Here is a 57,671-nt window from a genome sequence, read left to right as displayed (position 1 = left end):
AGGCTCTAGTATTTGACTAAAGCGCTCAAAAAACTGCCCATCAATTTGATTATGATCGATGGAGAGCGACAAACCACGCGCGTATTTTTCTCGCGCTGATCCAAGATCCATGACTTCACGGGCCGACATTTTAAGTCCCCCATTGAAATCATCAAAGCTGACCTGTCCAGAAACCACCAGAATTCGATCTTTTTCAAGCAATTCGGCGTAACGATCAAGCGCATCGGAGAACAACATCACTTCCATGCGGCCACTGCGATCGTCCAAGGTCATAATGCCAATACGTGAGCCTCGCTTGGTGGTCATCACGCGTGCTGCAACCACTAACCCCGCGACCGTGACACTTTGGTCGCGCCGAGTCGGCGTTGCATCGGCCAAGCGGCAACTGGTGTATTTATCTAACTCTTTAAGGTACGCGTTGATCGGATGCCCCGTCAAATAGAGACCTAAGGTATCACGCTCCCCTTCTAGCCACACTTTCTCTGGCCAAGGTGGCACCTTGGTGTATTTGTGCTCAACTTCCTCAGGCGCTTCGGTCAATACGCCAAACAGATCCGTTTGACCAAAGGCTTCGGCTTGGTGATGCTGGCTGGCCGCTTTGACTGCATCATTGAGTGACGCCATCATCGCCGCTCGATGTGGTCCCAATCTATCAAGCGCACCGGCGTAAATCAGTTTTTCAATCACCCGTTTATTGACCTTTTTCAGATCGATTCGTGCGCAGAAATCAAACAGGTCTTTAAAGTGACCGCCCTCTTGTCTCGCTTGCAAGATGGCATCAATCGGCCCCTCACCGACACCTTTTATCGCACCAATACCGTATACAATGGCGCCATCTTCATCGACATTGAAACGATACAAACCAGAGTTGATGTCTGGTGGTAGCACCTTGAGCTTCATGCGCAAGCATTCGTCCACCAGCCCAACCACTTTCTCAGTGTTGTCCATATCGGCGGTCATCACCGCGGCCATGAACTCCGCAGGATAGTGTGTTTTTAACCACAGCGTCTGGTACGACACCAAGGCATAGGCAGCGGAGTGCGATTTGTTAAAGCCATAACCGGCGAATTTTTCCACCAAGTCAAAAATCTTCATCGCCAACTCGCCGTCGACGCCGTTTTTAATCGCCCCCTCTTCGAAAATGGCGCGCTGCTTGGCCATTTCCTCAGGTTTTTTCTTACCCATAGCTCGGCGCAGCATATCCGCGCCACCGAGCGTATAGCCCGCAAGGATCTGGGCAATCTGCATCACCTGCTCTTGGTAGAGAATGATGCCGTAGGTCGGGTCGAGGGTCTCTTTGAGCGATTCGTGTTGCCAGGTTTCATCTGGGTAGGAAATCGCTTCGCGGCCGTGCTTACGGTCGATGAAGTTGTCCACCATCCCCGATTGCAGCGGGCCCGGTCGAAATAAGGCCACCAGTGCGATGATGTCTTCAAAACAGTCTGGCTGAAGTCGTTTGATCAGCTCTTTCATTCCGCGAGATTCGAGCTGGAATACCGCTGTGGTCTCTGAGTTTTGCAGTAAGCGGAATGATGGCGCGTCATCGAGTGGGATCGATTCGATTCTCACCGGCGCTTTGCCCTCGCGCTCAAGGCGAGGGTTAATCAGCCCCAAAGCCCAATCGATAATGGTCAGGGTACGCAGACCCAAGAAGTCGAACTTCACCAGGCCGGCGGTTTCCACATCGTTCTTATCAAACTGAGTGACAGGGAAGTGTCCTTCCGCATCGGCATAAATCGGAGCAAAGTCGGTGATGGTCGTGGGTGAGATAACCACGCCCCCCGCATGCTTACCGGCGTTTCGTGTACACCCTTCAAGGATGCGACACATGTCGATCAGCTCTTTGACATCTTCGTCGGCTTCATACAGCTCAGGTAATGCAGGTTCGGCCTTGAACGCTTTTTCGAGCGTCATACCCGGATCGGGTGGCACCAATTTAGAGATGCGGTCAACAAATCCAAACGGATGGCCCAGCACTCGGCCGACATCTCGGATAACCGCTTTGGCCGCCATGGTACCGAAGGTAATGATCTGCGATACCGCATCACGACCATACATTTCCGCCACGTGATCGATCACCTGATCACGCTTGTCCATACAAAAGTCGACGTCAAAATCGGGCATCGAAACACGTTCTGGGTTCAAGAATCGCTCGAACAGCAAATCGTACTCAAGCGGATCCAGATCGGTGATCTTTAGCGCGTACGCCACTAAGGAGCCGGCACCCGAACCTCGGCCAGGGCCTACAGGAATATCATTGTCTTTGGACCACTGGATAAACTCCATTACGATCAAGAAGTACCCCGGGAAGCCCATGTTGTTGATCACTTCCAACTCGACTTGCAAGCGCTCATCGTATTCTGGTCGTCTTTCGGCACGCACTTGCGGGTCAGGGAACAGGAACTCCAGTCGCTCTTCGAGACCTTCTTGTGACTTTTTCACTAGGAACTCGGTTTCCAACATGCCATCGGTTGGGAAGGCCGGCAGGAAGTACTCACCCAGTCTCACCGTCACGTTACAACGCTTAGCAATTTCTACACTGTTCTCGAGGGCCTCAGGGATGTCGGCGAAAAGCTCGCACATCTCTTCTTCGGTGCGCAAATATTGCTGAGGGCTGTAATTTTTTGGGCGGCGCGGGTCTTCTAAGGTGTAGCCATCATGAATCGCGACGCGAATTTCATGAGCATCAAACAGCGAGGGCTCGAGAAACACCACCTCATTGGTCGCCACCACCGGCAGTTGCTGCTGCTCGGCAAATTCGAGCGCGAAGTGTAGGTAGCTCTCTTCGTCGTTACGCCCGGTTCGAGTCAGTTCGAGGTAGAAACGGTCGGCAAAATGTTGCTGATAAAACTCGGCGCACTGCTCGGCAATCCCTTGGCTTCCTTTCAGTAGGGCTCGGCCGATTTCACCGCTTCGACCACCGGACAACACAATCAAGCCTTCAGAAAGCTCAGCCAACCACGCTTTGTCAATCACGGGCTGGTGTTGAACATGGCCTCTCAAGTAGGCTTTAGAAATCAATAAGGTGAGATTGTTGTAACCGGTGTTGTCTGCCGCAAGTACGGTTAGCTTCGTCAACTCGTCGCCAAACTCCGGCGATTGCATGACAAAATCCGCTCCTATGATGGGTTTTACGCCACAGTTGTGCGCAGTGCTGTAAAACTTCACCAAGCCACACAGGTTGGTAAAATCGGTGAGCGCAACGGCAGGCATACCTAGTTCAGCCACTTTCTTCACCAAGGGCGGCACTTTCGACAGACCGTCAATCATGGAGAAATCACTGTGAACTCGAAGGTGGATAAACTTAGGGTCGTTCATAGGTTGTGAATCACTTAGGTACAAATAGGTAACATCAGTTGGGGGCTATTCTACGTTATCGCCCCCACTCGCTCAATTCGCAAGGCTACTCGATGCCGAGCGCGCGTTTCACCGGCTTAAAGCTTTTGCGATGCTCATCAATCACGCCGTGCGCTTCAATCGCCGCAAAATGGGCTTTGGTCGGGTAACCTTTGTGTTGCGCAAAACCAAATTGCGGATGTCGCTTATCAAGCGCTTCCATCTCTTGATCGCGCACCACTTTTGCGATGATTGACGCAGCGCTGATTTGCGCGACACGCAAATCACCTTTGACGACCGCCATCGCATCCATAGGCAGATCAGGGACTCGGTTGCCATCAATCAGAGCAAGATCGGGCGTTAGCGATAAACCCGCAATCGCGCGCTGCATCGCAACCATTGTCGCTTGAAGAATATTCCACTCGTCAATTTCAGCGGGGGAGCATCGACCGACAGACCAGGCCAACGCTTTCTCTTTGATTTCCGGTAGCAAGGCTAAGCGCTTTTTCTCAGAGAGTTTTTTTGAATCATTGAGCCCTTCGATCGGATTGTTCGGATCGAGGATCACCGCTGCGGTCACGACATCGCCGACTAAAGGGCCACGCCCCACTTCATCGACACCGGCAATCCATTGATAGCCTGTTGGATACTCAAACGGGGCTAAGGGGGTAGCTTGTTTTGCCATTTATGCTTTACCTATTAATGATAATACGGCGTTGGCCGCTTGTTCATCGGCGCCTTTACGAATCCAATGATGCATCTCGGTGAATTTCTCGACCATCGTCTCCCCTTCACCAGCCAAGAGCCTTTCTATCTCCGCACTGAGATTTTCTGGTGTGCACGCTTCGAGTAAGTACTCTTTAACGATCTCTTTGTCCGCCAAAATATTAGGTAAAGAGACAAACGGCGTTTTGACTAAGCGACGCGCGATAAACGCAGTAATGGCGTTCACTTTATACCCCACCACCATAGGACGCTTAATGAGCATGCACTCTAACGCCACGGTGCCAGAGGCCAGCAGGACCACATCAGACGCCGTAATGACGTTACGCGCGGTATCATCCACCAAGGTGAACTCAAGTTCTGGTGCATAAGTTTGCCAAGCATGCTCAAATTGCTCACGACGCTTAGGGTTAACCAAGGCCACCACAAAGCCTAAATCGGGATGGGTTTGATGCAGGCGTTGGCAGGTTTCAAGGAAAGGTTGGGAGAGCATGTTAAGCTCACTGCCGCGACTGCCTGGCAGCACCGCTAACCAGCGTTTATTCGGGTCCAAACCGAGCAACTCACGCGCGGGCGCTTTGTCGGAGACCATAGGAATTGCATCGGCAAGGGTGTGGCCAATAAACTCACACGGCACTTGGTGGCGATCATAGAAGGCTTTTTCAAACGGCAAGAATGCAAGCACCAGATTCGTCGCTGCTTCAATCTTGACGATACGTTTTTGTCGCCACGCCCAAACCGACGGGCTGACATAATGGACGGTTTTAATGCCCGCTTGCTTTAAACTGAGCTCAAGCCGTAAGTTGAAATCAGGCGCGTCGATACCGACAAACACATCGGGCGGATTGTGAGTAAAGTAATCGACCAAAGAGGCTTTGACTTTGAGCAGTCTCGGCAGTCGACCCAGCACTTCGACCAGCCCCATCACGGCCAGTTCTTCCATATCGAACAGAGATTCGCAGCCCTGAGCGATCATCTTAGGGCCACCAATACCGACAAATTCCGCATTGGGGTAGCGTGCTTTTATCGCTTTGATAAAGCCCTCGCCTAAGGTATCACCAGAGAGTTCTCCCGCGACGATACCAATTCTCAGTGGCTTTTCCATTGTCATGATGTATCGGTCCAATTAAATGCAAAATAAAAAAGGCCGTCTGATTTCCTAGACAGCCTTTTAGACATCGAGCGCAGGCCGCGATTAACGAATAATGCCGCGTTCTGTATTTTCCAGCATGTGCGAGAAGCGTCCGACAGAGGCAAACTCTTTCGCCATTTCCGCCAAGATAGGTTTCACTTCTTCCATGGTTTTACCTGAGCGGTAGATTTCTTTGTACGCTTTTTGTAGGGCGCGAATCTCTGCTTTTTCAAACCCATTGCGCTTAAGGCCAACCAAGTTCAAACCAAATGGAGTGGCGTGGTTACCTTGCGCTAAGACATAGGCAGGCACGTCTTGGACGACAGCAGAACAGCCACCGATATACGCGTAAGCCCCCACCGTACAGAAAGGGTGAATCGCTGACAGTGCCATCACACCCGCGTAATCTTCCAAGGTGACATGACCACCTAAAATCGCGTTGTTTCCGATGTGTGTATGGTCACCAACAATCACGTCGTGTGCGATGTGTGCGTTAACACACAATAGGTTGTCGTTACCAATGACCGTCGTCGCTTTGTCTTGCACCGTGCCACGGTGGATCTGCACCGCTTCACGAATGACGTTGCGATCGCCAATCACCACCGTTGTCTCTTCGCCGCCGTATTTCTTATCTTGGTTCTCTTCACCAATGACCGCGTGCGGGAAGATGCGGTTCTCTTTACCTATCGTCGTATGACCTTTGATCACGACATGGGACATGATTTCTGTGCCCTCACCAATCTCCACTTGGCCGGAGATGTAAGTGAAAGGCCCAACGGTCACATTCGCAGCGATGGATACGTCACCTTCGATGACCGCAGAAGGGTGAATTTGAGCCGTCTCATGAATCATATTAGAACTCTCGACGAGCACATTTAAGCTCTGCTGAACAAACCACTTCGCCATCAACCGTTGCTACACCATTGAATGCAGCAATGCCGCGGCGCTCTTTCAAAAATTCTACTTTGATCACCAGTTGATCACCTGGAGTGACCGGTTTACGGAACTTGGCTCCGTCGACACTGGCAAAGTAGTACAACTCGTTCTCAGAAGGCGCACCAAACGATTTAAACGCCAGAAGACCGGTCGCTTGTGCCATCGCTTCCAAAATCAGTACACCAGGGAACACTGGGAGTTGCGGAAAATGACCCGTAAACTGAGGTTCATTGACTGAAACATTTTTGATCGCCGTGAGGTACTGCGCTTCTTGGAAATCCGTCACACGGTCAATGAGCAAGAATGGGTAGCGATGAGGCAACAATTCCTGAATTTCAGTAATGTTCATCGTTTTATTTTCAGTAGTCAAAGTCATATTCCTATGTTGAATGCTAAATTCTTTTAAGTTGTGGCGCATTATAGACGAAAAAGGCTCGCAAATCGCGAGCCTTCGCTGACAAAAACGCATGAGCCGCCAGATAGACATAGCAGCGCTCAACGCGCGAGTGCCTGTGGCACACCCTGTTAGTCAGGCTGTTGGTTTTCCAACTGCTTTTCGACCGCTTTCAAACGCTTGTTCATCTCATCAATGCGATGAACACGAGCGGCGGTTTTACGCCATTCACGATTGGTCTGCAGAGGAATACCTGACGAATACATGCCTTTCTCTTCAATACCACGCATCACCATGCCCATACCGGTAATGGTAACGCCATCGGCAATCTCAATATGACCATTGATCACGCTGCCGCCACCAATGATACAGTACTTGCCAATGGTGGTACTGCCAGCAACAATCGTACCACCCGCCATCGCGGTACCATATCCGATGTGTACGTTGTGCGCGATTTGCAGTTGGTTATCAAGAATGACGTTATCTTCAATCACCGTATCGTCAAGCGCGCCACGGTCAATCGTGGTACATGAACCGATTTCAACTCGGTTACCAATACGAACGCTACCAAGCTGAGGAATTTTAACCCACTCACCTTTCTCATTGGCATAGCCAAAGCCGTCTGAGCCAATCACAGTGTTGGCTTGCACTAGACAGTCTTCACCAAGAGAGACTTGATGATAAATGCTCACATTCGGCCATAGCTTGGTGCCTGCACCAATTGAGGCGTTTTTGCCAATAAAGCAGCCCGCGCCAATCGAGACATTATCACCCAGTGTTGCGCCTGACTCGACCACCGCATTCGCGCCAATCGAAACATTGCTGCCCAGTGTCGCATCCGCAGCGATAACGGCACTTGGCGCGATTTCAGCCGCCGGCATAGGCGTAGTGTCTAGCGCTTGCGCCACTTTGGCGAACGCCACGTAAGGGTCGTTGACAACAAGCACGTTGCCGTGGCATTGCTCTCGCTGGGCCTCTTTGACCATCACCACAGTGGCTTGGCACTGTTCTAAGTGCTTGGCGTACTTTGGGTTAGAAAGAAAAGTGACGTGGCCCGTTTGGGCCTTGTCCATCGGGGCAACCATAGTGACGGTCGCCGTTGCGTCGCCATACAATTGACCCGAGGTAATCGTTGCCAGTTCGGCAAGAGTCAGAGTTTTCATAAACGATTATTTAAGTGCTTTGATCACATCTTCAGAAATATCGAATTCAGGCTTACCGTATTGCAATGCAGTAATATCGATCACGAGATCGTAGCCTTCTTTTTCAGCGATTTTGTTCACCGCGTCTTGAATTACTTTAAACAGTTTCTGCTTCTCTTGTGCTTCACGACGAGCAGACGCTTGCTCAAGAGATTGACCTTTAATGCGGAATTCATTTTCGAGCTGCGCAATTTCGATACGCGCTTTTTCGACATCTTCTTGGCTCATCAGCTCAGCGTCACGCTTAAGTTTTTCCACTTTGGTACGCGCTTTCGCTTCAATCGCTTTTAGCTCGTCCGCTTTGTCTTTAAAGTCTTCCTGCATTTTCTGCAGAGCAACTTCACGTTGGGGCAGAGCCTGAAACACCATGGCGGTATTGATGTAACCAATTTTTTGCGCCGCTTCTGCTGCATGAGCAAAAAGAGAAGACGTCATAATAACAAGGCCAAGGCCCGCCGCTTTGATAGTTTTGTTCACTGTAAAATTCCCCTTTAGAAGGTTCTGCCGATTGTGAAAGTGAAGAATTCTTCGTCATCACCTTCGTATTTCTTAATAGGTTTCGCTACCGAGAAGACCAATGGTCCCATCGGAGACATCCATTGCAACGCCGCACCGTATGATGCGCGGTAGTTGGTTGGATCTGAGTAATCCTCATAGTATTGAGTGCCCGCATAACTCGCATCGTAGTTAAACTCGGTATCCCACACACTTGCCGCGTCGACGAACACACTGGTTCGGATTTGGCTGCGCACTTCATCAGACGCAAATGGCGTCGGTACAATCAGCTCCATACTGGCCAGCGCGATGGCATTACCACCAACCGAGTCGTCCGTTGCCACCACACAGCCGTCGTTTTCACTGCTTGGAGGACAGACGCTCGAGTTGCTGGAGTTGTAAACCGCCCTTGGACCTGCTGAGTTAGAACCAAAGCCACGTAATGTGGTGAAGCCACCCGCGTAGTAGTTCTCATAGAATGGGAACAGGTTATCGTTGCCATCCGTTTGACCGTAACCGTTACCGTAACCCAAGCGACCACGCATCAACAAGGTAAACTCGTGCTTTTTGGTCAATGGCACATACTGTCTCACGTCGTACTGCAGCTTAAAGTACTGCGCGTCTGAGCTAGGCACGGTGGCCTTGGCGAAAGCGCGTTGGTAGTTGCCTGCCGTTGGGAAGTAGCCCCTGTTGAGGTTGTTGCGCGTCCAAGAGACATTCACGTCAAAATCTTGAGTGATAATATTATCGCTTTCGCCTTGACCAATACTGGCAGCAAACTGCTGCGCCTGATCGTAGGTGGGCACGTTACCGATGTTGTTATGGGTGTAGCCTAACCCGAATTCGAAACGGTTGAGTTCATCAAACGGGAACCCCCAAGTCACACTAGTACCATAACTTTCGTTGGTGTAGTCGATGATCCCCGCTTCTGAGGCTTCAAATTCGTTGTAGAAAATCTTACCGCCCATACTGACACCATCGAGGTTCCAGTACGGATCGCGATACTCAAGGCTGACGTTCTTCTGGTAGTCGTTCATCATTGCACTGATACCGACGCGATCTCCAGAGCCCGCGAAGTTATCTTGTTGCAAACCGACCTGGAAACTGACCCCCGACTCAGTGCCGTAGCCAACACCAAAGTTAATGCTGCCTGAGTTGGCTTCTTTGACGTTGTAGACTAGGTCTACCTGATCATCACTGCCCGGAACTCGTACCGTCTGGACATCAACGGTTTCGAAGAAGCCCAAACGGCTCAAACGGTTTTTACCCGTTTCTATCGCGCGCGAGTTAAGCCAACTGCCTTCCATCTGACGCATTTCACGGCGCAGCACTTCGTCTTTGGTGGCATTGTTGCCGACAAAGCGAATATCACGGACGTAGATACGATTGCCCGCCTCTACATTGACAATCAGAGAGACCTGCTGATTTTCATCATCAAATTCAGGAATGGTGGTCACTTGTGGATAGGCATAACCGGCTTCACCCAGTACGCGCTTGATGTTCTCTTCAAGAGAGGTCACGGCAGAGCCATTGTAGATTTCGCCGTTTTCGAACGTGACCAAATCTTGCAGCTCTTGCTCTTTACCGATCAGTTCACCACGGAACTGGACATCTTTAACGGTGTACGGCAAGCCCTCTGATAGCCCCAGCGTGATGTACACCCCTTTTTTATCGGGTGAAATCGCGACTTGCGTCGAATCCACTTGGAATTTTAAGTAACCACGATCCAGGTAGTACGATCTTAAAGCTTCAATGTCGCCCGCTAAGACTTGCTTTTGATATTTATCATCGGCGAGGAAGTTCCACCATGCGACATCCACATTAAGATTGAAACGGCTCAGCAGCTCTTCATCTTCGAAGACTTCATTGCCGATAAAGTTGATTTGTTGGATTTTCGCAGAGACACCTTCAGAGAAGACGAATTTGACATCACTCCGGTTACGCGGCAGCGGCGTCACGACTGCTTTGACTGACGCGTTGTATTTACCCACGCTGTAGTAGAAATCTTCCAACCCTTTCTCAATATTGGACAGGGTAGTACGATCCAGCGCTTCACCGACGCGCATTCCGGAGGCGTCAAGGTTTTGCTGCAACTGCTCTTCTTTGATCGCCTTGTTCCCTGAGAAAGAGATGCTGGCAATCGTTGGGCGCTCTTTGACTTGTACCAACAACACATCGCCATCGCGAAGCACTTTGATGTTCTCAAAGTTACCTGAATCGTAGAGTGCACGAATGATCTCAGAAACGTCTTGCCCATCGACAGTGTCACCGACACGGACAGGCATTTTCAAAAGCGCCGCACCGAGAGCCACACGCTGCAACCCTTCGATCTGTATGTCTTCAACCACGAAGCTCTCGGCACCGTTTGCGCTCACACTCGTCGCGAGAAGCGTCGCAAACAGAATATTTTTCATCGCCATATTTGTTTTAGTTATTCCTTTCTACACCCTTCGCCCCGTTTAAAGACGAGCAAAATCATTGAAAATCGCCACTGCCATGAGAGAGAAGATAATCGCACCGCCGATACGGTAACCCATTTCCTGGACTTTTTCAGGCACAGGGCGTCTGATTATGGCTTCAATAGCAAAAAACAATAAATGTCCACCGTCGAGCATCGGCAGTGGAACGAGGTTTATAATGCCTAAGTTCACGCTGATAAGCGCAAGGAAACCGAGAAAATAGACCAAGCCATAATCGGCGGTCGTTCCTGCCCCTTTCGCGATCGAAATCGGTCCACTTAGGTTGTTCAATCCAACATCACCGACAATCAGTTTTTTCAGCATACTGATGGTCAAGGTGATCACTTGCCCGGATTTTTCAATCGCTTTACCGACTGATTCAAATACACCAAATTGCAGGTCGAAGCGATAGCTTTGCGGCCATTCTGCGACTTCTGGAGCAATTCCCGCAAAACCAATCACTCGCTGGTCTGAAAGCGCTCGGCTGTCTGGCGTTAAAGACACGTCCACAGACTGGCCATCACGCTCCACTTTGAGTGCAAGCGCGCGATTAGGGCTTGCTTGAATGGTCTCGACGACCTGCTGCCAACTCTCGACAGCCCGTCCATCGATACTCACTAACGTATCACCGACAAGCAGGCCAGCACGTTCACCGGCACTTCCCTCGCCGACATTGGTCAAACGAGCGGAAATCTCTGGCGTAAAGGGAATAAATCCAAGCGCTGACATAGCAGACTGCGTCTCAGGGTCAAAGTTCCATTCATCTAAATAGAGCACTTTGGTTTCTTCGACCCCCACACCGTCCGCCGGTGCGACGGTCAGGGTCAATTGACTGTCGCCAATATGGCGGATAAGCCCCATATTGACCGACTCCCAATCTGCGGTTTTGACGCCGGAAACCGCTTTAAGTTCCATGCCAGGTTCAAGACCGGCTTGCGCCGCAATCGAGTATGGCGTGACTTGTCCCACGACCGGTTTCACCGCAGGGACACCAATGATGAACACCAACCAATACGCGAAAATGGCAAACAGGAAGTTAAATGCTGGGCCTGCCGCGACAATTGCGCTTCGCTTCCACAAAGGTTTACGGTCAAAGGCGAACGCTTGCTGATCCTCAGGCACATCATCCACTCGGCCATCAAGCATTTTCACGTAACCACCGAGAGGGATCAAAGAAATAGAGTACTCGGTGCCATCTTTACCGACTTTACTCCATATGGATTTACCAAAACCGATAGAGAATTTTTCGACTTTTACGCCACAGCGGCGCGCCACCCAAAAATGGCCAAACTCATGCACGGCGACCAAAATGCCTAATGCAATGATAAATGAGATAAAGTTCCACAAAATACCGGTCATAGCGTCCGTCCGTTCATGGTTTCTATGGCGAATGCACGTGCCATACTATCGAGCTCTAGAATGCTCTCCAAACTATCACATTGCCCCTGACCACGGCTAGCACAGATCCGATTAGTGACCTGCTCATTGATGCGAGCGATGTCAGTGAACGCCAGTTTACGATCAAGAAAAGCCTGCACTGCAACTTCGTTGGCCGCATTGAGCGCTGTGGTCGCATGCTGACCTTCAAAACAGGCATCAATGGCCAATTTCAAGCAGGGGTAACGTTGGTAATCCGGCTGTAAAAAGGTCAGTTCGCCCACTTGAGTAAAATCTAACGGTGCCACACCAGCAGCAATACGCTCAGGGTATGAGAGTGTCAGCGCAATCGGCGTTGCCATATCCGGCTCGCCCATCTGAGCCAAGACGGAGCCGTCACGATATTGCACCATTGAGTGGATCACAGATTGAGGGTGGATCAGAACTTTGAGTTGCTCGCGGCGAGCATTGAACAGCCATTTTGCTTCAATAAACTCAAGCCCTTTATTCATCATGGTGGCCGAATCCACCGAGATTTTTGGCCCCATGGACCAGTTAGGATGAGCAATCGCTTGTTCTGGGGTCACCTGCTCTAGACTCGCAATGTCGCTGTAGCGAAACGGCCCGCCAGAACCGGTCAAGAGAATATGGCTAATACCCTGCTTTTCAAGATCGCAGCGCCCTAGCTCCGTTTGCGCCTCGACGGGCAAACATTGGAAGATGGCATTGTGCTCACTGTCGACAGGCATTAACTCCGCGCCATACTTGGCAACCGCGTCGATAAAAAGTTGCCCAGACATCACCAACGCTTCTTTGTTGGCAAGCAGCACTCGCTTACCGGCTTTCACCGCCGCCATGGTCGGTAACAAACCGGCCGCGCCGACAATAGCCGCCATCACGGTATCTACATCATCCAGCGCTGCCATTTGGCACATCGCATCCACACCAGATAAGACATCAATGGTGAGCGACTCTCCGGCTAACGCTAACTTGAGCGCGCCCGCAGCATCATCGCTCGCCATGACCGCATACTGGGGTTTCCACTTAAGGCACAACTGGCGCATTTTCTCGACGTTGTGTCCCGCGACTAAAGCAACGACCGAGTAGTGTTCACGATTCTGTTCGAGCACCTTAAACGTACTGTCACCAATCGAACCTGTCGCGCCGAGTATTGTCAACTTACGCATAGTAGTTACAACCAAGAAGGTAAAGGCAAGCGCCCGCTTGCCTTAGAATTAGAAAATGAAGTAGAGCAGCGCAAACACGGGAAAGGCAGCCGTCAAACTGTCAATGCGATCCAATACACCGCCATGACCAGGAATGATGTTACTGCTGTCTTTAATGCCAGAGACGCGCTTAAACATGCTCTCTACCAGATCGCCCAATACTGAGATAATCACCGTCGCTAAGGTAATCCCGACCATCACAAATGCGTTGGTAAACGGAATCTCAAACCAATGTGAAAAGCCCCAAGCAACTAAACTGGCGGTCACCATTCCGCCCACTAATCCTTCAATGGTTTTATTGGGGCTCACTTTAGGTGCCATTTTATGTTTACCGATGCTTTTACCGACAAAGTAGGCACCGCTGTCCGCCGCCCAAACAATCAAACAGACAAATAGAACCAAACGCGCGCCGTGGAAAGGATCGCTATAGAGGTCCTGCGCACGCAGCATCACCACGCTCCAGAAAAAGGGCAATAGCGTTAAGATTCCGAAAAGGTGTCTGAGCAGCGTCGACCCCTGCCACAGTGTGGCGGATTTGGGATAGGTAATCGCCAGCACGCTGGCAAAAAGCCACCAAGCGCAACCTAAGCCTAGTAAAGTAAGGTGGGATAAGGAAATCTCATTTAAGCTGTACGCATCAAATGGGACCAAGAACGCACTGGCCGCAAACAGTATCGCTGCAGGGACAAGTGCTAAGTAGCGGGATTTGGCCTCGACAAATTGAGTCCACTCCCAAAAACCTATCATAGTGACCACGGCCAGCGCCGCCATAAACGTAGGTAAAGACAGTTGAAAGATGCCTAAAATGACTAACGGAGCAAGGATAAGTGCCGTTATTATTCTTTGCTTCAAACTTAAATCCTTTATTCGCTTTTCATCAATGCCTTGATTTGTTCACCTGTACACCCGAACCGTCGTTCGCGATTAACAAACCAAGTCACTGCTTCGACAAGACTATTCTCGTCAAATTCTGGCCAGTAGATCGGCGTAAAGTAGAGCTCAGCATACGCCATCTGCCATAGCATGAAGTTGCTAATTCTACACTCTCCACTGGTTCGAATCATCAAATCGACCTCAGGAATGTCGTTCATCGACAAATGATCGGTCATTAATGATTCAGTAATCTCTTCTGGTGCAAGTTCACCGCGAGCCACTTTGCTGGCAATCGCTTTGGTCGCTTCCACAATGTCCCATTTGCCGCCGTAATTCGCCGCAATATTGATCACCATTCCGCTATTGTTCGCCGTTAAGGCTTCTGCAGCGGCAATTTTCTCTTGCAAGCGTTCATTAAAACGAGACTTATCACCAATGATCCGCAGCTTGAGGTTGTTCTTATGCAGTTTCTTTACTTCTGATGACAGCACAGAAATAAACAACTCCATCAACACGCCGACTTCTTCTTCTGGTCTACGCCAATTCTCGCTACTGAAAGCAAACAAGGTGATGGCCTTGATGCCGAGTTTAGCGGAAGTCGAAATCGCCTTACGTACCGCTGCCACCCCATTTTTATGGCCAAAGACACGCGGTTTACCTTGTGCTTTCGCCCAACGGCCATTGCCGTCCATGATGATTGCGATGTGTTTAGGGAGTACGTCAGGTGAGAGTTGAATGTTTTGCATAAGAGGGATTGGGTTTCCAGCAGGGTCGAAGAGATGCAATAAAAAAACGCTGTGCTGTTCGCCCAGCGTTTTTACTCATGGGCAGTTTAATGACTATTAAACTTCCATCAACTCTTTTTCTTTTGCTGCTAGCACTTCGTCAACTTTCTTAACCGCTGCGTCAGTCAGTTTCTGAATTTCATCTTGTGCTTTGCGATCTTCGTCTTCAGAGATCTCTTTGTCTTTCAATAGCGCTTTAAGGTCGCCATTGGCATCGCGACGAATGTTACGAATCGCCACGCGAGCACCTTCTGCTTCACCGCGAACGATCTTAACGAGGTCTTTACGACGCTCTTCTGTTAGTGGTGGCAGAGGAACGCGGATGATGGTGCCCGCAGACATTGGGTTTAGGCCCAAATCAGACATCATGATCGCTTTTTCTACTTTCTGAGTCAGCTCTTTGTCGAATACCGTGATCGCCAGTGTACGCGCATCTTCCGCAACAACGTTCGCGACTTGGTTTAGCGGTGTTGGTGCGCCGTAGTACTCTACTGAAATACCAGAAAGAAGGCTTGGGTGAGCACGACCAGTACGTACTTTAGATAGGTTGTTTTTTAGCGCTTCAACGCTTTTTTCCATGCGCTCTTGAGCGTCTTTTTTGATTTCGTTAATCACAATATCACCTTGATGTGTCATTCTTATCGAAGTCTCCCCACTAATGGGATGACGACCTTCGAAAGGCAATACCGTAGCCAACACAATGCTCGCTACGGTTGAATTCAATTAGTTTGCAGAGCTAATCAGTGTGCCTTCAGCTTCACCCATAACCACGCGGCGCAGTGCGCCAGGTTTGTTCATGTTGAACACACGAATTGGCATTTTGTGGTCACGAGCCAGAGTAAATGCGGCTAAGTCCATTACTTTCAGTTCTTTATCAAGAACTTCAGCGTAAGATAGCTTATCATACAGCTCCGCGTCTGGGTTGGCTACTGGGTCTGCAGTAAATACCCCATCCACTTTTGTCGCTTTGAGAACCACGTCAGCTTCAATCTCAATACCACGCAGACACGCTGCTGAATCTGTTGTGAAGAATGGGTTACCTGTACCGGCAGAGAAGATCACAACACGACCTTGGCGCAGCTGGCTGATAGCATCGGCCCAGTTGTAATCATCACACACACCTTTTAGAGGGATAGCGGACATCACGCGCGCGTTCACGTACGCACGGTGCAGCGCATCACGCATCGCAAGACCATTCATTACTGTTGCTAGCATGCCCATGTGGTCACCGACAACTCGGTTCATACCGGCTTCAGCAAGACCGGCACCACGGAACAAGTTACCACCGCCGATAACAACACCCACTTGAACGCCCAGTTCAACGAGCTCTTTTACCTCTTGAGCCATACGATCAAGGATCGTAGGGTCGATACCAAAACCTTCTTCGCCTTGTAGAGCTTCACCGCTCAGTTTTAACAGAATACGTTGATATGCTGGTTTAGGGTTTGTCGTCATGGAGTCTACCTTCCAATAAAGAGAGTGGTTGATTAACAGTCATGGATAGGGGAGAAAATCAAGTTCATAGACCCTAGTTCCTAGAGAAGAAATCCACTCTAGACTCTAGGAACTCGGCACTAGGCACTATGCACCTAGGGACTTGCACCGAGTCACTAACACCCCTATTCATCACGGCTAATCGTTTGCACGCTAGTCATAAAAAGACCGCAGCCTTGGCTACGGTCTAAATAGTAAGCGCTACACTAAGGATTAACCTTTTTGAGCTGCTGCTACTTCTTCAGCAAAGCTCATTTCTGCGCCTTTCTCGATACCTTCGCCAACTTCTAGACGAACGAACGTAGCAACAGAAGCGCCTTTCTCTTTCAGCATTTCGCCTACAGATTTCTTAGGCTCCATGATGAACGCTTGACCTGTTAGAGAGATTTCGCCAGTGAATTTCTTCATGCGGCCGATAACCATCTTCTCAGCGATCTCTTGTGGCTTGCCTTCGTTCATAGCGATTTCAACTTGAACTTCTTTCTCTTTAGCCACTACGTCAGCTGGTACGTCTTCTGGGTTAACGTACTCTGGCTTAGACGCAGCAACGTGCATTGCAACGTGCTTAAGAGTTTCAGCATCGCCTTCACCCGCTACCACAACACCGATTTTCTCACCGTGACGGTAAGAAGCGATTGCAGCACCTTCAACGTACTGAACGCGACGGATGTTGATGTTTTCACCGATCTTAGCAACTAGAGCAACACGCTCTTCTTCGAATTTAGCAACAAGCTCTTCAGCAGATGCTTTAGACGCTAGCGCGTCTGCTGCTACTTTCTCTGCGAATGCAGTGAAGTTGCCATCTTTAGCAACGAAGTCAGTTTGGCAGTTAACTTCAAGAAGAACAGCAACACCGCCTTCTTCTTTGATGATGATTGCGCCTTCAGCTGCTACGTTACCTGCTTTCTTAGCAGCTTTCGCAGCGCCTGATTTACGCATGTTCTCGATTGCTAGTTCGATGTCAGCGTTTGCTTCAACAAGCGCTTTCTTACATTCCATCATACCTGCGCCAGTACGTTCGCGCAGTTCTTTAACTAGAGCAGCAGTAACAGCCATTCTCTATTCCTCAGTTGATTCTGGATTGGGTAAAAAACAGGGGCCTACACACGTTCGGCCCCTATTGATAACTATAACTCAGTTTATGCGACAACAAGATTGCACATAAACCAAGTGTGACACGGAGCCGCTATTATTCAGCTTCTACGAAACCGTCTTTTTCAGCAGCTGCAGCTACGTCTTTGTTACGACCTTCTGTAACCGCTTGAGCAGCAGCGTTTAGGTATAGCTGTACTGCACGGATTGCGTCATCGTTACCTGGGATAACGAAGTCAACGCCGTCTGGGTTAGAGTTAGTATCAACAACAGCGTAAACTGGGATACCTAGGTTGTTTGCTTCTTTAACTGCGATGTGCTCGTGATCAGCGTCGATAACGAATAGAGCGTCAGGTAGGCCGCCCATATCTTTGATACCACCAAGAGATTTCTCTAGCTTCTCCATTTCGCGAGTACGCATTAGAGCTTCTTTCTTAGTTAGCTTGTCAAAAGTACCGTCTTGAGACTGAGCTTCTAGATCTTTTAGACGCTTGATAGACTGACGAACAGTTTTGTAGTTAGTTAGCATACCGCCCAACCAGCGGTTGTTAACGAAGTACTGGTTGCTAGCAATAGCCGCTTCTTTAACAGCTTCAGATGCAGCGCGCTTAGTACCTACGAAAAGAACTTTACCTTTTTTCTCGCCAACTTTCGCTAGCTCAGCAAGCGCTTCGTTGAACATTGGTACAGTTTTTTCTAGGTTGATGATGTGAACGCGGTTACGAGCACCAAAGATGAATGGCTTCATTTTTGGGTTCCAGTAACGAGTTTGGTGACCGAAGTGAACACCAGCTTTCAGCATATCGCGCATTGATACAGTTGCCATTTTAAAATCCTCTATGGGGTTAGGCCTCCACATTCCCCATAACTCCGACTAGGCTTCTGCCCAGCACCCCGGAATATGTGTCGGAATGTGTGTGATTTAAAGATAAATGTGTTTGGATGTTGCCCGCTTCGCCACCTCAACGCATCAAGGTGAAGAGAACAGACCGCAATTCCGGCGCGCTTTATATCATATTTTTGCGTTGTTTGGCTAGAAAAAAAACCACTTTCACCGCGTCCAAACCCCGCGAAATCACCGACCGTCACAGCAACCCTAGTCATCTTAAGGATTTATCGAGATTACACTTTCGCCCCTCTTCCTGTTAGAATGCGGCCATTCGCACCAGAGCGTGCTGACAGTGTTAGATAGAGAAAGCCGATGTCAATTAAGATCAAAACCGCACAAGAAATTGAACGCATGCGCATAGCTGGCGCATTGGCCGCTGAAATCCTAGAGATGATCGAGCCGCACGTCCAAGTCGGCGTAACGACCGATGAGCTCAACCAGATTTGTCACGACTACGCCACCAGCAAAGGTGCGTACTCTGCGCCACTCGATTATCATGGTTTCCCGAAATCTATCTGTACTTCGATCAACCACATTGTGTGTCACGGCATTCCTGCCAACCAAGATGAAATGGGTAGCAACGGTCAGATGAAACCGGCGGTGTTAAAAGATGGCGACATCATCAACATCGACATCACAGTGATTGTTCCCGATGATGAAAACGCCGATCTTTCCGTGCGCCCAGCAGGCTACCATGGCGATACTTCGAAGATGTTCTTAGTGGGTGAGGTCTCCCCTGCCGACAAGCGCTTGTGTATGGTGACACAAGAAGCCCTGTACGTTGGGATGCGTAAAGTCAAACCGGGTGCTACGGTTGGCGATATTGGCAGTGCCATCGAGAAATACATCAAAGAGAACAACAAGAAAAACCCACGTAATAAGTTTTCTATTGTCAAAGACTTCTGTGGTCATGGTATCGGCAACGAATTCCATGAAGAGCCACAAATTGTTCACTACAAGAACAATGACCGACGTGTGTTGAAAGAAGGCATGTGCTTTACCATCGAGCCTATGATTAACGCCGGTAAATTTGGTGTCAGCGTCGATGCCGAAGATGACTGGACGGTCTACACTGGCGATGGCAAAAAATCCGCTCAGTATGAGCACACCATAGTAGTAACGAGCAACGGCTGTGAAGTGCTGACACTAAGAAGCGATGACACCATCCCACGCCTGATGAACAACGATTAACGATTGAATGGAATATCCCCGCTTACGGGGATATTTTTTTATCTGACTAACTTTGCTAGATTCCTAATTAGGATTTTTTGCTGCATGGATTCGCTGTATGCCCTTTCAAACCCCTTTAGCGCTCGACGAGTCGCAACTCTCCGTCGCCGAGCTTAAACAGCAACTGGAACAGTTTGCTGAACATCAAAAGAATGAATTTCTCAACCATCACCCAGTGACTGACCTTGTCCTAGGTCGCTCTGACTACATTGATTTGCTATTAAATCGACTGTGGCAACATTTCGGTTTCGCCAACTTACCCAACATCAGCTTAGTTGCGGTAGGCGGTTATGGCCGCGGTGAGCTACACCCGCTCTCGGATATTGATATCCTGATTGTCTCTCGCCATACCTTACCGGAAGCGTTGGCCGCCAAAGTCAGTGAGTTTATTACCCTGCTATGGGATTTGCGCCTGGAGATCGGTCACGCCGTGCGTACGGTTGAGCAATGCGCGCAAATCGGCCGAGAAGACCTAACCGTTGCCACTAACTTACAAGAAGCGCGCTTGTTGTGTGGCTGTGAAGAGACCTTCCATAAGCTGAAAATGGAAATCCATTCAGAGAGCTTCTGGCCAAGCGAAATCTTCTATCAAGCGAAAGTACAAGAGCAACGTGAACGCCATGCGCGCTATCACGACACCACCTACAATCTGGAGCCCGATATTAAATCGACGCCAGGCGGACTGCGGGATATTCACACCTTAAGCTGGGTCGCAAGGCGCCATTTCGGGGCCACTTCTTTGTTAGAGATGAGTAAATATGGCTTTCTCACTGACGCGGAATATCGTGAGTTGGTCGAATGCCAAGATTTCCTTTGGCGCGTGCGTTTTGCCCTGCATCTACAGTTAAAGCGCTACGACAACCGCCTCACCTTTGCCCACCAAGCCCAAGTTGCCGAGCTGCTCGGTTTTCAAGGTGAGGGTAATCGAGGTGTGGAGAAAATGATGAAAGAGTTCTACCGCACGCTGCGCCGTGTGGCTGAACTCAACAAAATGCTGCTTAAGTTGTTCGACCAAGCGATTCTGGACAATGGGATTGAGGCCGAGCCTATCATTCTCAGTGAGGATTTTCAGCGCAGAGGACACCTAATAGAAGCGCGTAAACCTGCATTGTTCCAAGCGCGTCCTGAAACCATTCTGGATATGTTTTTACATATCGCCAACGACTCCACCATTGATGGCGTCGCGCCCTCCACTATGCGCCAACTTCGCACCGCACGACGCCGTTTGAACAAGTTTCTTCACACTATCCCAGCAGCGCGTGAAAAGTTTATGGATCTGTGCCGACACCCGAACGCCCTCACTCGCGCCTTTACACTGATGCACAAACTCGGAGTATTAGCCGCCTATTTACCGCAATGGAGTCAAATTGTCGGTCAGATGCAGTTCGACTTATTCCATGTCTACACCGTCGATGAGCACAGCATGCGCTTGCTGAAACACATTCACACCTTTAGCTTTGCGCAAAATCACGACAAGCATCCGATTTGCTGTGAAATCTACCCACGAATTCAAAAGAAAGAGCTCTTGATCCTTGCGGCGATTTTTCATGATATCGGTAAAGGGCGCGGCGGCGATCACTCGGTGATTGGCGAAGGGGAAGCCTATGATTTCTGTATTGAGCATGGTTTGTCTAAACCCGAGGCCAAACTGGTTTCTTGGTTGGTTCGTCATCACCTCTTGATGTCTGTCACCGCTCAGCGGCGAGATATTTACGATCCTGAGGTGATCACTGAATTCGCCAAGCAAGTGCGGGATGAAGAGTATCTGGAGTACCTCGTCTGCCTAACCGTCGCTGATATCTGCGCCACCAACCCTGAGCTTTGGAACAGTTGGAAACGCACCCTGCTCGCTGAGCTTTTTTACTCAACGCAACGTGCCTTACGCCGCGGTTTAGAGAACCCTGTCGATGTGCGTGAGCGCATCCGTCACAACCAGCAGTTAGCTTCTGCCCTGCTGAGAAAAGAAGGGTTCAGTGCCAGAGAGATCGAAGTACTGTGGCAACGCTTTAAAGCCGACTACTTCTTAAGACACACCCACAAACAAATTGCGTGGCACTGCGCGCATCTGCTGCACCATGACGATCCGGCTAAACCATTGATCTTAATCTCTAAGAAAGCAACCCGAGGCGGGACGGAAGTGTTTGTCTACAGCAAAGACCAACATGCTTTGTTTGCGACTGTGGTGGCCGAGTTAGATAGGCGCAATCTCAACGTTCACGATGCGCAGGTTATGACCAGTAAAGATGGTTATGTGTTAGATACCTTTATGGTGTTGGATCAACACGGTGAGGTCATTGATGAGACGCGCCACAAGGCACTGATTAAGCACTTGGTCCACGTACTCGAAGATGGCCGCCCAACCAAGATCAAAACCCGTCGAGTGCCGCGTAACCTGCAGCACTTCAAGGTGAAAACACAAGTCGACTTTCTGCCGACTAAGAGTAAAAAGCGCACCTTGATGGAGTTTGTGGCCCTCGATACCCCAGGACTGCTTGCCACGGTAGGGGCGACGTTTGCCGAATTGAATCTCAACCTGCACGCCGCCAAAATCACCACTATTGGTGAGCGGGCTGAGGACTTGTTCATTATCACCAGTGATCACGCCGGCAAGCTCAGCGAAGAAGAAGAGCAACGACTGCGTGAGACCTTGATCAAGAACGTGGCGGAGTTAGCGCCGTAAGCGATCTCGTCCACAAGTTGCAAAGCTGATTAAAAAACAACTATCTACCACGATCATAGGCTGCTACATTAACCTATGAACACTTTGTTTCCCTTCCCAGATGGGAAGGGGTTACTACAACACAAAAGAGGTAGCTTATGTTTCCAAACCTCACTGGTTTAGGTATTCACGAGCCTAAGCAAATTGAGCGCTATTCACTTCGTCAAGAAGCGCACAAGGATGTGTTAAAGATCTATTTTCGTAAGCAAAAAGGCGAATTGTTTGCGAAAAGCGTAAAATTCAAATATCCCCGCCAAGTCAAAAACGTACTCGTCGACAGTGGCAGCCACCAATACAAAGAAGTGACTGAGATTAATCGCAATTTAACGCTGGTTATCGATGAATTGAACCAAATCACACGACCAGAAAAAGCGGCTGAAACGGATGTGAAACAGAAAATCTTGTCCGATCTTCGTCACTTAGAGAAAGTGGTCGCCAGCAAGATTGCCGAGATTGAAGCCGATTTAGAGAAGCTGAAATAAGCGTACTCTCAACCTAGAAAGACAAAGGACAGCGCAGTCGCTGTCCTTTTTTATTGCGTTCCATATCTTGCTGTCTATATGACTGAGCTCTGCTATAGCCAGCCTGCATATCGACCAATGAGATAGAGTGATACCGCGGCCATGACGCCAGCGACGATATCATCAATCATAATCCCCAAGCCGCCGTGAATACGCTTATCGAGCCAGCCGATCGGCCAAGGCTTGACCATATCGAAAAATCGAAACAAGACAAATCCAGTCAACAGCCACTTCCAATCCGTCGTCGACAGATTAAATAGAGGCACCACCAGCATGGTGATCCAAAAGCCAGCAAACTCATCCCAGACAATCGAACCGTGATCATGCACGCCCATGTCATCAGACGTCACTTGGCAAATTTTGACGCCAATCCAGCAAGAAAACAGCACCGCCACAATATAGAGTGGTAACGGCAGCTGGACCAAAAGAAGATAAAAAGGCACCGCAGCTAAAGTGCCCATGGTGCCGGGGACGATAGGGGAGAGTCCGCTGCCAAAACCTGTCGCAAGCAGATGCCACGGGTTTTTCAGCGAAATAAGTGCTAAGGGATTTGTCATACTGATTCACTAAAATGATCATAGCCTTGTCGTGGCCATGTCATTGGTTGTCCTTTTGAGTGAAGTTCCCAGTGACCCTGTGGGCGAATTTGGCCGATACAGGTCACCTTACAATTACAGTGTGCCAGCGCACTCTCAATCGAGCCACGATTGGCCTCGCTGACGGTAAAACAGAGTTCGTACTCTTCGCCGCTCGACAACGCCATTTGCTGAGCACGTTCGATGCTGGCCAAAAATGTCACCAGTTCATTAGAAACAGGAAGCGTGCTCACGTCAAGGCTTGCTCCAACCTCTGAGCGTTCAAGAATATGCCCAAGGTCAGCAATTAACCCATCAGAGATATCGACCGCGGCACTGGCGAGCCCCAACAAGGCTTGTCCGACCAAGACGCGCGGCGTTGAATAGTAGTGTCGATGTACTAACTCGCCTGCCAAGGGCTTTTGGGCCAAGCTTGGGTCAAGGATCACATCTAACCCCGCTTGGCTATCACCAAGCTCTCCGGTGACGTAGATCCAATCCCCTACTTGGGCCCCATCTCGGCGTAGCGCTTTGCTTGGGTCTACGTATCCCTGTACTGTTAAGGTCATACTGAGCGGGCCTTTGGTGGTGTCTCCGCCAATCAGTTGAATATCGAAATAGTCCGCCAATTGGTAGAATGCATCACAAAATCCGCTCAACCAAGACTCATCGGCCTCAGGTAGGGTGAGCGCCAACGACACCCAAGCAGGCGTTGCCCCCATCGCCGCTAAATCACTGATGTTGGACGCCAGCGCTTTGTGCGCAACAGCGTGAGGATCGGCGTCGAGGAGGAAATGGGTTCCCGCGACTAAGGTATCAGTGCTGATTGCAATCGCCAGATCACTGCCTGGTGGTTGGACTAGCGCACAGTCATCGCCTGCCGCCAACAGCACGTCTTTGCGCTGCCCTTGTCGACCAACAAAATATCGATTAATTAGGTTAAATTCACCCGCCATAGAGAATTTCTCACATAAAAAAGGTCAGCGCTTGCTGACCTTTTATCTCAAAACTACTGAGTTACTTTTTACGTACGTGTGGTGCGGCTTTATCCAGCACACCATTGACGAATTTGTGGCTATCTTCTGCAGCAAACACTTTTGCCAACTCAATCGCTTCGTTGATGACCACTTTGTAAGGAACATCTTCGCGGCGAGTCATTTCGTACATCGCAAGACGAAGCAACGCAAGCTCCATCATGTCCAAATCTTGCATTGGACGCGCAGTGTATGGACGAATTTTGCTGTCTAGCTCTGTGTGACTTAGCACAACACCTGATAACAGGTCACGGAAGTAGGCAACGTCTGTATCTGGAGCAGAAAGCGCTGGCTCTTGAGCGTGGTGCTCTTCTTCATCGTACTTACCGCCCGATAAGAACTGCTCTTCAATTGTGGCAACATTTTCTTTGGTAATTTGCCAAGAGTAGATTGCTTGCAAAGCAAATCGACGTGCATTACGACGTGCGGCTGGTTTCACACTGGCCCCCATTAGGAATCAATTTCTGATAGAACGTTAATCATCTCAAGTGCGCTTAGTGCAGCCTCTGCACCTTTATTACCAGCCTTGGTTCCTGCGCGCTCAATTGCTTGGTCAATTGTATCAACGGTCAATACGCCAAACGCCACTGGTAAACTGTATTCCAATGAGACTTGAGCAAGACCTTTGTTACATTCACTGCAAACATAGTCAAAGTGTGGTGTACCACCACGAATCACCGTACCAAGCGATACGATCGCGTCAAATTTACCGGTTTTTGCAACACGTTGAGCAACCAATGGCAGTTCAACTGCACCAGGGCAACGCACAACGGTGATGTTCTCTTCGCTAACTTGTCCATGACGCTTTAAAGTATCGATTGCACCAGACAATAGACTTTCGTTAATAAAACTGTTGAAACGAGAAATAACGATAGCAATTTTTGCATTTGGCGCTGGGAAGCCACCCTCGATCACTTTCATAAGCTTTCCTTTAACTATATTCATCAAGTGAGAATCGCCGGATTCTAGCACAAATTTGTGAGCAATATCTAATGGAAATTCGCACCGACTGGGGAGGTGGCAGACGATACCACCTTCCGCTCAATCCTGCTTATTCGCAGACGTACTCGACGACATTCAAACCAAAACCACCCAATGCATGGTATTTTTTGTTGGTCGATGACAGCAGACGCATATCATGCACGCCGAGATCCGCAAGAATTTGCGACCCAACGCCCACGCGACGTGATGTGCCTTGACGCTTGGCCAGCGTCGGCGCTTCCCCTTTGTCTTGCGCTTCAAACATCTTCACGCGGTGGATGAGTAAATCGGTCGACTCTTCGTTGCCCAAAATCACCAATACGCCGCCCTCTTCACCGATGCGCTTCATCGCCGCATCCAGGCTCCAGCTGCGGTCTGCGTTCCGGTTACTGTGCAGCAAGTCGGTAAAGGTATCTTGTAAATGGACACGCACCAATGGGGTTTGTGTCATCTCACCTTTGCAGAGCGCGTAATGGACTTGGTTGTCAATAACATCACGGTATGTGACCAATTTGAACTCACCAAACTCCGTCGGCAATTGGCACTCTGCTACGCGCTCAATGGTGGTTTCCGTGTTGTTGCGATACTCAATCAGATCGGCAATGGTGCCCAGTTTGATGTCGTGCTTTTGCGCAAACACTTCCAGATCAGGGCGACGCGCCATCGTGCCGTCATCGTTAAGGATTTCAACAATCACGCCTGCGGGCTCAAGACCTGCAAGGCGAGCCAAATCACAGCCTGCTTCGGTGTGACCTGCGCGCGTTAACACGCCACCTTCTTGCGCCGCCAGCGGGAAAATGTGCCCGGGCTGAACGAGATCCGCCGCTTTGGCGTCTTTTGCCACTGCAGCTTGCACTGTACGGGCGCGGTCGGCGGCAGAGATACCCGTTGTCACCCCTTCAGCAGCCTCAATCGACACCGTGAAGTTGGTGGTGTACTGCGCGTTATTGTCTTGCACCATGGGTGGCAATCCGAGCTTTTCACAGCGTGATTTGGTCATGGTCAAACAGATCAAACCGCGACCGTGGGTTGCCATAAAATTGATCGCTTCCGGCGTGACGTGCTCCGCCGCCATGATCAAATCGCCCTCATTTTCACGATCTTCATCATCCATGAGGATGACCATTTTACCCGAGCGAATGTCGTCGATGATTTCTTGAGGCGTACTAATTGGCATGATTCTGTTCCTTATTATTGGCGCGGCTTTTGCGGACGTTCGACGTCACTACGCAAATCCGTTTTGTTGTAAGAATTCGAGTGTTAGGGTGGATTCTGGCTGTGCCGAGGTAGAAGCGGTTAATAGACGCTCCATATAACGGGCCAAGACGTCAACTTCGAGATTAACTTTACGCCCGACGTGGAAGTCGGCGATGGTGGTCTCTTCTCCCGTATGCGGCACTATAGTGAGCTTGAAAGCGTTTTTACGCAGCGCATTCACGGTTAAGCTAATTCCATCAACCGTGATGGAGCCTTTCTCTGCCACGTATTTCGCGATGGATTCCGGCATCGAGACCCAGAACTCAATCGCGCGACCGACACTGTTGCGCTCAACGATCTCGCCAACACCGTCCACATGGCCGGAGACAATATGACCGCCGAATCGAGTGGTCGGCAGCATGGCTTTTTCAAGGTTAACTTTGTCGCCCGCTTGATAATCAGCAAAGCCGGTTTTTTGCAGTGTCTCGAGGGATAAATCGGCGCTGTAACTGGTCGCGGTGTAATCCACCACTGTCAAGCAGACACCATTGGTCGCAATACTGTCGCCCAGTTTGACATCGCTCATATCCAATTTACCGACCTCGACGGTCACACTGATGTCTTCCCCTTTGGGGGTGATGGCAGATAGGGTTCCTACTGCCTCTACAATACCTGTAAACATATTAGGATTCTTTGTTAGCTAGTTTGGCGACAACACGAATGTCTTTGCCGACCATACGAATATCTTGAATATCGATCTCGATGCATTCACTCATGGCACCAAGCCCTAAAGCACCGAGCAGGCCTCGTCCATCACTGCCCATCAGTTTGGGCGCGAGGTAGAGAATCAGCTCATCCACCAATCCCGCTTTGAGCACACTTTGCGCAAGCGTTGGACCCGCTTCAATCCATAACTGATTGATGTTGTGATCTTGGGCTAAGCTGGCGAACGTAGCAAAGAGATCCACACGTCCATCATCCCCGAGCGGTGCGTTGAGAGCGCCATTTGGCCCCACCACCAGCACCTCGCCCGGTGTATTAAAGAGTTTAAGCTCTGGATGAAGCTGCCCTTGCCGGTCCAAAATGACACGCACTGGCTGACGGAGATCGGTGGGTGAGTATTGAAGTTTCAGCGACGCAGGCAAGTCATCAAAACGGACATTGAGTGAAGCATCATCGGCGATCACCGTTTGGCTAGTGGAGAGAATCGCACTGCTTTGCGCTCGGTAGCGCTGCACATCCTGACGGGCTTCTGGACTGGTGATCCATTGGCTCTCCCCATTACTTAGCGCCGTTTGTCCATCAAGGCTCGCCGCCAGTTTCAATTGTACATAAGGCATTTTGCTGTGCATGCGCTTTAGGAAGAATGGGTTTAACGCCACGGCATCTTGTTCGAGCAGCCCGACTTGGACCTCAATACCCGCGGCGCGCAGCATTTCAATACCACGACCTGCTACTTGCGGATTAGGATCTTGCATCGCGCAGACAACCTTCGCGACTTGGGCATTGATCAAACCTTCCGCGCAAGGCGGCGTGCGACCATAGTGGGAGCATGGCTCCAAGGTAACATACGCGGTCGCCCCTTGCGCCTTGTCGCCTGCCATACGCAACGCATGTACCTCAGCATGAGGCTCACCAGCTCGAAAGTGGAAACCTTCACCGACAATGTCGCCATCTCGGGTAATGACACAGCCAACATTAGGATTCGGCGCTGTGGTGTATTTCCCCCGCTGTGCGAGTTCAATGGCGCGCGCCATCATTTGATAATCTTGTGCACTAAACATGCTCGCCTTTCACCACGCTTAACCGTTTAATCTTCGAGCTTGGCGATCTCTTCACCAAACTCACGAATATCTTCAAAGCTGCGGTACACAGACGCGAAACGAATGTAAGCCACTTTGTCGAGCTCTTTCAACTGCTCCATGACCAGATTGCCGATCATCTCACTCGGCACTTCTCGTTCCCCCGTCGCACGCAACTTAGACTTGATCATGCTGATGGCCAACTCGACGGCATCAGCACTCACCGGACGCTTCTCAAGCGCTCGTTGCAAACCACCAATCATTTTATCTTCATTGAATGGCTCACGATTTCCGTTGGACTTGATGACTTTCGGCATCACCAATTCCGCGGTTTCAAAGGTAGTGAATCGTTCACTGCACGCTAAACACTGCCTGCGGCGGCGCACCTGGTGGCCGTCAGCTACAAGACGAGAGTCGATCACTTTAGTATCGTTCTCAGAACAAAAAGGACAATGCATATCACCTCCATATTAGTGGCAAACAGTGTAACGGAAATCCAAGAAGTTAGAAAAGCAAAAGGGGCAAACTTGCCCCTTTTTCAAATGGTGTCTGGTGAAAGTGTTAACTGCGCGGCAAGTAGTTCGCTTTACCGACCCATTTGTAGCTGGTGAGCTCTTCTAGACCCATAGGACCGCGTGCGTGCAATTTCTGGGTCGACACGGCAACTTCAGCCCCAAGGCCAAACTGCGCACCATCAGTAAATCGCGTCGCTGCGTTGACATACACCGCCGCCGAACCCACTGAGTTAATGAAACGCTCTGAATTTTCCAAGCTGTTGGTCATGATCGCATCGGAGTGACTCGCGTTGTGAACACGCATATGGTCAATCGCCTCATTGACATCCGCCACCACTTTCACGCCTACGGTGTAACTCAACCATTCGGTGTCAAAGTCGCCCTCTTTCGCGTCGCGAAGATCGCGTGCGCCCGCCATCAAGGCTTTCGCTTTAGGTTCTGCGACAAACGCGACACTCTCGTTCATGCGCTCAACAATCATAGGCAGAAAACGTTCCGCGACCGCTTGATGCACCAATAAGGTGTCTAGCGAGTTACATGCTGATGGACGCTGTACTTTGGAGTTTTCCACCACATCGAGCGATTTTGCTAGATCGGCACTTTCATCAACAAAAATGTGGCTAATGCCAAATCCGCCGATGATGACAGGAATCGTGCTGTTCTCTTTACACATTTTGTGTAAACCTGCGCCGCCTCTTGGGATGATCATATCGACGTACTCATCCAGCTTGAGTAGCTGAGAGACCCATTCGCGATCTGGATTTTCAATGTACTGAACCGACGCCGCTGGCAACCCGGCTTTAGCCAGTGCAGATTGGATGACCTTCACCAACTCCATATTGGAGTAAAACGTCTCTTTACCACCACGCAAAATACTCGCATTGCCGGTTTTTAAACACAGCGCGGCAATATCGATAGTGACATTAGGGCGCGCTTCATAAATCACACCGACCACACCGAGCGGCACTCGACGGCGAGAGAGAGACATGCCGTTCTCTAGCACCTTGCTGTCTATCTCACTGCCAACAGGATCATTGAGGGTGATCACATTGCGCACATCATTGGCAATACCGCTCAAGCGCTCAGGATTGAGCAGCAGACGGTCAAGCAGGGCATCGGTCAACCCCGCTTCTCGGCCCAGTTCGATGTCTTTAGCATTGGCAGCAAGAATAAGGTCTGCATTAGCTTCCAATTCATCAGCGATGATCGCTAGGGCTTGGTTCTTCTGTTTCGTTGATGCGGTGGCAAGTTGAAAAGCAGCGTCTTTTGCTGCCTTGCCCATAGAAATAAGTTCCACTCTCGGCTCCTTCGTCTGATTATTCTTGGATAACGACCATATCGTCGCGGTGCAGCACTTCACTACCGTAGTCGTAACCGAGGATAGCGATAATATCTTTACTGTGCTTGCCGATAATTTTGGCCATGTCTTGGCTAGAGTAGCTAGCAATACCTCGCGCGACTAACTGCCCATCGGGCGCGGTCACTTGAACCACCTCACCACGAGCAAACTCGCCAGTCACCGCTGTGACGCCTTTGGCCAACAAGCTGCTGCCGTTTTTGATCACCGCACGTACCGCCCCATCATCAATCGTGATGGTACCTGATGCCGCAGGGCCTGCAAGAATCCAACGTTTACGGTTTTCCAGCGCTTCATCGCATGGCAAAAAGCGCGTGCCTTGCGGCGCTTCACTTAACGAATCAAAGATCACATCTGGCGCGCTACCTGCGGCGATGATGACTTCAATCCCAGCGCGGCGTGCGATATCAGCCGCTTGTAGCTTGGTCGCCATGCCGCCCGTCCCTAAGGTTGTGCCACTGCCGCCGGCGATTTTACGTAGCGTATCGTCGATGGTTTTCACTTCTTTGATCAACTCTGCTGAGGGATCTTTGCGTGGGTCAGCGGTAAACAGACCTTTTTGGTCCGTCAACAGCAACAGTTTGTCTGCGCCGCAAAGAATGCCAACCAAGGCCGATAAGTTATCGTTGTCGCCCACTTTGATTTCACTGGTGGCGACGGCATCGTTCTCATTCACAATAGGAATGATGTCGTTATCAACTAACGCATTGATGGTGTCGCGCGCGTTGAGAAAACGCTCTCTATCTTCAAGGTCAGCGCGCGTAAGCAGCATTTGACCAATCTTAATGCCGTAAATGCCAAACAAGGCTTCCCAAGTTTGAATCAACTGACTTTGACCAACCGCCGCCAGCAACTGCTTGCTGGCCATCGCATTGGGGAGTGCGGGATAACCTAAGTGCTCTCGACCTGCGGCAATAGCGCCCGATGAGACCATGACCACTGAGTGGCCTTGCTTTTTAAGTTCTGCACATTGACGCGCAAGCTCAACCATATGAGCCCGATCAAGCGCCAAAGTCCCACCAGTGAGTACACTGGTCCCAAGTTTCACTACCACGGTTTTTGGTGATGTGGCAGCGGTGCGTTGCTGATTCATGACACTTCTACTTTGAATGAGAAATAAGGATGGTTAAAAAACTGACCTGTTGTTTTAGCAATCAAATCCGCTTTTCACAAGTAGAAAAGGCGCGATAACGCGCCTTTTTACTAGGATTCAATGTCAATCAATGAAATTTAGACAAATTCGACCGATTGCTGATGCATTTTTACTTCGAGATCAAACTCCGTTGACAAGGTTTCAATCAATTTTTGATGAAACGCTTCTTGGGTTTTGGTGACATCTTCCACGGCCTTTTTCGGCAAGGGTTCGTCTCGCCATTCACCACTGACATCATAAAGACCAGTACGGTAACGCGCTTCGTAATAGCCGTCGACTAAGCTAAGCTCAAGCCACCAGCCCCAAAACTCGCGCTTTTCAGGGGATTTCTTGTCGTTGACACACACAGACAGACAATCAAATAGATACGCTCCTTCTGAGCTCTGTACTTCTCGCAGATAGGGACCAATGGCACGCAGTGTGGTTAACAAGCGAAAATGCGTTGGGGTCTTTTTCTCTCCAGTCATAGTGAATCTCCATATTCATTATTATCTGTTGGCTGGAACACGGTGTGACGGACACTTTAGATGCGGTACGTCATTACTTTAGTGTCGTCTAAAAAACCCACAATGTCATCTAATTAGCTCATCTTCTAGCCACTTGATCGCTAAATCGAGGGATTGCTCATATCCTTGTGTAATTGTCTTAGCACTGATTTGCTTCGCTTTGCCGTATTGACTGTACAAGGCGACCAATCGGTTGTCACTAAAGGGAGAAACAGGATCTCGCTCTAGGTTCATTGCCAAAATCGGCACCTTGGTTTTACGCCCACCTAAGATACCTTGCACCTTCAACGACCATGCCATCAGTTGAATCGCCAGACTGTTAATATCGACAATATTTTTCCCAATGCGCGATGCCAACACGTCCAGATACATCTTGGGCATCTGCTTGATTTTATCCGGAGACGATAAGATGTCATGAATCGGCGCCCCTAGCGTTACGCACGCCTTGATCTTCTCTTGCTCCATAAATGACAAACGCACCATGGCATTGCCACCAAAACGAAACCCGATCAACCCCACTCTGTGATGATCAACCCAAGGAATATCGACCAGTTGATTGAGCACAGCCTGATGCAGGCAAGAGCTATCATGCGTCAGATTCCAATGGGTGTTGTGCCCCATAGACGGCAAATCGATAGTGAGCATCGCGATGCCTTTTTTGGCTAGATGATCGCGAAATAGACGCCACATATCCGTTTGTAGACTATCGAGACCTGCGCTCACCATCACCACGGGTTGTGGCTCATCAGTACGAGTTAAGTGAAGGTGGGCGACGATTTTTTTATTTTGATGCGGGATCTCTAGCCGTTTGACAGTGTACTTAGTCTGTTTCGCTGCTTCCTCATAAGCATTGCCCGCCAACACTTGCGCCTGAGCGGCGAGCGTATCGTTTTTGAGGTGCGGATAACCAGCGATACTGTAACAAAGGGAGGCGTTAAAGAGCTCATCAGCCGCTTCTTCACCTTTGAGTTGCTGCGCGCGCTTTTGATGCAGCATGCCCAACTTTGTCCACTCGAAGTTCCAGTTCCCGCTGTGATAGCCCATCACAGTATCTAGCCACTCATCGTGGGTACGCGAATGCTTTGAGGAGGCCATCGCCGCTAATACGCCTTCGATTTCGATAGGTTGTAGACCTTGCCATGTCCATTGCAGGCGGCGTAAGTTGCGATACCATTTGTAGCCGTCTTCGACGCGTTTTTCATCCAGCAGTGCCTGACTTGATGGCATGTAGGCAATCAACTCCGACGTCTCTTTGGCTTTTTTATCTTTGGCAAACAGCGTCTCAGACAGGTTTTTGCTTACTTCTTCCGACATCACATTACTCGTGTATTCGTTCGATTCTTTCATAGTAATAAAAAAAATGACCCAAGAAAGGGTCATTTATCAAGATTCTTTATTGAAATCGCCAATGCATTCACCCAAGAGTGAAAAAGCACTACTTTTGCTTGCGATTGATCGGTTCGATGTATTGAATCGCCATATCCCATGGTTGCTCAATCCAAGTCTCTTGAGCGATATCAACCACGTAGTCATCTAAAAGCTCAGCGCCCGATGGTTTCGCGCACACGGCGATCAATTTCGCTTTCGGGTACAAGTCACGTAGTTTGCGTGCTGTGTCACCACTGTCGACCAGGTCTTCAACGATAAGGTAACCTTCACCGTCACCTTCAGGTGCTTTCAATACGCTCATATCACGTTGGTGATCGTGATCGTAGCTTGAAATACAGATGGTATCCACGTAACGAATGCCGAGTTCACGCGCTAAAATAGCGCCCGGTACTAAACCGCCACGGCTTACAGCCCAAATCCCTTTCCATTGCTCGGCAGGCATCTGCTTTTCTGCAAGTTCACGACAGTACGCGTGCATCTGATCCCAAGTGATGATGAATTTTTTACTCATTGTAATAACCTAATAGTTTTGTCCAATCGGCATCCCCTGAAAAACAAGCTAAGTTGATACAACCTACAGCTTGATGCACCAGGCCAAATAGGGGAAAAGCTACGCAAACGATTATTTTACCGGAAGCGGGGGCCAATACCAATGGCGAATTATATTCTCTATAAAACAACGCCACAGCGAAAGCGCTGTGGCGTTGTTGATTCAATGTTTGTGATTAACCAGCGAAGACGTACTTCAGTAAGAAGACTGCCGACAGTACCCAAACGCTCACAGACACGTCGCGTCCTTTACCACTCAGTAACTTAATTGCAGCGTAAGAGATAAAACCCAGTGCAATACCTTCTGCGATTGAGTAAGTCAGTGGCATCAGCAGACACGTCACCACAACCGGCGCCGCTTCTGTTAGATCACGCCAATCGATGCTGACCAAGCCAGACATCATTAGAATCGCTACGTAGAACAGTGCGCCAGCGGTCGCGTATGGAGGAATCATGCCAGCCAAAGGCGAGAAGAACAGTGCCAACAAGAACAGCACGCCAACAACCACCGCCGTTAAACCAGTACGACCGCCTGCCGCAACCCCTGCCGTAGACTCTACGTAAGACGTGGTGCTTGAGGTACCGAGTACCGCGCCCACTGACGTTGCAGTTGAGTCCGCCAATAGTGCTTTGTTCAAACGTGGTAGTTTACCGTCTTCTTTGATGAAGTTCGCCTTAGTTGCAACACCCACCAGCGTACCCGCCGTATCAAAGAGATCAACAAACAAGAAAGCAAAGACCACTGAGATCATGCCCACTTCAAACACGTCTGCAATGTTCATTTCCATAAAGGTCGGCGCAATGCTTGGTGGTGTCGACATCACTCCGCCCCACTGCACATCACCTACCAATAGACCAAGTGCGGTGATAATAAGGATCGCGATCATCACAGCGCCACGAACGCCGCGGTACACCAAACCGATGGTCAAGAAAAAGCCCAAGGCGGCCAAGGCTGGCGCTAGGTTTGTGATGTGGCCCAAGCCGACCAAGGTCGCTGGATTATCAACGACGATGCCTGAGTTTTGTAGGCCGATAAACGCAAGGAATAGACCAATACCCGCAGAGATACCCGTGCGCAGCGACAATGGGATGGAGTTGATGATCCACTCACGGATTTTGAATACCGAAAGCGCCATGAAGATCAAACCAGAGATAAACACCGCACCGAGCGCGACTTGCCATGAGTGGCCCATACCCAAAACAACGCCATAAGTGAAAAACGCGTTGAGGCCCATACCTGGCGCCAATGCAATCGGGTAGTTAGCGACAAAGCCCATGATAAAACAGCCAATCGCAGCGGCTAAACAGGTCGCAACAAAGACAGCGCCCTTGTCCATCCCTGCATCGGCCAGCATCGCTGGGTTGACAAAAATGATGTAAGCCATTGTCAGGAATGTGGTCACACCGGCAATGATCTCAGTTTTGACATTTGTGCCATTTTCACTGAGTTTGAACAGTTTTTCGAACATGATCGAATCCTAAAAGGGTGAAAAGTAAACGGTTGCGTAATCGATTGGCGGAATTATAAAGTCATCAAATAGTAAATTCCAGATAGAATTATGACTCTAATCAATATTTCGGGTTGTAAATGGGCAACCTATCGCTATAAAAGAGCCACAAACAAAACAAAAACAAAGAAAATTCATAAAGATAGAAAGAAAAGACATCATCATTCAGACGGTGAACTTTTGTACCATGTTGTAAACTTTCAAATCCAGAACGGCAGTTTGTAACCTGAGTAACACGTGCTTATGTGCATAATATGCAGAGAATGGCATTAATAAGGAGAAATCGGTGAGTTGGCGGATAAAAAAACGCCACTCAAAATGAGTGGCGGTTGAATCATGTCAGCGAAAACGGCGCTGCAAATATATTCCAATATTAGGGGGTGAACATAACGTTCGAGATAAACAAGCTTTCAGTGTTAGTAACCAAAGCTAGTGGGGTAAGTAAAGCTTCCTGTATAAACAGATTTGTTTAGCCAGAATGCTGCACTTGGTAAACCTTTCATAACATCACCTTCTAAATCAATTAAACACATTACAATGATTGATTTCTCAGTTCCTTGGAGGCGATAACTCGGACTCATCCTTTGAGCGTTTTTACTTCGCTGCCGAAGTGGTTACAAATATACCTTATAGAAATTAAATTACAACACCCAAAGTGACAAAAGTCACAAAAAAGTGCGATTTCTGATTCAAATCAAACCGCGACTGTAATTTAATTACATAAAAATCACTAACATCTAAGTTAATCTGTCAGATTGATAATCATATCATTGAATATCCCGTCGATAGAGGGGTAGGCACTTTTCGCTGCAGTTTGCATCAACTCACTTGGGTATCGATCTTGAGAGTGCTATTCTGACCAACATCAAATCGGCAAGTTTGGATGTTTGTGCTACTCATTATTTGGTGCATAAAACAATATTTGCCATCTCTCATTATAAGGAGTTATCCGTGTCTGAGTTCCATTCTGAAATTAGCAGCTTGTCACCAGCGCCTTTGTGGCAGTTTTTCGACAAGATTTGCTCCATTCCTCACCCATCGAAACACGAAGAAGCCCTGGCGCAAATGATCATTGATTGGGCGACCGATCAAGGCCTAGAAGTCAAACGCGATCCAACCGGCAACGTCTTTATCAAAAAACCGGCGACCAAAGGGATGGAGAATAAAAAAGGTGTGGTTCTGCAGGCTCACATTGATATGGTGCCGCAGAAAAACGAAGACACGGATCATGATTTTACCCAAGACCCGATCCAACCTTATATTGATGGTGAGTGGGTCACCGCCAAAGGTACAACCTTGGGTGCGGACAACGGCATTGGTATGGCGTCTTGTCTCGCGGTATTGGCGTCCAATGACATTAAACACGGGCCACTAGAAGTGCTGCTGACGATTGATGAAGAAGCAGGCATGACTGGCGCATTTGGTCTTGAATCGGGTTGGTTAGAAGGCGACATTCTGCTCAATACCGATTCTGAGCAAGAGGGTGAAGTGTACATGGGTTGTGCCGGTGGTATCGACGGTGAAATGACGTTCGAGATCCAACGCGAAGCTCTGCCCGCGGGCTATGTGACCCGACAGCTTATTCTTAAAGGCTTAAAAGGCGGACACTCAGGCTGTGATATCCACACTGGACGCGGTAATGCCAACAAACTCCTCGCTCGATTCCTAGCAGGTCACGCAAGCGAACTGGATTTGCGCCTGATTGAATTCCGTGGTGGTAGCCTGCGTAATGCAATTCCACGCGAAGCGTTTGTTACGGTCGCCGTCCCTGCTGAAAACGAAGCCAAGCTTGCCGAGCTTTATCAGTTCTACACACAACTGCTTATCAACGAGCTAGGCAAAGTGGAAACAAGCCTTGTCACGTTTAACGAAGTGAGTGACAGCCAGGAAGATGTGTTGTCTATTAACGATCAACAACGTTTTATCGCCGCTTTGAACGCTTGCCCGAATGGCGTGATTCGTATGAGTGACGACATTGAAGGAGTGGTCGAGACCTCATTAAACGTTGGTGTCATTACCACAGAAAAAGAAGCCATTCGCGTTCTCTGCTTAGTTCGCTCTTTGATTGACTCGGGTCGCCAACAAGTTGAAGGCATGCTCACCTCCGTGGCTGAGCTTGCTGGTGCTAAGATCGCTTTCTCTGGCGCCTACCCTGGCTGGAAACCGGATGCAGATTCAGAGATCATGGCCATCTTCCGCGACATGTATGAAGGCATTTACGGTCACAAGCCGAACATCATGGTGATTCACGCCGGTCTAGAGTGTGGTCTATTTAAAGAACCTTACCCCAATATGGATATGGTCTCTTTTGGTCCTACCATTAAGTTCCCTCACTCACCAGATGAGAAGGTTAAGATTGATACCGTGGCGCTCTTTTGGGAGCAAATGGTCGCCCTGCTGGAAGCGATTCCTGAGAAGGCATAGTCTTTCATCTGAACATGGTATTACTGCACTAGCCGAGCTCTTGCTCGGCTTTTTTGTGGCTCAAAATCGCCGCACGGCTTGGGCCAACATCGAGCGATAATATTTGTGGTGACGACAATTAATTTTTGTTAGCCAAGGCATTTACCCCACTGCTAAGGTTCGCGTCCTTACAGCGCTGAGGCGTCAATATTGCCACTTTTTCGCGCTGACTCTTTATCTTAAAAGTCACAGGTGCTCGCTCTGGCATCTGAGTTTCTATTGTTTTGTTTGCACTCATTCGGAGACCATCGCCGGATGAGTATTGCCCTATTAGGAAATCACAGCATGAAAATCGGTGTTCTGTCTCGTAACGCTAAACTTTACTCGACCAAGCGTTTAATCGAGGCAGCAAAAGAACGCGGCCACGAAGTGAAGGTTATTGACGCTCTACGTTGTTACATGAATATCAACTCAGACAAACCTGAAATTCATTTCAAAGGCGAAGAGCTGTCAGGGTTTGATGCCATCATTCCTCGTATTGGCGCCTCGGTGACGTTCTATGGCACCGCTGTGTTGCGTCAATTTGAGATGATGGGTGTTTATCCGGTCAACGAGTCCGTGGCGATCACCCGCTCTAGAGATAAGCTTCGTTCCATGCAGTTACTTTCTCGCAAAGGCATCGGTATGCCGATCACCGGTTTTGCCAGCAAACCGGATGATGTGAAAGATTTGTTGGAGATGGTCGGCGGTGCGCCTGTTGTGATCAAGCTTCTAGAAGGAACACAAGGTATTGGCGTAGTGCTTGCCGAAACACGAAAAGCAGCCGAAAGTGTGATTGAAGCATTTATGGGCTTGAAGGCCAACATCATGGTCCAAGAGTACATTAAAGAAGCCGGCGGCGCCGATATTCGCTGTTTTGTGATTGGCGACAAGGTGATCGCCGCGATGAAGCGTCAAGGAGCGGAAGGCGAATTTCGCTCTAATCTGCATCGAGGCGGCAGCGCATCACTCGTCAAAATCACGCCGCAAGAGCGCCGCACTGCGGTTGCTGCGGCCAAAATCATGGGTCTTAACGTCGCTGGCGTGGATTTGTTGCGCTCAGAACGTGGACCACTGGTGATGGAAGTGAATTCATCTCCTGGTCTTGAAGGTATTGAAGCCGCAACAGGTAAAGACATTGCAGGGATGATCATCGACTTTATTGAAAAAAATGCGGCGATAAAGGGGACAAAAACACGAGGTCGTGGCTAGTTGACGGGTTGAAGAGTGCCTCCTGTCAGGCACTCTTCAAGCTTTTTAAAACGATGCCCAGATCACCGTCGCGACAAGCAGCGGGCAGACAAATTTGACATACACTGGCCATACTTTGCCAAACCACCCCAGGCTAAACTCTGGATACCCTTGCTCTAGCTCGCGAACTTTCCCTTGACGACTCCAAACCCAGCCACCAAACAGACAGAACATTAACGCCGCCATCGGCTGCAGATACTGCGTGGCGACCATCGCGACTAAGCCAAATAAGGCAGAGAAGTGATACACCACAACCACACTGACTAACGCTATCGCACCGCCCAACCACCAACTGGTCGCCGCTCTCCCCGTACCGAAACGTTCGCCGACTAAGGCAACGGGGCACTCAAGCATCGAGATTGAGGAGGTCAACGCGGCAATGGTCAGCAACAAGAAAAACACCACAGCAAAGAGTTGCCCAAGAAGTCCTAAGCTTTCAAACATCAACGGCAGTACCGTAAACACCAAGGTATCCGAGCTGAGTAATGAGCCATCTTCAGCGTAGATCTGAACACCTTTTTGCATCGCCACAAACATGGCAGGCAATACCACCAATCCTGCGATAAAAGCGACAGCGGTGTCAACCAAGGTGACGTTCATGGCCATCTTTGGCAGGTTCTCTTTTTTACTCAGGTAAGAGCCATAGATCAGCATGGAACATCCCCCTATGGTTAGCGAGAAGAAACCTTGCCCCATCGCTGCTAAAATCAGCTTACGATCTATAATCTTAGAGAAATCTGGCACCAAATAGTGTTTGAGACCTTCCATTGCGCCCGCTTGGGTCATGATGTAGACAAACAGCAAAGCGAAGAGCACAAACAACGCAGGCATGAGCCGAGTCGACCATTTCTCGATGCCCTGTTTAACACCACCTTGAACAATCAAAATGGTCAGAACATAGAAGATCACAGTGCCCAATAGGTTACGCTCGATGCTAAAGCCTTTGAACCATGCACTCAGGGCGTCGAGCCCTGCCAGATCACACACCGCCGCGAACAAGAAGCAAATCAACCACCCGCCAACGATGCTGTAAAAAGCGAGCACAGCACACGGGACACTCAGACCAACCCAACCGACCATGGAGCCGATGTTTTTCGCCATAGGGTGAGAGTGAAGTGAGCGCATACTATCAATGGGGTTTGCTTGCCCATGACGACCAATCGCCATTTCAACCACTAGCATCGGAAAGGCGACGACAAAGATCATGATCAGATAGACCAATAGAAATGCCCCGCCACCGTTGCTTGCCGCTTGAGTTGGAAAACCCCAAATATTCCCTAACCCCACAGCCGCACCAGCCGCTGCGAGAATGAATCCTAAACGTGAACCAAAGTGCTCACGAGCTTGTACGTTGTCTGTTTGTGCCATACCACTTTGCACCATTGAACTAGTTGACTGGTACAATATAGATAAACACTGGCCATTTCAATTACTGGACTACATTTCTCTAGCTTAGTGACATAGAAAACAATGAAGATGCTAGTAAAGGTAATTTTACAAGCATCTTCATTATTATTAGAAAAGATAAAAAGTAGGGTTAGATGGTAAAGACCGGATAGTTTTTTAACTCTGGGATCTGTTGATGCAGCTGCTGCTCTTGCTCGACCATCTCTTCTAATGAATCACACAATGCATCGCCTTTTTTCTGCAACTGAGTTCCATGCTCATCCAACCGAGCCGCAATACGCTCTTTCAGTTCGGCCATGGTTTCCGCCATTTCGGTGAGGTTAATCCCGCCTTCGGCGGTCATCTTCTCCTGAAGCGCAGCAAAACTGCTGGTAATAAACTCTTGGTTAAATAGTGCTTTGGCTTTTTCAAAATCTTCTGCCCAAGTTTGCGCCATTTCACGAAAGCTTTGCGCCGGCAAAATAAGATCACCGTCGTTGTAATATCTCGATTCCATATCCTCATAGAAGGCTCGCAGTGATGCTTTGACCCCCTCAAAGGCGTCGGGTGTATCAAAGCTATCGGCAATATCATCAATAATATCATCCGCTAACGCTAAGCCATCTTGGGCTAACTGCTTTGCTTTAGGCACGTAGCTATTGAGGTTTTGTTTATATTGTTCAATGGCTTTTTTCTGCTCGGCGCTGAGCGGTACGCGCTCGCCGTGAATGGTCAATTCGTTATTCCCATCCACCACCGCACTGTCTCCGCTAGTTTGATGGATTTCTAGCTGACGCTCATTGAGGTGAATCTCATTTTGCAGCCCAATATGGCATTGAGCCGCGAGCGTAGGTGCCGAAGCACTGAGTGCCAATGCCAATACGATTTTTCTCATCATGATTTACCTATGTCCTTTTTGCTGACGCTAGCAGGGTTTTGTCAGTGTTATGCTGCCCCTGTGTCAACATTTAGAAGAAACTCAGCTGCTTGGTTTGCTCTTCAGGCTTCAACATCACGCTTAATCCAAGCAAGCGAATCTCCCGGCCTTGTTGTCTGGTTAATATATCACTAAGCAATTGCTTAAAATACGCCAACTCCAATTGATTGTGTCCATGCTCAATGGTGGTGAGTTGGAAGTCGGCGAATTTCATTTTGATGCCCTGTTTGATGATCCCTTTATCCGGTGACGCTCTTTCTAAGCGCCGTTCCAGCTCTGGGAAGAGCCGCTCTTCAATCACTTGCCAGCATTGATCATAGCTGTGAATATTATGACTGAATGTGCGCTCCACACCCACAGACTTTCGCTCTCGCTCTGTCACGACTTCACGTGCATCAATCCCCTGACTCTTGTTCCATAAGGACACCCCGAGGCGCCCAAAACGGCGCAACAGTTCACGATAATCGCTGTTTTTTATGTCCTCGCAAACATAAAAGCCCGCTTGATGCAGCTTCTCTAAACTTACCTTGCCGACACCGGGGATTTTCTCTAGCGGCAAACTGTCCACGACGCGTTGGACATCCTGCGGTGGGATCACACACTGGCCATTCGGCTTATTGATGTCTGAGGCTACCTTGGCAAGAAACTTCACAGGTGCAATACCGGCTGAGGCGGTCAAATTGAGCTCCTGATGGATATCCTGTCGAATCGCTTGCGCAATTAGGGTAGCGCTGCCATGGCAGTACGGGGAGTGCGTCACATCAAGGTAAGCTTCATCCAAAGACAGAGGTTCGATGAGCGGTGTATAGCGCGCGAAAATCTCTCGGATCTGCGCTGAGACCTCTTTGTAAACTTGCATCCGACCGGGTACAACCAATAGATGCGGGCAAAGCTTCAGTGCCTGTGCGGTTGGCATGGCACTGCGAACGCCGAACTGGCGCGCTTCGTAGTTGCACGTGCTGATCACTCCACGTTGCTTTTCGCTGCCTCCGACGGCCAGAGGACGCCCACGATAAGCAGGGTGATCACGCATCTCGACCGCAGCGAAGAAGCAGTCCATATCGATGTGAATGATCTTCCTCATCGCCTTTTGAACCTAAAAACTGTATATCCAAACAGTATAATTTATCTTCCCATAACCACAAAGCCGAATTTTGGTTTGAGAATTGTTAAAAGATTCGCAAGTTAATGAGATACAGTTATTATTAACAGGTGAAATATAGATTAGGAGCACCACGTTGAATAATAAAGTGTTGGTCGTAGAGGATAGCCGCGCCTATCGCAACTATCTTACTCAACAACTTTCCTCACTCGGCTGTCACGTGATTGGTGTCGAATCGTATGCCCAAGCCAAAGAGATTTTGGAGAAACATCCGTCGTTTCGCTTCGCGGTGTTAGATTACTGTTTGCCAGATGCTCAAGATGGTGAAGTGATTGATCTGGTTCTTTCTCATGAACAGAAAGTCATCGTCCTTACCGCCACTTTTAATGAGCAAGCACGGGAAAGATTCATTGCCAAAGGGGTGATGGATTACATCCTCAAAGACAGCATGGCCTCAGTGTCTTATTTGCTGCCACTCGCCAAACGCTTGCTCAACAACGAAAATCATCATGGCTTGGTGGTTGATGATTCCCCCACCGTTCGTCGTCATGTTGCGCAGCTATTGGAACATCAATACATCAAAACGACTCAAGCAGAAAATGGCCAGCAAGCGCTCGAACTGATTGCGCAGAACCCAGACATTACCTTCATCATCACCGATCATGACATGCCGGAAAAAGACGGCGTGATGATGACAAGGGAACTGCGCCAGACTTACACCAAGAATCAGCTCGCGGTACTGGGTTTATCCGGTACGGGAAGCAAAACCTTAACCGCGCAATTTCTTAAAGCTGGGGCGAATGACTTTCTGACTAAGCCCTTCAATCAAGAAGAGTTTTATTGCCGTGTTCACCAGTTGCTTGATATGAAAGAGGCTACGGATGAGCTGTATAAACTCGCCAACCAAGATGCACTAACAGGCTTATGGAATCGCCGTTTTTTGTTTGATCAAGTGTGTGATGGCTGCGAAAAACGCAACATTGCGATGCTCGATATTGATCACTTTAAGCGAGTAAATGACAATTACGGCCACGATGGCGGTGATGCGGCATTGGTTATGGTCGCCAACATCCTAAAGATCTATTTTCCGGAAGATATTGTCGCCCGATTTGGCGGAGAAGAGTTCTGTATTCAATCTTGCCAACCGTATGACGACTTTGTAAAGCGGCTGGATAGTATGCGCCGCCGAGTCGAAAAGACGCCGATTCATTACGCTGACGACACCATCAATGTAACTATCAGCATCGGCGTTTCTTGTATTGAGGCGAGCCTTGATGGCCAAATAAAAGTGGCTGACGATCGGCTCTACACCGCAAAAGCGAATGGTCGCAATCAAGTCGTCAGCCAATGACTATTTTGGCTCATAACCATTAGGGATTAACCGTTAGCGAATAACGGTTAGGCAATACGGTCTTTTTCCCAAGCGGCCAGCTTTTCTGCTCGCGCCGCTTCTCTTGCTTCGCGTTTTTTACGCGCATCACAAGGCTCAGGGCAATTACACACTTTCTCAATGCCCACAGCGCCTAAACCGCCGCAACTGCCTTTCACCACTTTCTTCTGCACTATGTAGCCAATAGACATGGCTGCAATCACTGCAATGAAAACACCGAAGGTGATAATAAATGTACTCATAGTGACATGCTCTCTTGCCGTTTATTGATGTAAGTATGGCTTATAGGTGGACGAAGCGAACTCTTTAAACCCATCGTCTGTTTTAACAATCATGAGTGCCGGGATCTGGTGCGCTTCTGCCACCTTCATTCCCTCTTCTTCACCTAACACCATAAGACCAGTCGCCAGCCCATCCGCGGTCATTGACGAAGGATGTAAAACCGTCACCGACACCACTTTATGGTCTATGGGTTTACCCGTTTCAGGGTTGATGATGTGGGAGTAGCGAACCCCATCACGCTCAAAATAGTTGCGGTAATCACCTGATGTGGCAATCGCCATATCGCCGGGTTCAATAATATCTTGAATCGCACGCTTATCGACTGAAGGTTTTTCGATCGCGATACGCCAGCCGACACCCTCACGGTTTACGCCTTTGAGGCGAATCTCACCGCCGACTTCAACCATGTAATTATCGACACCGATGGATTGGATGTAATCCGCGAGCACATCCACTCCCCAACCTTTGGCGATAGTTGATAAGTCGACGTAAAGATTGGCAATCTCTTTGCGCAGGGTATTGCCCTCAACATGCAGATGCTCAATCCCCACTCTGGCCTGGCGCTCCGCCAGCTCGTCATCGGTTGGTACCACTTCACGGCGCGCTTCAGGTCCGAATCCCCATAAGTTAACCAAAGGCCCAACCGTCACATCCAATGCACCTAGAGTAAGACCGTTGAGGCGAATGGCTTCTTTCACCACCAACGCCGTTTGTGGCGACACGGGAAAAGGTTCCGTGCTTTCACTTTGGTTAAAACGGCTGAGCTCTGAGTCCTTACGATAGGTCGACATTTGGTCGTTGACCTCCTCAAGCAGGCGATCAACCTCTTGCTGAATGACTTCAGGTTCAGGCAGCCCTTCGGTATTGAGGTACTTGATGTTGTAAGTCGTCCCCATCGTTGGGCCGCTTAAATGTATTTGCTCAACGGGCTGTTCACACCCTGCCAGTATCAGTAGGGAAGCAAACGCAACAAGCCACTTTTTCACAAAAAACTCCTGGGTTTCGGGTTGGTTTATCCAGTCATGTATAAACGGGTCGTGTGGAATGCAAAATGGCTGACTCAAAGAGCCAGCCATCGTTTTAGAGGCACGAACTATTAACCGCCAAAGTCATCGAGTAGGATGTTTTCATCCTCTACACCCAAGTCTTTTAGCATGCCAATAACGGCCGCATTCATCATCGGTGGACCACACATGTAGTACTCACAATCTTCTGGAGCTTCATGATCCTTCAGATAGTTTTCGTACAAGACATTGTGGATAAAGCCTGTGTAGCCATCCCAGTTGTCTTCTGGCATTGGATCGGACAATGCACAGTGCCAAACAAAGTTGTCATTCTCTTCTTGCAGCATATCGAAATCTTCCACATAGAACATTTCGCGTTTAGAACGTGCGCCGTACCAGAAAGACATCTTACGCTTGGACTTCAAACGCTTAAGCTGATCGAAGATGTGAGAACGCATTGGCGCCATACCCGCACCACCACCGACGAAGACCATTTCCGCATCGGTATCTTTCGCGAAGAACTCACCGAATGGACCAGAGATCGTACACTTGTCGCCCTCTTTCAACGACCAGATGTAAGAAGACATGATACCTGGTGGTACCTCAGGATTATTAGGCGGCGGCGTAGCAATACGTACGTTCAGCATAATGATCCCGTGCTCTTCTGGGTAGTTAGCCATTGAGTATGCACGGATTGTCTCTTCGTTGACCTTAGACTCGTAGCGGAATAGGTTAAACTTATCCCAATCCTCACGGTACTCTTCTGGTACATCGAAGTCAGCGTATTTCACGTGGTGAGCGGGTGCTTCAATCTGAATGTAGCCACCTGCACGGAAAGGTACAGACTCGCCATCTGGAATTTGTAGCTTAAGCTCTTTGATGAATGTCGCTTTGTTATCGTTAGAGATAACGGTACATTCCCACTTTTTAACGCCGAAGATCTCTTCTGGTAACTCGATATCCATGTCGGTTTTCATCGCGACCTGACAGGCAAGACGCTCACCTTCACGAGCTTCACCTTTAGTAATATGGTCTAGCTCGGTTGGCAGGATATCACCACCACCGGATTTGATTTTAACGCGACACTGGCCACAAGAGCCACCGCCACCACAGGCAGAAGATACGAACACACCCGCGCCCGCTAGAGCGCCAAGTAGCTTACCACCTGGTTGTGTAACGATCGCCAGATTCGGGTCATCGTTCACAGAAATTGTAATGTCACCTGTTGGTACCAGCTTAGATTTAGCGAAAAGAATCACTAGTACTAGCGCCAGTACAATCAGAGTAAACATCACTACACCAAGAATAATGTCCATTGACTATTCCTTAATTGTTGCGGTTTACCCGACTTACAGTTGAACACCAGAGAAAGACATAAAGCCCAACGCCATCAAACCCACAGTAATGAAGGTGATGCCAAGACCACGTAGGCCTGGAGGGACGTCAGAATACTTCATCTTCTCACGGATACCTGCAAGAGCGACGATCGCGAGCATCCAGCCCACACCAGAACCAAAACCGTACACGACAGATTCAGCAAAGTTGTAGTCACGTTGTACCATGAAAGATACACCACCGAAGATCGCACAGTTTACGGTAATCAACGGTAGGAAGATGCCCAATGCGTTGTACAAAGGTGGGAAGAAACGGTCCAAAACCATTTCTAGGATCTGTACTAACGCTGCAATCACACCAATGAAGGTAATGAAGTTAAGGAAGCTCAAGTCAACGCCTTCGACTAGCGCGTTCTCTCGCAATACTAGGTTGTAGACTAGGTTGTTCACAGGAACCGCAATGGTCAATACCACAACAACCGCCACACCTAGACCGAATGACGTCTTTACTTTCTTGGATACCGCCAGGAAGGTACACATACCCAAGAAGAAAGAGAGCGCCATGTTCTCGATGAAAATCGATTTAACTAACAGACTAATGTAATGTTCCATGACGACCTTACTCCTTCGCTTCGACTTGTTCTGGTTTCAGGATACGAATACCCCAAATTAGGAAGCCGATCAGGAAGAACGCCGAAGGTGCTAGGAGCATCAGGCCGTTTGGCTGGTACCAACCGCCGTTGCTCACCAATGGCAAAACTTCTAGACCAAACAACTTACCGCTACCAAACAGTTCACGGAAGAAGCCAACAGTGATCAGAACGAAACCGTAACCCAAACCGTTACCGATACCGTCAATCAAAGACGGCACAGGCTCAGATTTCATTGCAAATGCTTCTGCACGGCCCATAACGATACAGTTGGTGATGATCAGACCTACGAAAACCGACAACTGTTTTGAGATGTCGTAGAGGTAGGCTTTCAACACCTGGTCAACCACGATAACCAAAGAGGCGATGATCGCCATTTGGACGATAATACGCACACTGTTAGGGATGTGGTTACGAATCAGAGATACACAGAAGTTCGACAATGCCGTAACAAAGGTTACCGCCAGTGTCATAACAAAAGCTGTCTCAAGTTTGGTCGTTACTGCAAGCGCAGAACAGACACCGAGAACCTGTAGCGCGATCGGGTTGTTGTCCAATACCGGCGCTAAGATGCTCTTTTTCACGTTTTGTGCACTAGACATTAGTTCAGACCTCCGTCACGAACTTTTGCTAGGAACGGACCGAAGCCCATATCACCTAACCAGAAGTCAAAAGTGTGTTGAACACCGTTACTTGTTAGCGTTGCACCTGAAAGGCCGTCAACACCGTGCTCAGAACCCTCTGGTGCACCACCTTTCACGACTTTAATCGCTGGCTTGTGGTTGTCGTCAAACAGTTTCTTGCCGACCCACTGTGCACGCCAAGATGGGTTTTCTACTTCACCACCAAGTCCTGGGGTTTCACCCTGCTCGTAGTAAGTAATCCCTGCCACTGTGTTGCCATCCGTTTCAACCGCGACGAACGCGTACATCATCGACCATAGGCCGTTGCCGTGAACCGGAAGGATAACCTTAGAGACAGAGTCGCCATCTTTCACGAGGTAAACCACGCCCGTGTTCGCGCGACGCAAGATTTTCGCTTTGTCGTCCGCCGCGTCGAGCTTGATGGACTCCGCTGGATCTTTCGCCGCTTTACGCTGATCGAATGTCGCTGCGTTACCTTCAACGAAATCGCCGGTAGTGAAGTCTACAAGACGAGGTTCAATATACTGAGCAAAGAGCTCAGGGACTTTTTGACCCTGAGAATCGATGCCAGACACTTCGATAATCTTGCTCTGCTTGTCGAGAACCGCGTTCGCTTTCTGCTTATCACGCAGACCGACCGCTGCTGTTGAAACGATGATTGAACAAACCAGGCTCAACCCGATAACAACACCCAGCGTCTTTTTAATGCTGTCGTTATTACTTGCCATAGCGTGCTAGTCTCCGCTTGATGTTCTTTTCAACTACTACATGGTCGAACAGAGGTGCAAATAGGTTCGCGAATAGAATCGCCAGCATCATACCTTCTGGGTACGCTGGGTTGACGACACGAATCAGAACACACATCACGCCGATGAGCGCGCCGTACCACCATTTACCTTTGTTGGTAAAGGAAGCCGACACAGGGTCTGTTGCCATAAAGAACATACCGAATGCAAAACCACCTAGAACTAGGTGCCAATGCCATGGCATGTTGAACATAGGGTTGGTATCAGAGCCAATCACGTTAAATAGCGTTGCGGTTGCAATCATACCAATCATCACGCCGGCAATGATGCGCCAAGACGCAATACGCATGTAAACGATCATCGCTGCACCGATCATCAGTGCCAGTGTCGAAACTTCACCAATTGAACCTGGGATGTTACCAATAAAGGCATCCATCCAAGTGATCGGCGCGCCAGTCACGGTGTTCATCAAAGCACCATTACCACCTTGAGCCCATTGGCTCAATGCAGTCGCGCCAGAGAAACCGTCAGCCGCCGTCCATACAACGTCACCCGAGATTTGAGCTGGGTAAGCGAAGAATAGAAACGCACGACCCGCCAATGCTGGGTTGAGGAAGTTACGACCTGTACCACCAAAGATCTCTTTTGCGACGACAACACCAAAGGTGATACCTAAAGCGGCTTGCCACAATGGAAGCGTCGGTGGAACGATGAGAGCAAACAGAATGGAGGTCACGAAGAAACCTTCGTTAACTTCATGCTTGCGCACCATACAGAACAGCACTTCCCAGAAACCACCAACGATGAAGACCGTCGCGTAGATAGGAAGGAAGTAGGTTGCGCCAAGTAGCATTTTACTACCCACGCCCGCGTCTACTCCGATGGTACCGCCGAGCATTTCTGTTAACCAGTAATGCCAATTACCCGCAACCACAGCCGCAAGTTGATCCCCTGCGTACATATGGTTAAGAGCAGCGATGGCTTGGCCGCCAGCGTTGTACATACCCCAGAACATTGCTGGGAATACCGCAAACCAAACCATGATCATGATACGTTTTAAGTCAACGTTATCACGGACATGTGAGCTTTTCTTTGTCACTAGACCTGGTGTGTAAAACAGCGTTGCCGCCGCTTCATACAAGGCAAACCACTTCTCGTGTTTGCCGCCCGGCTCAAAGTGATGCTCGATGTCTTCAAGAAACTTTTTAAGCGCCATGAAATTTACCCTTCCTTCTCGATCTTGTCTAAGCATTCACGAAGTAGCGCACCGTACTCGTATTTGCCAGGACACACAAAGGTACACAAAGCGAGATCTTCTTCATCCAACTCCAGCGCACCCAGTGCTTGAGCACTGTCGGTATCACCGGCACACAGGTCACGAAGAAGCAGCGTTGGTTCCATATCAAGCGGCATAACGCGCTCGTAGTTACCAATCGGCACCATTGAACGGTCACTACCGTTGGTCGATGTTGTCATATTGAACAACTGACCATTGAATAGATGACCTAGGAAAGAACGAGTGATAGAGAACTTGTTTTTGCCCGGCATCGCCCAGCCAAACAGTTCTTTCTCACGACCTTCGCGCAGGACAGAGACCTGCATGTGGTAACGACCTAAATACGCGTGCGGACCTGTGGCATGAACGCCAGAGAGGACAGAGCCTGAAATCACACGAACTTCACCAGGCATGAGTTCGTTGTCCGTCACGTCGTCTAGAGACGCACCGATCGTGGTACGAATAAGACGAGGGTTATTAACCACAGGACCCGCTAGTGAAATCACGCGGTCTGTGTAGAGTTCACCCGTCAAGAACAGCTGACCAAACGCGATCACGTCTTGGTAGTTGATGCTCCACGCCACATTTTCCGCATTCACTGGGAACAGGTAATGCATGTGAGTACCGGCGAGACCGGCTGGGTGTGGGCCATCAAACACATGTTCTTCAACGTTCGGTTGAGACGAGCGAGGAAGACTAGTGCCAGATTTACAAACGTAAACCTTACCGTCAGTGAGGGTTGAGAGAATATCAAGACCAGCAACAAAGGCTTCTTGCTGTTCATTAATAATTAACTCAGGTTGAGCTGCCAATGGATTGGTGTCCATGGCGGTAACAAAAATCGCTTTTGTCGAAGACTCGATTGCTGGAACCTTGCTGAACGGTCGAGTACGTAAAGCTGTCCAAAGACCAGATTCAACCAGTTGAGACTTCACCGCTTGTGGGTCAAGACTGGCTAGTTGAGCTGCTTCGTACTTATCGAATGTCACCTGTTGCTCACCGGATACTTCAATCACAACGGATTGGAGTACACGTTTTGCACCACGGTTCACCTCGATCACTTTACCGCTTGCTGGAGAAGTAAACTTCACACCAGGATTCTTCTTATCTTCAAAAAGAACTTGAGCTTTCTTTACTTCATCGCCTACGCGGACATGCATGGTAGGACGCATGCCGACGTACTCTTCGCCAAGCAAGGCGACTTTCTTGATGGTTTTACCATCATTAATCACCTGGGTAGGAGCACCTGCGATAGGTAGATCCAAACCCTTTTTTATTGTAATCATACGCACTTGCACTACTTTTATCGGGAAAAAGATTCTTTGATTGCGTAACTTTTAGACACGACACTTGTGTCCGGTTTTGGTGATGTTTTAAACACCAAAATCGCAACATCCTCTTAAAAATCACATCGCAGAAATGCAACGAGATTTATCAGGTGCGATAGTCTATCATCTTTTGCAAAGACGACGCCATGACCAATACAGGTATTAAAGAAGATATTTCGAACGTTTTGAGTTTAAAAGGCTAAGGAATCGTCATAACTTTGAGCCATCGCACAAAGACCCAAATATCCACAAAGACTTTCTGTCACAATCCGTCATAAGGCGAAATATTTCATTTTAATGCCTGCCGTCCATTCATATGTTTCTTTACTGTTAACAAGTCGGTTTAATACCCCTACCCTTTAGAGGTATTTACACTGTCACTTTATGCTTTACTACCACCCATGCACATCGGGCTATCTGGCGCACTCTGGTTTTGCGCTTGCCACTCTTGCGCCGTGTATGTGTGGATGGATAAGGCGTGAATATGATTGGCCAATTCATCGGACAAGGCCTGATTCACAAGACGGTGCCTCGCAATTAACCGAGCGCCATCAAAGTGTTCACTCACGACAATGACCTTAAAGTGGCTCTCTGAACCTGCGGGAACATTGTGCATATAGCTTTCATTCACCACTTGCAGGTGGCTTGGCTGGAAAGCCTCGTGAAGTTTCGATTCTATTGTTTGCTGGAGCATGAATTCACCGTTACGCTAATCTGTTTAAGCGAGTTGGATTATGGGCGTGACCATAATAATGTGCTACTCAGTAAAGAAAAGGTTTTAGTTTTCACTGCCAGTAACATTTGCGACAATTTAGCCATTCTTAAGATGAGACCATTGACTGCATGAAAACTGAGCTGACTCTTTTTGAGCGAACACTGTTCCTTTACCGTTACCCTAAGCGTAGCAACGACACCTTACAAGCTTGGGACGCCGGAGATGAGTACCTGATCAATCATGTCGAGCAACTTTCTCTCACAAAAGGGAGCCACATCGTTGTTTTAAACGATCATTTTGGTGCGCTCAGCACGTGGTTCTCTCGTGACTACCGAGTCACCATGATGAGTGACTCGTGGATTGCTCACCAAGCGACACACGCCAACCTTGAGGTAAATCAGTGCCCTAAGGTCACGCTCTGCTCAACGCTCGACCCTATCCCTAAAGATGCAGATCTAGTGTTGATGCAAATCCCGCGTACCAATCGCCACTTAGTGTGGCAGCTCGCTCAGTTAAGAGAGACACTGTCGCCAACCATCCCTGTCATTGCGGTCAACAAAGCAAAAGAGATCCACAGCTCAACACTGAAACTGTTTGAGAAACACTTGGGCGACACGACGACCTCTTTGGCGTGGAAAAAACACCGTCTGGTATTTAGTTTCGCTAATTGTGATACGCCTATCCCCGCAGTGGCGATCACTGAATGGCCCGTTCCTCAACACGGGATGACGCTACAAAATCACCCTAACGTCTACTCAGGCGAGGGACTAGATCAGGGAGCGAGCTTTTTTCTTGACCACTTGCCAGACAACCTCGGCCACGCTCGAGCACTTGATCTTGGCTGTGGCAATGGCGTGCTGTCCGTTAAGTTATCACAGCTTAATCCAGCACTGTCGATCACCTGCGTCGATGAAAGTTTCAGCGCCGTGGCGTCGGCGCGAGAAAACTTACGTCCCTATGACACAGGTGAGCGTCAAATAGAGTGTATTGCCAACAACTGCTTGGATGGATTTGATGCTGATAGCTACGATGTGGTGCTTTGCAACCCACCGTTCCACCAGCAACAAACCATTACTGATCACATCGCTTGGCAAATGTTCTGTGATGCAAAGCATGTTCTTCGTGTTGGTGGGCAATTATTAGTTATCGGCAACCGCCACCTCGGCTACGATGGAAAACTGAAAAGAGTGTTTGGTAAACATCAAGTCAAAGTGGTCGCATCAAATAAGAAATTTGTTATTTTACAAGCGACTAAATAGTCCTCTATTATCTTTGAACTGAGAGTTAACTTCATACGTGAAGCATTAAGGAAAAGACAATGAAAAAACTGGTATTAGCGGCGTCAATGGCCATCTTGACCGCCTGTGCGTCCCCTCAGCAAGAGCAACTGAACTTTATGCCACAAGCGGTACTCAGTCGCGGTGATTTAGTCCAGGACGCCACCTTTACTATTACCAGTAAAGATGTTCGCTCTGCGCAATATGTCGCCTTGGTCGACAGTGGCCGCTCTAACATCGAACCTATTCATTCAAAACAGAATGTGCGTATCACATTAGAAAATGCCCTGCTAGAGCAGTTCCAATCTCAAGGTTTCCGTAACACCGTCAACAGCGAAAACGCACTGAAGATTGAAGTGCAGGAAGGTTTGGTGTCGGTCAAACACTCGGTAATGGAAAATGAGATGGACGGCAAAGTAGTGCTAGAAATCACCGCCGAAACGCCACGCGGCAAGTTAGTAAAAGCTTACACCGGCACAGCGAAACGCACAGGGGCACTCAGTGCATCCAACCAAGAGATCGAAACCGTTCTTAACGATGTGGTCAACTTGGTGCTAAAAGAAGTCGCGAACGATCGTGAATTGCAAACTTACATGCAGGAGCGTTTCTAATGTGGAAGTGGGCACTGACGTCACTGGCATTGGTGAGCCAACTTGCGTTTGCCGGACCAAAAGTCTTGGTGGAAACCACGCTGGGTAATTTCACCCTTGAGCTTAACCAAGAGAAAGCGCCGATTACGGTCGCCAACTTCCTCAAGTACGTCGAAGAGGGCAGCTATGCAGGAAGCCAATTTCACCGCGTGATCCCCGGCTTTATGGCGCAGGGCGGTGGCTTTGACACCAATATGAAACAGTTGAGTACGTACGCTCCAATTCAGAACGAAGCCGCAAACGGGCTAAAAAACGACCGTGGCACGATTGCAATGGCGCGTACCAACAACCCAAATTCTGCTACACGCCAGTTTTTCATCAACTTTAAAGACAATCACTTTTTAGACTATGACCAGCGCCCGCCGGGCTATGCGGTGTTTGGTAAAGTGGTCGATGGCTTTGACGTCGTTGAATCGATGGCGGGCATCAAAACGCACAATGTCGGTCGCTATAGTGACGTGCCGTCGATCCCTATCGTCATCAAAAAAACCACCCTTATTGAATAAACCTCTACCCGCCCCAACACATGTTGGGGCGGTGGCATCTCCGTCGTTAGTGACCTGCCCTCTTATTTCAAACCGCACAGAACAAGGATACGTCTATGTCTGCGACATCATCGCCAATGTCATGGCGCGACACCATCAAAAGCTATCTCGATAAGCGTCTGCTTTGGGTATTTATGCTGGGCTGCTCAAGCGGCTTTCCATGGGTGTTGATTGGCTCCAACATGTCTGGCTGGCTTAAAGATGCAGGCTTAACCCGAGCCGCCATCGGCTATTTTGGTAGCGTGTTCGCCGTCTACGCGATCAACTTTTTGTGGGCACCACTGGTTGACCGAGTCCGCCTGCCTTATCTCACCGATAAAATTGGCCAACGCCGCAGTTGGATATTACTCTGTCAGCTTGTTGTGCTCTCTTGCACCCTGTTCATTGCCGGTGTCGATCCTGCAAAAAACTTAGCGTTCACGTCGATGCTCGCGCTGGGTATTGCGATTGCCTCAGCGACACAAGACATTGCTATTGACGCCTTTCGTATCGACACCTTCCCCAAGTCTGAATCCTCTAAACTGCCTCAAGCCTCAGCGATGGCCGTGATCGGATGGTGGACGGGGTATTCTCTACCGGGTTATCTCGCATTTATCAATGCAGACAGCATGGGGTGGAATGGCGTCTATTACGGCATGGCGATCATCGTTGGCGTACTGATGCTCTTTACCTTGCTGGTCGGCGAGCCCAAGACTGAGCGAAGTGCGCTGCAAGAACAAGCCGAGCAAAGACATTACCAAGTCGTCGATTCAAAAACCGTCGCGTGGTTGAGTGTCACGGTTGTCGAACCCTTCCTCGATTTCTTCAAACGTAACGGTGTGCGCGTCGCGATCACGCTGTTGCTGTTTGTGTTCTTGTTCAAGATTGGTGAGGCGTTCCTTGGCCGCATGTCGATCACTTTCTACAAAGAAGTCGGCTTTAGCAATGAGCAAATTGGTTACTACTCGAAATTGATTGGTTGGGGGGCAACCATTGTCTTTACTTTGGTCGGCAGTCTATTTAACGTCAAATTTGGCATCGTTCGCGGGCTGATGATCGGCGGTATTGCGATGGCGGGCAGTAACTTAATGTTTGCCTGGATCGCCAAGACAGGACCAAGTGAAACCCTCTTCTTAGCCACGATCATTGTGGACAACTTCACCACGGCCTTCTCAACCGTCGCGTTTGTCTCGTTTTTGACTGTGCTCACTGGCCAAGCCTTCTCTGCCACGCAATATGCGCTGCTGGCTTCACTGGGCAACTTCGGCCGTACGACCCTTGCGTCATTCAGTGGCGAGCTCGCCGATTACTTAAACGATTGGTCACTGTTTTTCATACTGACCGCAGTAATGGTTATCCCAAGCTTATTGATGCTCTATTCTCTGCGTCACTACTTTTCGGATCTACTCGAAAAAGCACGCCAACAGAAATAGACAAGATGGCAAGAACGACAAAGGCTTGGATTGCTCCAAGCCTTTTCTTTTGTCGATTATCAATCTAGGGAAGAGATTAAGGGTATAAGCCACGTCCAAACATATTGAAGACTCGGGCGACGCCTTGGGTGAATATCATAGGCTCAGTCAGCACCGTTAAACACAAGCAATCTTCACCAACTTGAGTTTGCGGGCTGTGCTTGACCGATGCGTCTTTATAGAGAAAGTCGCCGACCTCATAATGCCCTTCTTCGTCAGAAAAACCACCATGAAGGACTAACGTCGATTCGAACCCTTTATGAGTGTGCTCGGGCACTTTGACCCCTTCCGCCATGTACATAAGATTGACACGGGCGTTGCCGGAAATCGCGATAGGAGCGCTAAACACCTTGCCACCATAATTGCGCCACTCGCCGATTCGATCATACAGCTTGGATAATGCAAGCGGTAAGGTCATCGAGCGTCCGTTGACATCAATCGTTTTCGGCTGGCGCAGCAGCTTGACAGGATCTTTGATCTGCTCAGTTTGGGTGATGCTTGCCAGCATCTGCTCAAGACTTTGCACCGGTGTTTGGTTGTCTGGCACCTCTTGCTCAAGCGCGAACCCGCACTCTTGCTCAAAGGATCTCACTTGCTCTTTACAATGTGGGCAACTTTCCAAATGCACGGCAATAGTGAACGCGTTGACATCATCCAATGACCCTTGTGCGTATTGCTGCAACATTTCGATGTGTGGATGGTAACTCATAAGCGATCGGCCTCTATGGAATGTTTCAGTTTTTCAATCGCGAGCCTTAGGCGCGACTTCACGGTACCAAGGGGAATATTCAGCATCTCTGCCACTTGCTGGTGAGGCATCTCTTCCAGATAGACGGCTTTCACAACGGTGCGTTGGGCATCCGGTAACGTATCTAAATATTTCACCACTTGCTCTTTAAGCATCTCTTGCTCTGGCGAATAGTGCTCAACCAAGTCAGGCGGGCAGTAATCGTTGGGCCAAATGTCATCGGAGGACAAATGGGCATCGCGCCCTTTTTGCTTGCGCAGCATATCAAAGCACAAGTTGCGCGCGATGGTGTAAATCCATGTGGAGAGCGAACTCTTACTGCCATCAAACATGATGCTCTTTTGCCAGACAATGGTCAGGGTTTCCTGTACCACTTCCATGCACACTTGCTCATTGCCCATATGGCGATAGGTAAATTGCTTTAAACGCGGGGTAAAATGTTGGAACACTAGGGCGAATGCTTGTGTGTCCTTCTGTTTTACCCTATCCATACACTCAGTCCAATCGGCTCGAGTGAACGCCTGAGTATCTTCACTGACCATATCGATTCCTTGGTTTCACCTAGTCTTGAGATGCTAACGGATTACTATACGCGCTCACGCGCGTTTCGATCACTCTCATTCTAGATCAAGGCTGAGGAGAGGGAATCATCTGGTTAATAAAGGCAAGTGCCGCCTCACAGGTTTGCTGTTGGTTAAGTGAATCAAATCGACTGGGTGTGAGAGGCAGTAATTCCAACCAACGCTGTGTCACCCAGCTGGCGTCGTCCATAAAACGCTGTTGGTACAACTCCCCCACTTGCGGGTAGTCGTGATACACCTGAAGCAGATGTTCACCAAGATGAACGTCTGCAGGCGACATCTCTGCGACTTGCCAGTTAGGCAGCGTGCGAATTTTCGCCATGCGCAGCCCATCAAACTCAGTGCGCACCCGCTCGATAGTAAAACGCTGAAGTCCACACACCGTGATACCGAGCAGACCGTCGTCTAGCTGATCAAAATCGACGATGCGAACCAGAGAGCCGGTGTGTGACAGTTGAACGGCGTCTGACTGTTTGGCCCTTT

At 49.2% G+C, this 57,671-nt stretch carries 56 protein-coding genes (1 of these 56 running past the window's edge); 10 read left to right on the top strand and 46 right to left on the bottom strand.

Features of this window, described 5'->3' with window-relative positions:
* The 16 genes from dnaE to rpsB form a co-directional block, all read right to left on the bottom strand.
* Nucleotides 1–3,318, bottom strand: partial view of a DNA polymerase III subunit alpha gene (dnaE, locus tag AC6R0L_RS13720; RefSeq protein ID WP_500629445.1) — the 5' portion only. 162 nt of this gene lie to the left of the window's left edge; the window shows 3,318 of its 3,480 coding nt (coding positions 1–3,318); its start codon is at nt 3,316–3,318; the stop codon falls past the left edge of the window.
* An 85-nt stretch (nt 3,319–3,403) separates the two neighbouring features.
* On the bottom strand, nt 3,404–4,021 hold the full coding sequence (gene rnhB, locus AC6R0L_RS13715) for a ribonuclease HII (protein WP_500629444.1): 618 nt from the start codon (nt 4,019–4,021) through the stop codon (nt 3,404–3,406).
* The gene (lpxB, locus tag AC6R0L_RS13710) at nt 4,022–5,164 is read right to left on the bottom strand and encodes a lipid-A-disaccharide synthase (protein WP_487901399.1); all 1,143 of its coding nucleotides are present in this window, start codon (nt 5,162–5,164) and stop codon (nt 4,022–4,024) included.
* A 90-nt stretch (nt 5,165–5,254) separates the two neighbouring features.
* Complete coding sequence (gene lpxA / locus AC6R0L_RS13705) at nt 5,255–6,043, bottom strand: acyl-ACP--UDP-N-acetylglucosamine O-acyltransferase (RefSeq protein ID WP_334554546.1); 789 nt, start codon at nt 6,041–6,043, stop codon at nt 5,255–5,257.
* 1 nt (nt 6,044) lies between these two features.
* Complete coding sequence (gene fabZ, locus AC6R0L_RS13700) at nt 6,045–6,497, bottom strand: 3-hydroxyacyl-ACP dehydratase FabZ (RefSeq protein ID WP_334554476.1); 453 nt, start codon at nt 6,495–6,497, stop codon at nt 6,045–6,047.
* 155 nt (nt 6,498–6,652) lie between these two features.
* Nucleotides 6,653–7,684, bottom strand: a complete 1,032-nt coding sequence (gene lpxD / locus AC6R0L_RS13695; RefSeq protein ID WP_487901274.1) for a UDP-3-O-(3-hydroxymyristoyl)glucosamine N-acyltransferase — start codon at nt 7,682–7,684, stop codon at nt 6,653–6,655.
* A 6-nt stretch (nt 7,685–7,690) separates the two neighbouring features.
* Nucleotides 7,691–8,200, bottom strand: coding sequence for an OmpH/Skp family outer membrane protein (locus AC6R0L_RS13690; protein WP_334554472.1), 510 nt, complete (start codon nt 8,198–8,200; stop codon nt 7,691–7,693).
* A gap of 14 nt (nt 8,201–8,214) precedes the next feature.
* On the bottom strand, nt 8,215–10,638 hold the full coding sequence (bamA, locus tag AC6R0L_RS13685; RefSeq protein ID WP_500629443.1) for an outer membrane protein assembly factor BamA: 2,424 nt from the start codon (nt 10,636–10,638) through the stop codon (nt 8,215–8,217).
* A 39-nt stretch (nt 10,639–10,677) separates the two neighbouring features.
* Complete coding sequence (rseP, locus tag AC6R0L_RS13680; protein WP_487901276.1) at nt 10,678–12,036, bottom strand: sigma E protease regulator RseP; 1,359 nt, start codon at nt 12,034–12,036, stop codon at nt 10,678–10,680.
* On the bottom strand, nt 12,033–13,241 hold the full coding sequence (gene ispC, locus AC6R0L_RS13675; RefSeq protein ID WP_500629442.1) for a 1-deoxy-D-xylulose-5-phosphate reductoisomerase: 1,209 nt from the start codon (nt 13,239–13,241) through the stop codon (nt 12,033–12,035). The genes rseP and ispC overlap by 4 nt, the downstream gene beginning before the upstream one ends.
* A 48-nt stretch (nt 13,242–13,289) precedes the next feature.
* On the bottom strand, nt 13,290–14,132 hold the full coding sequence (locus AC6R0L_RS13670) for a phosphatidate cytidylyltransferase (RefSeq protein ID WP_500629441.1): 843 nt from the start codon (nt 14,130–14,132) through the stop codon (nt 13,290–13,292).
* A gap of 11 nt (nt 14,133–14,143) precedes the next feature.
* Entirely contained in the window at nt 14,144–14,899 is a 756-nt protein-coding gene (gene uppS, locus AC6R0L_RS13665) for a polyprenyl diphosphate synthase (protein WP_334554463.1), read from the bottom strand.
* A 96-nt stretch (nt 14,900–14,995) separates the two neighbouring features.
* Nucleotides 14,996–15,553: a ribosome recycling factor gene (gene frr, locus AC6R0L_RS13660; RefSeq protein ID WP_334554544.1), complete on the bottom strand. Its 558-nt coding sequence runs from the start codon at nt 15,551–15,553 to the stop codon at nt 14,996–14,998.
* Between the two features lie 108 nt (nt 15,554–15,661).
* Entirely contained in the window at nt 15,662–16,393 is a 732-nt protein-coding gene (gene pyrH, locus AC6R0L_RS13655) for a UMP kinase (RefSeq protein WP_334554461.1), read from the bottom strand.
* A gap of 252 nt (nt 16,394–16,645) precedes the next feature.
* Entirely contained in the window at nt 16,646–17,488 is an 843-nt protein-coding gene (gene tsf, locus AC6R0L_RS13650) for a translation elongation factor Ts (RefSeq protein WP_334554459.1), read from the bottom strand.
* A 133-nt stretch (nt 17,489–17,621) separates the two neighbouring features.
* A complete protein-coding gene (rpsB, locus tag AC6R0L_RS13645; protein WP_334554457.1) occupies nt 17,622–18,350 on the bottom strand; it encodes a 30S ribosomal protein S2 in 729 nt (242 codons plus the stop codon).
* 375 nt (nt 18,351–18,725) lie between these two features.
* Between rpsB and map the strand changes: the two genes are divergently transcribed.
* From map to AC6R0L_RS13630, 3 genes are all read left to right on the top strand, one after another.
* Nucleotides 18,726–19,604 (top strand): type I methionyl aminopeptidase, encoded by an 879-nt coding sequence (gene map, locus AC6R0L_RS13640; RefSeq protein ID WP_487901279.1) that lies wholly within the window; start codon nt 18,726–18,728, stop codon nt 19,602–19,604.
* Between the two features lie 97 nt (nt 19,605–19,701).
* Complete coding sequence (gene glnD, locus AC6R0L_RS13635; protein ID WP_487901280.1) at nt 19,702–22,323, top strand: bifunctional uridylyltransferase/uridylyl-removing protein GlnD; 2,622 nt, start codon at nt 19,702–19,704, stop codon at nt 22,321–22,323.
* 137 nt (nt 22,324–22,460) lie between these two features.
* On the top strand, nt 22,461–22,844 hold the full coding sequence (locus AC6R0L_RS13630) for a DUF3461 family protein (protein WP_334554450.1): 384 nt from the start codon (nt 22,461–22,463) through the stop codon (nt 22,842–22,844).
* Nucleotides 22,845–22,936: 92 nt separating this feature from the next.
* On the opposite strand, the gene pgpA is transcribed toward AC6R0L_RS13630, so the two are convergent.
* From pgpA to vcdP, 15 genes are all read right to left on the bottom strand, one after another.
* Nucleotides 22,937–23,440 (bottom strand): phosphatidylglycerophosphatase A, encoded by a 504-nt coding sequence (pgpA, locus tag AC6R0L_RS13625; protein ID WP_487901281.1) that lies wholly within the window; start codon nt 23,438–23,440, stop codon nt 22,937–22,939.
* Nucleotides 23,437–24,414 (bottom strand): thiamine-phosphate kinase, encoded by a 978-nt coding sequence (thiL, locus tag AC6R0L_RS13620; RefSeq protein ID WP_487901282.1) that lies wholly within the window; start codon nt 24,412–24,414, stop codon nt 23,437–23,439. Before thiL ends, pgpA begins: the two co-directional genes overlap by 4 nt.
* A 61-nt stretch (nt 24,415–24,475) precedes the next feature.
* Nucleotides 24,476–24,943: a transcription antitermination factor NusB gene (gene nusB, locus AC6R0L_RS13615; protein WP_334554444.1), complete on the bottom strand. Its 468-nt coding sequence runs from the start codon at nt 24,941–24,943 to the stop codon at nt 24,476–24,478.
* On the bottom strand, nt 24,943–25,413 hold the full coding sequence (ribH, locus tag AC6R0L_RS13610; RefSeq protein ID WP_053408902.1) for a 6,7-dimethyl-8-ribityllumazine synthase: 471 nt from the start codon (nt 25,411–25,413) through the stop codon (nt 24,943–24,945). The genes nusB and ribH overlap by 1 nt, the downstream gene beginning before the upstream one ends.
* A 130-nt stretch (nt 25,414–25,543) precedes the next feature.
* Nucleotides 25,544–26,650, bottom strand: coding sequence for a bifunctional 3,4-dihydroxy-2-butanone-4-phosphate synthase/GTP cyclohydrolase II (ribBA, locus tag AC6R0L_RS13605; RefSeq protein ID WP_500629440.1), 1,107 nt, complete (start codon nt 26,648–26,650; stop codon nt 25,544–25,546).
* A 48-nt stretch (nt 26,651–26,698) separates the two neighbouring features.
* Nucleotides 26,699–27,352, bottom strand: a complete 654-nt coding sequence (locus tag AC6R0L_RS13600) for a riboflavin synthase (protein ID WP_500629439.1) — start codon at nt 27,350–27,352, stop codon at nt 26,699–26,701.
* A gap of 1 nt (nt 27,353) precedes the next feature.
* Entirely contained in the window at nt 27,354–28,454 is a 1,101-nt protein-coding gene (gene ribD, locus AC6R0L_RS13595; RefSeq protein ID WP_500629438.1) for a bifunctional diaminohydroxyphosphoribosylaminopyrimidine deaminase/5-amino-6-(5-phosphoribosylamino)uracil reductase RibD, read from the bottom strand.
* Nucleotides 28,455–28,480: 26 nt separating this feature from the next.
* On the bottom strand, nt 28,481–28,930 hold the full coding sequence (gene nrdR / locus AC6R0L_RS13590) for a transcriptional regulator NrdR (protein ID WP_334554434.1): 450 nt from the start codon (nt 28,928–28,930) through the stop codon (nt 28,481–28,483).
* A 103-nt stretch (nt 28,931–29,033) separates the two neighbouring features.
* Nucleotides 29,034–30,284 carry a glutamate-5-semialdehyde dehydrogenase gene (locus AC6R0L_RS13585; RefSeq protein ID WP_500629437.1) on the bottom strand — a complete coding sequence of 417 codons (1,251 nt, stop codon included), beginning with the start codon at nt 30,282–30,284 and terminating at the stop codon, nt 29,034–29,036.
* 19 nt (nt 30,285–30,303) lie between these two features.
* Nucleotides 30,304–31,437, bottom strand: a complete 1,134-nt coding sequence (proB, locus tag AC6R0L_RS13580) for a glutamate 5-kinase (RefSeq protein WP_334554430.1) — start codon at nt 31,435–31,437, stop codon at nt 30,304–30,306.
* A 137-nt stretch (nt 31,438–31,574) separates the two neighbouring features.
* Nucleotides 31,575–31,964 carry a sigma factor-binding protein Crl gene (gene crl / locus AC6R0L_RS13575; RefSeq protein WP_334554428.1) on the bottom strand — a complete coding sequence of 130 codons (390 nt, stop codon included), beginning with the start codon at nt 31,962–31,964 and terminating at the stop codon, nt 31,575–31,577.
* A gap of 105 nt (nt 31,965–32,069) precedes the next feature.
* Nucleotides 32,070–33,317, bottom strand: a complete 1,248-nt coding sequence (frsA, locus tag AC6R0L_RS13570; protein ID WP_487901287.1) for an esterase FrsA — start codon at nt 33,315–33,317, stop codon at nt 32,070–32,072.
* 121 nt (nt 33,318–33,438) lie between these two features.
* Entirely contained in the window at nt 33,439–33,903 is a 465-nt protein-coding gene (gpt, locus tag AC6R0L_RS13565; protein ID WP_487901288.1) for a xanthine phosphoribosyltransferase, read from the bottom strand.
* 214 nt (nt 33,904–34,117) lie between these two features.
* Nucleotides 34,118–35,410, bottom strand: coding sequence for an NCS2 family permease (locus tag AC6R0L_RS13560; RefSeq protein ID WP_487901289.1), 1,293 nt, complete (start codon nt 35,408–35,410; stop codon nt 34,118–34,120).
* A 455-nt stretch (nt 35,411–35,865) separates the two neighbouring features.
* Nucleotides 35,866–35,952: a small protein VcdP gene (gene vcdP / locus AC6R0L_RS13555; RefSeq protein WP_500626601.1), complete on the bottom strand. Its 87-nt coding sequence runs from the start codon at nt 35,950–35,952 to the stop codon at nt 35,866–35,868.
* Between the two features lie 448 nt (nt 35,953–36,400).
* Between vcdP and AC6R0L_RS13550 the strand changes: the two genes are divergently transcribed.
* Nucleotides 36,401–37,873: an aminoacyl-histidine dipeptidase gene (locus AC6R0L_RS13550; RefSeq protein ID WP_487901291.1), complete on the top strand. Its 1,473-nt coding sequence runs from the start codon at nt 36,401–36,403 to the stop codon at nt 37,871–37,873.
* 324 nt (nt 37,874–38,197) lie between these two features.
* Nucleotides 38,198–39,103: a 30S ribosomal protein S6--L-glutamate ligase gene (gene rimK, locus AC6R0L_RS13545; RefSeq protein ID WP_487901292.1), complete on the top strand. Its 906-nt coding sequence runs from the start codon at nt 38,198–38,200 to the stop codon at nt 39,101–39,103.
* A gap of 45 nt (nt 39,104–39,148) precedes the next feature.
* On the opposite strand, the gene AC6R0L_RS13540 is transcribed toward rimK, so the two are convergent.
* The 3 genes from AC6R0L_RS13540 to dinB all read right to left on the bottom strand — a co-directional run bounded on the left by AC6R0L_RS13540 (nt 39,149) and on the right by dinB (nt 42,549).
* Nucleotides 39,149–40,510, bottom strand: a complete 1,362-nt coding sequence (locus AC6R0L_RS13540; RefSeq protein WP_500629436.1) for a sodium-dependent transporter — start codon at nt 40,508–40,510, stop codon at nt 39,149–39,151.
* A 169-nt stretch (nt 40,511–40,679) separates the two neighbouring features.
* The gene (locus AC6R0L_RS13535; RefSeq protein ID WP_500629453.1) at nt 40,680–41,423 is read right to left on the bottom strand and encodes a DUF2884 family protein; all 744 of its coding nucleotides are present in this window, start codon (nt 41,421–41,423) and stop codon (nt 40,680–40,682) included.
* A gap of 73 nt (nt 41,424–41,496) precedes the next feature.
* Entirely contained in the window at nt 41,497–42,549 is a 1,053-nt protein-coding gene (gene dinB, locus AC6R0L_RS13530) for a DNA polymerase IV (RefSeq protein ID WP_500629435.1), read from the bottom strand.
* A 154-nt stretch (nt 42,550–42,703) separates the two neighbouring features.
* Here dinB and AC6R0L_RS13525 point away from each other — a divergent pair, with 154 nt between their 5' ends.
* A complete protein-coding gene (locus tag AC6R0L_RS13525; protein WP_500629434.1) occupies nt 42,704–43,918 on the top strand; it encodes a GGDEF domain-containing response regulator in 1,215 nt (404 codons plus the stop codon).
* A gap of 47 nt (nt 43,919–43,965) precedes the next feature.
* On the opposite strand, the gene nqrM is transcribed toward AC6R0L_RS13525, so the two are convergent.
* From nqrM to bolA, 9 genes are all read right to left on the bottom strand, one after another.
* The gene (gene nqrM / locus AC6R0L_RS13520) at nt 43,966–44,199 is read right to left on the bottom strand and encodes a (Na+)-NQR maturation NqrM (protein WP_334554408.1); all 234 of its coding nucleotides are present in this window, start codon (nt 44,197–44,199) and stop codon (nt 43,966–43,968) included.
* A 21-nt stretch (nt 44,200–44,220) separates the two neighbouring features.
* Nucleotides 44,221–45,225: an FAD:protein FMN transferase gene (locus AC6R0L_RS13515; RefSeq protein WP_500629433.1), complete on the bottom strand. Its 1,005-nt coding sequence runs from the start codon at nt 45,223–45,225 to the stop codon at nt 44,221–44,223.
* A gap of 110 nt (nt 45,226–45,335) precedes the next feature.
* The gene (gene nqrF / locus AC6R0L_RS13510) at nt 45,336–46,559 is read right to left on the bottom strand and encodes an NADH:ubiquinone reductase (Na(+)-transporting) subunit F (RefSeq protein ID WP_487901297.1); all 1,224 of its coding nucleotides are present in this window, start codon (nt 46,557–46,559) and stop codon (nt 45,336–45,338) included.
* 33 nt (nt 46,560–46,592) lie between these two features.
* On the bottom strand, nt 46,593–47,189 hold the full coding sequence (gene nqrE, locus AC6R0L_RS13505; protein ID WP_014232790.1) for an NADH:ubiquinone reductase (Na(+)-transporting) subunit E: 597 nt from the start codon (nt 47,187–47,189) through the stop codon (nt 46,593–46,595).
* Between the two features lie 7 nt (nt 47,190–47,196).
* Complete coding sequence (locus AC6R0L_RS13500; protein WP_487901298.1) at nt 47,197–47,829, bottom strand: NADH:ubiquinone reductase (Na(+)-transporting) subunit D; 633 nt, start codon at nt 47,827–47,829, stop codon at nt 47,197–47,199.
* Nucleotides 47,829–48,599, bottom strand: coding sequence for a Na(+)-translocating NADH-quinone reductase subunit C (locus AC6R0L_RS13495; RefSeq protein ID WP_500626535.1), 771 nt, complete (start codon nt 48,597–48,599; stop codon nt 47,829–47,831). Before AC6R0L_RS13495 ends, AC6R0L_RS13500 begins: the two co-directional genes overlap by 1 nt.
* Nucleotides 48,589–49,833 carry an NADH:ubiquinone reductase (Na(+)-transporting) subunit B gene (locus tag AC6R0L_RS13490; protein ID WP_334554396.1) on the bottom strand — a complete coding sequence of 415 codons (1,245 nt, stop codon included), beginning with the start codon at nt 49,831–49,833 and terminating at the stop codon, nt 48,589–48,591. The genes AC6R0L_RS13495 and AC6R0L_RS13490 overlap by 11 nt, the downstream gene beginning before the upstream one ends.
* Nucleotides 49,834–49,838: 5 nt before the next feature.
* Nucleotides 49,839–51,179: a Na(+)-translocating NADH-quinone reductase subunit A gene (locus tag AC6R0L_RS13485; protein WP_500629432.1), complete on the bottom strand. Its 1,341-nt coding sequence runs from the start codon at nt 51,177–51,179 to the stop codon at nt 49,839–49,841.
* Between the two features lie 424 nt (nt 51,180–51,603).
* A complete protein-coding gene (bolA, locus tag AC6R0L_RS13480) occupies nt 51,604–51,915 on the bottom strand; it encodes a transcriptional regulator BolA (protein WP_487901300.1) in 312 nt (103 codons plus the stop codon).
* Nucleotides 51,916–52,064: 149 nt separating this feature from the next.
* Between bolA and AC6R0L_RS13475 the strand changes: the two genes are divergently transcribed.
* From AC6R0L_RS13475 to AC6R0L_RS13460, 4 genes are all read left to right on the top strand, one after another.
* Nucleotides 52,065–53,195: a methyltransferase gene (locus AC6R0L_RS13475; RefSeq protein WP_500629431.1), complete on the top strand. Its 1,131-nt coding sequence runs from the start codon at nt 52,065–52,067 to the stop codon at nt 53,193–53,195.
* A gap of 59 nt (nt 53,196–53,254) precedes the next feature.
* The gene (locus AC6R0L_RS13470; RefSeq protein WP_500629430.1) at nt 53,255–53,824 is read left to right on the top strand and encodes a YajG family lipoprotein; all 570 of its coding nucleotides are present in this window, start codon (nt 53,255–53,257) and stop codon (nt 53,822–53,824) included.
* Nucleotides 53,824–54,369, top strand: a complete 546-nt coding sequence (locus AC6R0L_RS13465) for a peptidylprolyl isomerase (RefSeq protein ID WP_487901302.1) — start codon at nt 53,824–53,826, stop codon at nt 54,367–54,369. Before AC6R0L_RS13470 ends, AC6R0L_RS13465 begins: the two co-directional genes overlap by 1 nt.
* A gap of 95 nt (nt 54,370–54,464) precedes the next feature.
* On the top strand, nt 54,465–55,820 hold the full coding sequence (locus tag AC6R0L_RS13460) for an AmpG family muropeptide MFS transporter (RefSeq protein WP_500629429.1): 1,356 nt from the start codon (nt 54,465–54,467) through the stop codon (nt 55,818–55,820).
* Between the two features lie 76 nt (nt 55,821–55,896).
* Here the strand turns inward: AC6R0L_RS13460 and AC6R0L_RS13455 are convergent, their stop codons facing one another.
* The 3 genes from AC6R0L_RS13455 to AC6R0L_RS13445 all read right to left on the bottom strand — a co-directional run.
* On the bottom strand, nt 55,897–56,568 hold the full coding sequence (locus AC6R0L_RS13455) for a ChrR family anti-sigma-E factor (protein ID WP_500629428.1): 672 nt from the start codon (nt 56,566–56,568) through the stop codon (nt 55,897–55,899).
* Nucleotides 56,565–57,149, bottom strand: coding sequence for an RNA polymerase sigma factor (locus tag AC6R0L_RS13450; RefSeq protein WP_334554380.1), 585 nt, complete (start codon nt 57,147–57,149; stop codon nt 56,565–56,567). Before AC6R0L_RS13450 ends, AC6R0L_RS13455 begins: the two co-directional genes overlap by 4 nt.
* An 85-nt stretch (nt 57,150–57,234) precedes the next feature.
* Nucleotides 57,235–57,671 (bottom strand): LON peptidase substrate-binding domain-containing protein (locus AC6R0L_RS13445; protein ID WP_500629427.1); only part of this gene is annotated, 437 nt, incomplete at its 5' end.

The sequence above is a fragment of the Vibrio sp. R15-SG3-ISO1A genome, from assembly GCF_059833955.1.
This window is presented reverse-complemented; position numbering and strand designations above follow the sequence as displayed.

Coding starts and splice junctions, on each gene's coding strand:
- rnhB (WP_500629444.1), bottom strand. CDS start 4,021: ATGGCAAAACAAGCTACCCCCTTAGCCCCGTTTGAGTATCCAACAGGC.
- lpxB (WP_487901399.1), bottom strand. CDS start 5,164: ATGGAAAAGCCACTGAGAATTGGTATCGTCGCGGGAGAACTCTCTGGT.
- lpxA (WP_334554546.1), bottom strand. CDS start 6,043: ATGATTCATGAGACGGCTCAAATTCACCCTTCTGCGGTCATCGAAGGT.
- lpxD (WP_487901274.1), bottom strand. CDS start 7,684: ATGAAAACTCTGACTCTTGCCGAACTGGCAACGATTACCTCGGGTCAA.
- bamA (WP_500629443.1), bottom strand. CDS start 10,638: ATGGCGATGAAAAATATTCTGTTTGCGACGCTTCTCGCGACGAGTGTG.
- rseP (WP_487901276.1), bottom strand. CDS start 12,036: ATGACCGGTATTTTGTGGAACTTTATCTCATTTATCATTGCATTAGGC.
- ispC (WP_500629442.1), bottom strand. CDS start 13,241: ATGCGTAAGTTGACAATACTCGGCGCGACAGGTTCGATTGGTGACAGT.
- uppS (WP_334554463.1), bottom strand. CDS start 14,899: ATGCAAAACATTCAACTCTCACCTGACGTACTCCCTAAACACATCGCA.
- pyrH (WP_334554461.1), bottom strand. CDS start 16,393: ATGACGACAAACCCTAAACCAGCATATCAACGTATTCTGTTAAAACTG.
- tsf (WP_334554459.1), bottom strand. CDS start 17,488: ATGGCTGTTACTGCTGCTCTAGTTAAAGAACTGCGCGAACGTACTGGC.
- rpsB (WP_334554457.1), bottom strand. CDS start 18,350: ATGGCAACTGTATCAATGCGCGATATGCTGAAAGCTGGTGTTCACTTC.
- map (WP_487901279.1), top strand. CDS start 18,726: ATGTCAATTAAGATCAAAACCGCACAAGAAATTGAACGCATGCGCATA.
- glnD (WP_487901280.1), top strand. CDS start 19,702: ATGCCCTTTCAAACCCCTTTAGCGCTCGACGAGTCGCAACTCTCCGTC.
- AC6R0L_RS13630 (WP_334554450.1), top strand. CDS start 22,461: ATGTTTCCAAACCTCACTGGTTTAGGTATTCACGAGCCTAAGCAAATT.
- pgpA (WP_487901281.1), bottom strand. CDS start 23,440: ATGACAAATCCCTTAGCACTTATTTCGCTGAAAAACCCGTGGCATCTG.
- thiL (WP_487901282.1), bottom strand. CDS start 24,414: ATGGCGGGTGAATTTAACCTAATTAATCGATATTTTGTTGGTCGACAA.
- nusB (WP_334554444.1), bottom strand. CDS start 24,943: ATGGGGGCCAGTGTGAAACCAGCCGCACGTCGTAATGCACGTCGATTT.
- ribH (WP_053408902.1), bottom strand. CDS start 25,413: ATGAAAGTGATCGAGGGTGGCTTCCCAGCGCCAAATGCAAAAATTGCT.
- ribBA (WP_500629440.1), bottom strand. CDS start 26,650: ATGCCAATTAGTACGCCTCAAGAAATCATCGACGACATTCGCTCGGGT.
- AC6R0L_RS13600 (WP_500629439.1), bottom strand. CDS start 27,352: ATGTTTACAGGTATTGTAGAGGCAGTAGGAACCCTATCTGCCATCACC.
- ribD (WP_500629438.1), bottom strand. CDS start 28,454: ATGTTTAGTGCACAAGATTATCAAATGATGGCGCGCGCCATTGAACTC.
- nrdR (WP_334554434.1), bottom strand. CDS start 28,930: ATGCATTGTCCTTTTTGTTCTGAGAACGATACTAAAGTGATCGACTCT.
- proB (WP_334554430.1), bottom strand. CDS start 31,437: ATGAATCAGCAACGCACCGCTGCCACATCACCAAAAACCGTGGTAGTG.
- crl (WP_334554428.1), bottom strand. CDS start 31,964: ATGACTGGAGAGAAAAAGACCCCAACGCATTTTCGCTTGTTAACCACA.
- frsA (WP_487901287.1), bottom strand. CDS start 33,317: ATGTCGGAAGAAGTAAGCAAAAACCTGTCTGAGACGCTGTTTGCCAAA.
- gpt (WP_487901288.1), bottom strand. CDS start 33,903: ATGAGTAAAAAATTCATCATCACTTGGGATCAGATGCACGCGTACTGT.
- AC6R0L_RS13560 (WP_487901289.1), bottom strand. CDS start 35,410: ATGTTCGAAAAACTGTTCAAACTCAGTGAAAATGGCACAAATGTCAAA.
- vcdP (WP_500626601.1), bottom strand. CDS start 35,952: ATGAAAGGTTTACCAAGTGCAGCATTCTGGCTAAACAAATCTGTTTAT.
- rimK (WP_487901292.1), top strand. CDS start 38,198: ATGAAAATCGGTGTTCTGTCTCGTAACGCTAAACTTTACTCGACCAAG.
- AC6R0L_RS13540 (WP_500629436.1), bottom strand. CDS start 40,510: ATGGCACAAACAGACAACGTACAAGCTCGTGAGCACTTTGGTTCACGT.
- AC6R0L_RS13535 (WP_500629453.1), bottom strand. CDS start 41,423: ATGAGAAAAATCGTATTGGCATTGGCACTCAGTGCTTCGGCACCTACG.
- dinB (WP_500629435.1), bottom strand. CDS start 42,549: ATGAGGAAGATCATTCACATCGATATGGACTGCTTCTTCGCTGCGGTC.
- nqrM (WP_334554408.1), bottom strand. CDS start 44,199: ATGAGTACATTTATTATCACCTTCGGTGTTTTCATTGCAGTGATTGCA.
- nqrF (WP_487901297.1), bottom strand. CDS start 46,559: ATGGACATTATTCTTGGTGTAGTGATGTTTACTCTGATTGTACTGGCG.
- nqrE (WP_014232790.1), bottom strand. CDS start 47,189: ATGGAACATTACATTAGTCTGTTAGTTAAATCGATTTTCATCGAGAAC.
- AC6R0L_RS13500 (WP_487901298.1), bottom strand. CDS start 47,829: ATGTCTAGTGCACAAAACGTGAAAAAGAGCATCTTAGCGCCGGTATTG.
- AC6R0L_RS13495 (WP_500626535.1), bottom strand. CDS start 48,599: ATGGCAAGTAATAACGACAGCATTAAAAAGACGCTGGGTGTTGTTATC.
- AC6R0L_RS13490 (WP_334554396.1), bottom strand. CDS start 49,833: ATGGCGCTTAAAAAGTTTCTTGAAGACATCGAGCATCACTTTGAGCCG.
- AC6R0L_RS13485 (WP_500629432.1), bottom strand. CDS start 51,179: ATGATTACAATAAAAAAGGGTTTGGATCTACCTATCGCAGGTGCTCCT.
- bolA (WP_487901300.1), bottom strand. CDS start 51,915: ATGCTCCAGCAAACAATAGAATCGAAACTTCACGAGGCTTTCCAGCCA.
- AC6R0L_RS13475 (WP_500629431.1), top strand. CDS start 52,065: ATGAAAACTGAGCTGACTCTTTTTGAGCGAACACTGTTCCTTTACCGT.
- AC6R0L_RS13470 (WP_500629430.1), top strand. CDS start 53,255: ATGAAAAAACTGGTATTAGCGGCGTCAATGGCCATCTTGACCGCCTGT.
- AC6R0L_RS13465 (WP_487901302.1), top strand. CDS start 53,824: ATGTGGAAGTGGGCACTGACGTCACTGGCATTGGTGAGCCAACTTGCG.
- AC6R0L_RS13460 (WP_500629429.1), top strand. CDS start 54,465: ATGTCTGCGACATCATCGCCAATGTCATGGCGCGACACCATCAAAAGC.
- AC6R0L_RS13455 (WP_500629428.1), bottom strand. CDS start 56,568: ATGAGTTACCATCCACACATCGAAATGTTGCAGCAATACGCACAAGGG.
- AC6R0L_RS13450 (WP_334554380.1), bottom strand. CDS start 57,149: ATGGTCAGTGAAGATACTCAGGCGTTCACTCGAGCCGATTGGACTGAG.